We start from the raw sequence: 57,671 nt of genomic DNA on the forward strand, positions 1-57,671 counted from the left end.
CGTTCTGGGACCGGGACGGCGACCGCTGGAGCTACGCCGACCGCGGCCCGTCCCTGTCCCGCCCCGCCGACGGCGCCGTCCAGGGCTTCCGCTTCGCGGTGAGCGAGGACTCCCAGGACGCGACGGCCCCGCGCGGCCCGGCCGACTTCGCCACGATCTGCGCCGGGACCCCCGAGAAGCCGGACCAGAAGCGGGTGGCCCTGGTCCTGGACTTCGGTACGGAGGCGGACGCCCCGTCCGGCGAGACCCCGCCCGCCGCCCGCACCGCCTGCGCGAGCGTCGCCCCCGACGCGACGACCGCCGAGTCCCTGGCCGCCGTCGCCAAACCCCTGCGCTACGACTCCAACGCCCTGCTGTGCGCGATCTCGGGCTATCCGGAACGGGGTTGCGGGGAGCAGGTCTCCACCGGATCGACAAAGAAGAAACCATCGAAGGACGAGGGCCCGTCCCTGGGCATCTGGGCAGGCGCGGCGGCGGTCACCGTCCTGGCCGGAGGAGCTGTCTGGCAGACCTGGCGCCGACGAAGTGGCTGAGCTGCAACGTCCGGTGACCGAGGGCGCTGGGGGTACCCCCTCTGGGGGAGGAACTGCGCGAGAAACCACGACGGGGCCGCACCCGCCCCCCACCGCAACCCACCCCCACCTCAGCACCCACCCCGGAGCCTGGTGGCTCTGGGCCGCAGCCCTAGGCGTAGCCGCAACCCGCACCACCAACCCCCTCCTCCTCACCCTCCTCATCGCCGTCTCCGCCTACGTCGTCGCCGCCCGCCGCCCCGACGCCCCCTGGGCCCGTTCCTACGACGCCTTCCTCAAGCTCGCCCTCGCCGTCATCGCCATCCGCCTCCTCTTCGCCGTGCTCCTCGGCTCCCCCCTCCCCGGCACCCACACCCTCCTCACCCTCCCCGAGGTCCCGCTCCCCGACTGGGCGCAGGGCATCCGCCTCGGCGGCGAGGTGACCCTCGAATCCCTGCTGGCCGCGTTCTACGACGGGCTGCGCCTGGCGACGATGCTGATCTGCGTCGGCGCCGCGAACGCCCTGGCGAACCCGTCCCGCCTCCTGAAGTCCCTGCCGGGCGCGTTGTACGAGATGGGGGTCGCGGTGGTCGTCGCCCTCACCTTCGCCCCGCACCTGATCGCCGATGTCCGCCGTCTGCGGGCGGCCCGGCGGCTGCGGGGCCGTCCGGATCGGGGCGTCCGGGGTCTGCTCCAGGTCGGGCTGCCGGTGCTGGAGGGGGCGTTGGAGCGCTCGGTGGCGCTGGCCGCCGCGATGGACGCGCGCGGCTACGGCCGTACCGCCGAGGTCGCGCCCGCCGTGCGCCGGACCACCGCCGCGCTCACCCTCACCGGATTGCTCGGGGTCTGCGCGGGAACGTACGGGCTGCTCACCGCGGCGGGCGGCACCTACGGGCTGCCGGTGCTGCTGCTGGGGCTGGCCGCCGCGCTGGGCGGGCTGTGGCTGGGCGGGAAGCGCTCGCCCCGGACCCGTTACCGCCCCGATCGCTGGGACGGACGGGCCTGGCTGGTGTCCGGCTCGGGCGTGGCGGTCGCCGCCGCGATGACGGCCGCCGACACGGGCGCCCTGCATCCCGGGATCATCCCGCCGACCGTGCCCGAACTGCCGCTGTGGCCTGCGGCGGCCATCCTGCTGGGTCTGCTCCCGGCGTTCGTCACCCCATCGCCCCGGCCCGTCTCCACCCCGAGGGAACCGTCATGATCCGCTTCGACGAGGTCGCGGTCACGTACTCCGGCGCGGCCCGGCCGACCGTCCAGGGCATCGACTTCGAGGTGCCGGAGGGCGAACTCGTGCTGCTCGCGGGCCCGTCCGGGGTCGGCAAGTCGACCGTGCTGGGCGCGGTGAGCGGCCTGGTGCCGCACTTCACCGGCGGCACCCTGCGCGGCCGGGTCACGGTGGCCGGCCGGGACACCCGTACCCACAAGCCGCGCGAGCTGGCGGACGTGGTGGGCACGGTGGGTCAGGACCCGCTGTCCCACTTCGTCACCGACACCGTCGAGGACGAACTCGCGTACGGCATGGAGTCCCTCGGCATCGCGCCGGACGTGATGCGTCGCCGCGTCGAGGAGACCCTCGACCTGCTGGGCCTCGCCGACCTGCGCCACCGCCCCATCGCCACCCTCTCCGGCGGCCAGCGCCAGCGCGTCGCCATCGGCTCGGTGCTCACCCCGCACCCCCGGGTGCTGGTCCTGGACGAGCCGACGTCCGCGCTGGACCCGGCGGCGGCCGAGGAGGTCCTCGCCGTCCTCCAGCGCCTGGTCCACGACCTCGGTACGACGGTGCTGCTGGCCGAGCACCGGCTGGAGCGGGTGGTGCAGTACGCCGACCAGGTCGTCCTGCTCCCGGCGCCGGGCGCCGCGCCCGTGCTGGGCACCCCGGCGGAGGTGATGGCGGTGTCGCCGGTGTACCCGCCGGTGGTGGAGCTGGGCAGGCTGGCGGGCTGGTCCCCGCTGCCCCTGACGGTCCGCGACGCCCGGCGCCGGGCGGGGACGGCCGGGGGGTTGCGGGAGCGGCTGGCCGGGGCGGACCCCAGCCCCGCGAGAACAGCACCCGGCGCTCCCGCCCCCGCCCTCGCGGAGATCCGCTCCCTCTCCGTCCGCCGCGACCGGATCCCCGCCCTGCGCTCGGTGGAGCTGACCGTGGCGCCCGGCGAGACGATCGCCCTGATGGGCCGCAACGGCGCCGGGAAGTCGACCCTGCTGTCGGCGCTGGTCGGCCTGGTGAGCCCGGCGTCGGGATCGGTCCGGGTCGGGGACCTCGTCCCGGCCAGGGCCGCCCCGCGCGAGCTGGTCCGCCGGGTCGGGCTGGTCCCGCAGGAACCCCGGGATCTGCTCTACGCCGACACGGTCGCCGGGGAGTGCGCGGCGGCCGACCGGGACGCCGGGGCGGCGCCGGGCACCTGCCGGGCGCTGGTGTCGGAGCTGCTGCCGGAGATCGCCGACGATCTCCACCCGCGCGACCTCTCCGAGGGCCAGCGCCTCGCCCTCGCGCTGGCCGTCGTCCTGACCGCCCGCCCGCCGCTGATCCTGCTCGACGAGCCGACCCGTGGCCTGGACTACGCGGCGAAGGCGCGGCTGGTGGCGCGGTTGCGGGCGCTGGCGGCGGACGGGCACGCCATCATCCTGGCCACGCATGATGTGGAGCTGGCGGCGGAGCTGGCGCACCGGGTGGTGCTGCTGGCGGAGGGCGAGGTGATCGCGGACGGCCCGACCGCCGAGGTGGTGGTGTCGTCGCCGTCGTTCGCGCCGCAGGTGACGAAGGTGCTGGCGCCGGAGCGCTGGCTGACCGTGACGCAGGTCCGCGAGGCCCTCGCGTGAGCCCCCCGCCCTCCGTCCCACAGGCCCGTGCCGTACGGCTGGGCCCGCGTTCGATCCTGGCCCTGCTGCTGGTGAGCGCGGTGGGGGTGGGGGCGCTGGGCTGGCCGTTCCTGGCGCCGCCGGAGTCGAGTGTGGCCGCGCACAGTCAGGACGCGCCGTGGCTGTTCGCGGGGCTGCTGGTGCTGCTGGTGGCGGTGGTGGGGGCGACGATCTCGGAGTCGGGGCTCGGCCCGAAGGCGGTGGCGATGGTCGGGGTGCTGGCGGCGACCGGCGCGGCGCTGCGGCCGATCGGTGCCGGGACGGCCGGGATCGAGCCGATGTTCTTTCTGATGGTGCTGAGCGGCCGGGTGCTGGGCCCGGGGTTCGGCTTTGTGCTGGGCTCGCTGACCATGTTCGCGTCGGCGCTGCTGACCGGCGGGGTGGGGCCGTGGCTGCCGTTCCAGATGCTGTCGATGGGCTGGTTCGCGATGGGCGCGGGCCTGCTGCCGGGCCCGGACCGCCTGCGGGGCGGGGGCGAGCTGCTCCTCCTCTCCTGCTACGGCTTCCTGGGCGCGTTCGCCTACGGCACGGCGATGAATCTGGCGGGCTGGCCGTTCATGGGCGAGAACAGCACCTCCATCGCGTTCGACGCGGACGCGCCGGTGGCGGCGAATCTGGCCCGGTTCGTGGCGTACTGCCTGGCGACGTCGCTGGGCTGGGATCTGGGCCGGGCGGTGGTGACGGTGGTGCTGACGTGGCTGGTCGGCCCGGCGGTGCTGAAGGCGCTGCGGCGGGCGACCCGCAGGGCCGCGTTCGAGACGCCGGTCACCTTCGACGCCCCCGGACGGTGAGCCGGTGTGCGCCGCCGGTGACACGGACCGGTCCCCGGCGGTGAAGCACCCCACGTGACCGGGCTCACCTACGATCCGCCCTCGTAGCGCCAGAACCTGGCATGCACGCGCCTTTCCTGCCTCTGACCTGGGGTTTGAGAGCCACGTCACACACCACACGAAGACCGGCAATGCGACCACAACTAGTAAAAGGGGTCATTGCGGTCGTATCGCAAGCCTGTTTCTCTGGACGACGTCGCCAGGCGCCGATGTCCCCCCGGGGGCCCGGCGCCGAGGTTCTGCCCCCGTCGCACACCGCGTGTGGTGGCCGGGCGGACCGCGACCCCTCGTCCCCGAAGAAAAGGTTCACTGTGTCCGTCTCGCTCATCCGCCGTATCGCGTCCCCCAAGAAGGCCGTCACCGCTGCCGCCCTGGCCGCCACCGCCGCGGGCCTGGCGCTCACCGCCTCCCCGGCCCAGGCCGCGACCACCGCGTCCCCCGCCTCGGCCCAGGCCATCGCGAAGCAGATGATCCCGAACTCCGCGCACTACTCGGCCTTCTCCAACATCGTCCAGCGCGAGAGCGGCTGGAACGTCACCGCGACCAACGCCTCCTCCGGCGCCTACGGCCTGGTCCAGGCCCTCCCGGCCTCGAAGATGGCCTCGGCCGGCTCCGACTGGAAGACCAACCCCGCCACCCAGATCGAGTGGGGCATCGACTACATGAACTCCCGCTACGGCAGCCCGCTCGGCGCGTGGGAGTTCTGGCAGGCCAACGGCTGGTACTGACCCGTACCCAGCTGTTCCACCGCAACAGGCGGCGGCACCGGATGATCTCCGGGGCCGCCGCCTAGGCGTGTCCCCGCGGGTACCCGTGCTCCACTGATCCGGTGACCATCGCCGCCGCTCGGAACCGGGGCCGTCTGCGCCTCACCTACGTCCTGCTGCTCCTCACCGTCTCCAGCGGGATGATCGACGCGGTCAGCTATCTGGGCCTGATCCATGTGTTCACCGCGAACATGACCGGCAATGTGGTGGTCCTCGGTTTCGCCACGGCCGGGGCGGCGGGCTTCTCCGTCCCCCACACCGCGACCTCGATCGCCTGCTTCGCGCTGGGCGCGATCGGTGGGGGCCGACTGGCGGGCCGCCTCGCGCCCCGTTCACGCGGCAGGTGGGCCCGCGCGTCCCTCGCCCTGGAGGCGGCCCTCGTCCTGGCCGCCGCACTCGTGGCCTTCCTCATGCCGGACGACCCCGTCCGCCCCTACCTCCTCGTGGCCCTCACCGCCCTGGCGATGGGCCTGCGTAACGCGACGGTCCGCAAACTGGGCGTGCCCGGTATCTCCACGACCACGGTCGTGACGACCACCCTCACCGCCCTCGCCTCCGAGTCCCCCTTCGGCGGCGGCGACGGCACGGGTGGTCTGCTGCGGGTACTGGCCGTCGTCGCCCTGTTCAGCGGCGCGCTGCTCGGGGCGTGGCTGTTCCTGGACCATGGGATGGGCGTACCGCTGCTGGTGGTGGCGGTGCTGGCGGGGGTGCTGGCGGTACTGGCCTCGGACCGCGACTGACTCCGTCCGTCCCGTCAGCGGGCGGTTTCGGCGCCGGACGCGGTCCAGTTGACGAAAGTGGTGAAGGCGGCGGGGCCGAGGGTGAGGATCGGCCCCGCCGGGGTCTTGGAGTCGCGGAGGGCGATGGAGGAGTTGGGGGGCTGGGCTACTTCGAGGCAGTCCCCGCCCTGGTCGCCGCTATACGAGGACTTGCGCCATTCGACGCAGGAGCCGCCCGTGTCACCGCTGTAGGTCGACTTGCGCCAGTTGCTGCTCGCCATAGCGTTCCTCCATCACATGCCGGATCAACTCCGCCGAGTCCTTGAGGGAGAGGGCGGCGGCCTGGAGATGATCGTAACGGAGCGCACAGTCCTCGACGGTGTCCGGATTGGCGGTCGGATGCCCGCTGCCATAGCCCTCGGTGTAGACGATTGCGGGATCGCTCGGAAAGCGGAAGAGGTTGAATGAGCCTTGTGAACCGGCGTGCGCTCCCGCCGAGTAGGGCAGGATCTGGATGTTGATCCGCAGCGTGTCCTGAAAGGACAACAGCTTGGCCAGTTGCGCACGCATGACCGTCCGTCCGCCGATCTCTTGACGGATCGCGGCTTCGCTCATGACCGCCCAGAACAACGGCGGCCGGGCCTTCTCGAAGACCCGCTGGCGTGCGATACGAGCCGCCGCACGATCGTCGAGCTTCTCCGTGTGCACCACGCCGAGAACGGCACTCGCGTATGACTCGGTCTGGAGGAGTCCATGCACCAGGTGCGTATGGAACGTACAGATCTCCGTGGCCTTCGCCTCCAACTCAGCCACCTGCTGGAACCAGGCCGGAAGTTGGCTGCGCATCACCAGGTCCACGAGCCGGGACAACGCCCCACCCGTCCCCAGTGCCGCATCCACCCGCTCGCTGAACTGCACCGTCGGCAGCTTCTTGGCCGTTTCGATCTGGCAGATCAGTGAACCGGTGTAGTTGACGATGTCGCCGAGCTGCTTCTGGGTGAGCCCGGCGGCTTCCCGGTACCGGCGTAATTCGAAGCCGTAGTAGTCGAGCGGCGAGGCTCCCGGGTCGAGTTGGTTGATGTACGCCATATCCAGCCCCTCTCACAGAGCGACGGGTTAACTTCGCTGAGTAGTCAGCGTAGCGGCGCGCTCGCCAGCCTGGTCATGTGAACGCAAACTTCCCCCACCAGTACCGCATGAGCCTCACCGTCGCCGAGCACTCGGCCCGTCACATCCGCCGCATCATCCGCACGCTGCTCAAGGAGTGGGGCGTGGAGGAGCTGAGCGAGGCCGTGGAGCTGGCGACGACGGAGCTGATCGCCAACGTCGTACGCCATGTCCCCGACCATCACTGCACGGTCCGGATCGCCCGGCACCGCGCGGGCGCCCGCGTGGAGGTGACGGACACGTCGCCCCGTCTCCCGGTGCCGGTCCCGCCGAACCCGTCCCTGGAGTCGGAGAACGGGAGGGGACTGCTGCTGGTGGAGGCGATGGTGGACAAGTGGGGCGTGGACAGGGGGCCGGGGGTGGGGAAGACCGTGTGGTTCGAGTGCCTCAAAGCTGCGGAGCGAGAAGCGTCAGCCGGAGAACCGCCGCGAGAATGAGGACCGCCGGGACCAGGTACCACCCCTTGCGCAGCCAGGCCGCTTTCACACAGGCGAGGGTGAGCGCGGCCATGAGCAGGGAGAGGGCGAGGACGAGCCCGGAGGCGAACTGGGAGTGGGCGACGGTCTCGCTGTCCCAGGGGCCGGCGGGCTCGGCCATGTAGGCGAGGTAGATGAAGTAGAGGGCGATGAGGTGCCCGAGGATGAGGACGGCCCCGGAGACGGCGGAGGCGGCCCGGGTGATGGAGGGGGAGCGGCTCACCGCAGGGCCTCTCTGGCGTCGTCGAGATTCCGGTCGAAGCCGCGGCCGTACGCCTGGGCGTTCGGGTCCTGATAGTAGGGGCCGCCGTTGTAGCGGGCGGCCAGCTCCTGCATCTGTTCGCGGGTCATCTGCTCCGGCGGGACGTCGGCGAAGCCGCTCTCGGCCTTGAGCTGGGCGAGATACTCGGAGGCGATGAAGATGTTCTGGGCGGGGTCCTTGACGGCGCTGACGACCTGGTCGCGCTGGCCGTCGGTGAGGTGGTCGGGGTCGTAGCCGAGCACTTCGGCGGCGCGGCGGACCTGGATGGAGAGGGGGCCCATGGAGGTCTCGTCGGGGTCGTTGGTGAAGGGGAGGATGTCGCGGCCCTCGTAGGCGAGGTCGTCGAGGAGGGCGGGGTCGCCCATGACTTCCTGCCAGGCGATACCGGCGACCATCTCGGGCGGGAGACCGGAGTCGTGGGCGGCGGCGTTGATCAGTGCCCGGTTGCCGGAGATGTACTCGCGTCGTCCGTCGTCGGAGGTGGAGGGGAGCCAGTAGTTGTTGCCCTGGCCGTCGGGGAGGCCGTCGACGCGCATCTTGATCCGGTAGAGGGACTCGGTGATCAGGACCTGCTCGCCCGCGGTGGGGGTGGGCATCTCGTCCACCTTGGGTCCCGAGCCGGGCAGTTGGACGTAGGGGTTGGTGCTGGCCTGGCGGGCTTCGGCGCGCAGCGGCCCGAGGCTGCGCAGGAGGTATTCCGGGTCGCCGAGCGGGCTCCTGAAGTCGGGCAGGGAGCGGTGGGCGGCGCGGAGTTCGGCGACGCAGGCGTCGCGGGCCTCGGACTCCACGCGGAGGGCGTCGGCGTAGTGGTCCTTGGTCTGGTTGTAGTGGCGCTCGGCGTCCTCGCGGATGGCGTCGAGGTCGACGCCGAGTTCGGCGAACCAGTCCATGACGCCGGTGCTGGCCCGGAGGTCCTCCCACTGGCGGAGGGGCTCGGCGGCGCGGGCGGTGGGGGTGATGGCGGTGGCTTCCCTGGACATGACCTCCGAGAGCCTGCCTTCGCTCTCCCTGCCGCTGCGGTAGTGGCTCTTGGCGGTGGTGACGGCGTCGGAGTAGGCGGTGAGGGCGTTCGCAACGGTGCGGAAGGCGCGCGCGAGGCCGTCGGTCAGCTCCCTCGCCTCGCCCAGACGCCGGGCGTGGAGGTCACGGGCCTCGCTGCGCCAGTCGATCTCCCCGGCCTTGCGAAAGGCGTCGTCGGTGGAGTCGATGAGCCGGTGCAGCCGCGTGAACTCGGCGGCGCCGCGCCCGATGAGCGCGGGGTTGGCGTCCTCAAGGAACTCGACATCAACGCGATAGGCGGCCACCCCGGATCACCGGTCCTGGGCGTCGGTGTAACGCCCGTCGGTCAGGACGGAGTCCAGCTTTCTGCGTACCAGTTCGTCATACTCCGCGTAGGTGTTGTTCGCCGAGGTGAGCTTGCCGGCCAGGGCGGCGAGCAGGACGACGGCGTCCGTGTACTGGTCCTTGGCGAAGCGGGCGAAGATCTCGACATTCGCGGCGACTTCGGGGTGCGACCGGGGAGCCCGGCCGATGGTGGCGTTCTCACCGTCCATCCGGCCCTCGTACAGCAGCCCCGCGATCTCCAGCAGCAGATGCGAACTGCCGTCGATGGACTCGGCGTTGGCGGCGAAGCCTTCACCGGGGCCGCCCGTACCGCCCCCCTCGGCCGGCAACTGATTGAGCCGCATGGCCGCCGAAGGCTGCCCCGCCCGAGCAACGGCGTCCGCCTTCAGCTGGGCCCACTCCTCATCCCACGACACGATGCTCCCCCGTATGAGCGTCCGACCCATTCCTCACCTGGGCGTGTACCCGAAGTTTGCCATGGCGACGCCGGACGGGTCCGGACCTGGGGCTGGGCCCGGCGCGGGTGGCATACGGTCACATCCAACACAGCCCGCGCTACTGCGGCACTATGCGGCGAATCACCGGATTGGCGGCCAGCCCGGGGATCTCCGGGGTCAGAATCGCATACGCGTCGCGACGGAACTCCGAGAAAGCACGCCTGAGCCACTCACCCTCGACGGCAACTCGCCAGGAATGATTCGACAAAGCCACGGCAACGAGATCACCATCGCAACACAACTGGATAACCTCTTCGCTTTCCGTGAAGTCAAAAACCGCGCCCTCTCCTGACGAGATGCACTGGACTGTACGGAAATGGGAAAGTACCAGATCCACGAGCGTCACAAATCTCCACTTCGAGATAACCCCCACGCCGCCCACGACCAACATCTGGCGTCCACGCCCACGTCCGGCTCCGCCTCCAGCACCAGGCCATCGACACCCTCAGCAACGCCCTCAACCCGACCGATACCCCCGACGACCCGCCCGCCGCTGCCGTCGTCCGCTGACACTGCCGTCACCGTTGCCGTCAAACCGTTGAAGAGCCCCACCGAAACACAACTCGGTGGGGCTCTTGAGACCGATCGACTCACCTCAAAGGAGATCGCTGCCGGTGCCGCCTAGTCGGTCGTCCACAGCCGCGCGAATTTCGCTCCAGGGGTCGTGTCGAAGGGATTCCAATGTCTCCCTCGACGTGTTCCTGTGCTGCGCGACTCTCATTCTGATCGATTCGTCCACATCGAGAGCTAGGCGCTCGAGAAGGTCCGGTGACAGTTTCCGCTTCATGGCCACCATGAAACGGACGCGAGTATCAGGGTCGTCGATCAGCATTTCCAGAACAGCCAACGGCAACGTCTTGTTCTGGACAACTGCCACTCGTTCTTCCGGATATCGATCGACGACTTCCATCCATACCTGCGCTGGCGCCTCCTCAACTGCTGCCCTGCGGCATTCCTGTGGATCTGAGCTGTTGCGCAGCCGTACGAACTCGTCGGCAGTCTCGATCATCTTTTGACGCCCCGCAAATTGCTGTTCGGTATAAATTTCCCCGTATCACCCTTCCACTTGTCCGGCATGTAGTCGCCATATTTATCGGCATCCGAGATCCATTCGAGGCCCTTACTGGTCTCCCGATAGACCTTGAACGCCGATTCGCCGTGGCCGGTCACATCCGGAGTCCACCAGGTACCGTCCGAGGCACTCTTATAGAAGGTGGTCTTGAACGGACCTCCCTTTAGGAGTTTCGTCGAGCCTTCCTTAGTTAGCTGCCAAAGTCCTCGGCCAGCAACATCACAGTTATTGTTATGAACGAGTACCGGCGTCTCTCCCGCCAGCACATAGTACGTGTGCACCCCCGCAACCGTGAGGTTGTATGTCACGGCCCGCTGAGTGAAGTCCCTGTTGCCCGTGACGATCACCGTGTCGGCATCGTCCGTCCGCAGTGTCATGCCCGGTTCGAGTCGATGGGCCTCCACCCATCGCCCCTCGGAAGGGGACCAGAACGGATGTTCATACGTCGCGGTGAGCCGGCTGATTCCCTCATCCGTCGCGATGGCGAGTTCGTTGAATCTCTTGTCCTCGTCCGTCCGGATCAGGCGGGTGACCTCACGCGGTCCGGTCTCACCCGTCTCCGGGTCAGTCGCCATGACCTTGTCGCCGACTCGGACGTCCTCGATGTCCTTGGTGCCGCCGTCCGCCATCAGGACGTCCGTACCCGCGAGGAAGCACTGGCCGCAGCTCGGCTTCTTCGCGTCCTTGCCCTTGGCCGGGGGCAGTTTGCCCAAGCCGGTGCGCCCGCCAACGCCCATCATGCTGACGCCGGCAACGACATTGGTGCTGAAGAAGTTGTAGAAGAACGCCTTCTTCGACGGACAGCTTGTGGCATGGCACGCTTTGAGCAACGCCGAATCCACGGCAGCATCGGCAGTCGGAGCCGATTCGGCGTGCTCGGCATAGAATTTTATCCCGCCATACGCCTCTCCCAACTGCGAATAGAAGTGCTGAATGAACTTAGAATTACCACTCCACTCGGCGGGAATGTGAACCCCCGGCAGCAGGGTGACATATCCGTCGCCGTTCACATCCTTGTTGCTCGGCCCCTCGTCCTCCCAGGTGACGACGGTGCCCCTGGTGCTTGTCTTTGGGACGTTGGTGTTCGACTGGCCGGGGTTTGTCACCCCGTCGCCGTTCGGGTCGTTCTTCGGGCAGGGCACATCGAATCCGGGACCGCACGGGATCTTCCGACCGTCCGGGTCGGAGTAGGTGGCCGGGTTCTGCATCCCGTACGAATAGCCGTTCAGTGTCTGGTGCAGATCGAGCTGCATCAGTGGGTCCACGCTGATGAACTGCCCGGTGCTGGGGTCGTACTCGCGGGCCTCGACATGGGTCAGGCCGGTGCTCGCGTCGGCCGACTTGCCGAGGAACGCCTTGTCGTCCGGCCATACGCCGGTCGCCTGGCCGCGCGGGCCGCCGAACGGTGTGCTGTAGCGCTTGCTCAGGGCCTGGGTGGCGTCGCCGGTGAGGGCGACACTGCTCGTGCCGTGGCGGTCCGAGGCGAGGAAGCTCAGCTTCTCCGTGCCGCTCTCGTTGCTGCGCAGGGCGATCACGGAACCGGCGGCGTCGTAGTAGCGGTTGGCCCACTTCTTGCCGGTCTTGACATGGACCTCGGTGGCGCCGAGGTACAGCACCGTCTCACCGCCGGGTGAGTTGTCGCGGCGGATGAGGAGCGTGCCGTCGGCGTCGTAGAGATAGTTCGTGGACGTCGCCGAGGCGTCGTCGGTCAGCCGGGAGAGCTGCCCCTCCTTGCTCCAGGCCAGCGTCTGGGCGGTGGCGGAGCCGGCCTGCTTGCGGCGCTTCTCGGTGTTGCCGGTGTCGTCGTAGGTGTACTGCGGGGTGACGCCGGTGCAACTGGCCGTGGTCGTGGTCGCGGTCAGGGCGTGCGGTCGGGTGGCGTCGTAGCAGTAGGTGGTGGTGACCGGTGTGCCGGTGTTGCGGCGTTCGGTCTTGCGCTGTCCTGAGGCGGTGTAGGTGTAGCTGTTCCAGTAGGGGGCGGGTCCGCCCAGGTTGGCGGCGGTGCGGCCGGTGGCCGAGCAGTCGGCGGTGCTCGGGGTCCACGCCTCGCTCAGCCTGCGGTGGCCGTCATAGGTGAAGCACTGGTTGTCCGTGCCCGTGCCGACGTTGGCGCTGTCACTGATCGCGGTGACGTTTCCGGCCGCGTCATAGCTGTAGGTGAGGTCCTGGACCGCGCCCCGGGTCTGGTCGTCGACGGACGCGGTCTGCAGACGGCGCGTGCCCGTCTCGTAGGTGTTGGTGAGGAAGACCCGCTTGGTGCCCTGGGCCGTCGAGGTGCCGAGCTGGAGCTGGCCGACCTGGCCGAGCGCCGTGTAGTCGGCTGCGAGCAGATAACCCGAGGTTCCGGAGAGCCCTGTCTGCATGCCCGCGTTGTTGTAGGTGGCGCTGATCAGTTCGCCGGCGAGTCCACCGGCGGCGGGCTCCCTGGTACTGGCGACCGAGCCGTCGAGACGGTAGGTGGTCTCGAAGGACAGTGTGGAGGGGACCTGTTGCGAGGTCACCAAGGGATCTGCGGCCGACAGGGTGAGACTTGTGCCCGTGGGCCGGTACAGGGCGTCGTAGGTCGTGACCGACCTCTTGTAGCCGTCCGTCGCGGACTTGCCGTTCTCGTAGCGGATCGAGTCGGTCGGCTGCCCCTTCAGGACCGAGTCGTATGTCCACTCGCTGAGCTGGTTGGCATCGGTGCGCGTGGTGTGCCACAGCCCCGTCCGGCGACCGTGCTCGTCGTAGGCCGTGAGCAGCAGACGGTTCTCGGCGTCCTGGACGGTGTCCACCTGGTCGAGCTCGGTGTAGGTGGTGATCGTCGTGCCACTGTCGGGGTCCGCGGCCTCCACCTGACGGCCGAACAGGTCGTAGGTGTACGACCACGTGGTGTCGTCCGGCCCGGTGGTCGTGTCCGGCTTGCCGTCCCGGGTGAAGGTGTGGCGGACCTTGGTGAACGGGGTGCCGGTGGCCGCCCCGTACTCGGTGTCGTTCGGCTGGGTTCCGGCATAGGTGCGGCTCTCCACCTCCCGGCCCAGATGATCGATGAGGGCGCGGGAGGCATTGCCGCCGGTGGGCGCGCTGGTGGCGACGGAGTCACCGGTGTAGCTGGTCGTGGTCTGCCACTTCTGCACGCCGTCGGCGAGGAAGGTCGACGTGATGGCCCGGCCCGCACCGTCGAACTGGGTCGCCTCCTGGGCCCCGCTGCCGTAGGGGACGAGGGCGTAGGTACCGCTGGGGGAATTCAGGTTGTCGTAGACGTCCGACTGGCGCTCGTACACCAGACCGCGGCTGTCGTAGCGCGTCTCGGTCAGGATGCGTCCGCCCTGTGGCGAGGGCGCCTGCACCTGGATGGGGCGCATCTGGCTGTCGTACAGGGAGTACGTCGTCGTGTAGGTGACACCGTCGGCCTTGAGTGTCGACACCGACGTCCACGGGGCCTGGTCGCGCACGATGCTGTAGCCGAACGTGGCGTTCGCGCTGTCTCCGCCGGACTTGCTCCGGTCGGGCAGCCAGGTGGCGGTGATACGGCCCAGGGCGTCGTAGGTGTGCTCGGTACGTTTGACGTTGACGTCGAGAGCGAAGCTGACCGTCCCGCGGGCCGGGTCGTAGCCGGTGGTCGTCTGGTGTGTCTGGTTGTTGGAGGCGAGCTTGGGCGCCTTGACCACCTCGGTGGTGAGCGGCCCGGCCGCGGCCGGGAAGTAGGTGGTCGCGGTGACACGGCCCTTCGCGTCCGTGACGGTGAGCGGGCGGCCGAGCGCCGCCGTCGCGGTGTCGTAGGTCGTGGTGTTCACCGTCTGCCAGCCGGTGGCGGCGGAGGGGTGGCGGTCGGCCGTTCCCGAGGCTGCCGGGTACGCCTTGGCGCGGCCCGTCCAGGTGGGCAGGCCGAGGGTGGGCACCTGGTTGGGCGCCCAGCCGGTCGCCGCGGGGTTGTCGAAGACCACGGCGCTGTCGGACAGGACATCGCCACGAGCGGCGGAATTGATCGGCAGGCTGAGGGTGTCGTCCGTGTTCGCACAGGCCTTGGCGACGGCGCGGTTGCGGGACACCAGGCCGGTCAGTCCCTCCGCGGTGTTGCGTGCGTACCAGGTGCGGGTGCAGGTCTCGTCGCCGGTCGCGGCCCAGTTGCCGTGGTCCTCGACACGGGTGGTCATGCCGTAGGTGGTGTCGTACGTGTAGGAGAGGGCGGTGGTCCGCCACTTCTTCGCGACGGTCAGATAGGTGTGGTTGTAGGTGCGGGCCGTGCGGACGAAGTGGGCCAGGACGGAGGCGTACGACTTCTGCTGGCTGGCGGTCTGGTGCGACCACTGGTCGTGGACGCTCGTGGAGATCGCGGTGGAGGCGCCGTTGTAGGCGATCTGCTGGCGGAGCTGCCCGGCATAGCGGTCGAGGTCGTTCACATCGCCGACATCGAGGTCGTCGGTGGTGGTCGTGGAGTCGTTGCTCAGGTCGATGCCCTGGACCACCGCAGTGCGGGTCGTGCCGTCCTTGCGCCGGTCACCGTGCATTCCCTGCATGAAGAGCTGGACGGTCTTGGTTCTCGTGGTTCCGGCATCGCCCGAGTAGGTGGTGACTCTCTGGTAGCCGCGCCAGATGGACCAGGTGCGCTCGCTCGCCTTGGTGAACGGGTCGTCGTTGTAGTGCCAGCCCGGTGTCGCGTACTCGTACGAGGTCTGGGTGCCGGTGTTGCCGGCCGCCGGATCATTGGTGGTGACGGAGGTGACCCGATACTTGTGGAACCAGTCGAGGGCGGGGTCACCGCCGTTGATGGGCCAGTGGACCGGGTAGCAGGCGAGGCTGTTGTTGTCCTCGGCCGCGGGCATGTTGCTGCCTCGCACACACTCCGGCGAGGAGAAGGTGACGGAGGTGATCGCGCCGGTCTCGGAGGTGATGGAGGCGATCCTCGGCCGGGTCAGGGCCAGGATGTTGTCGCTCGTCGAATCGACCCGGTTGGGGCGCTCCTGGTAGATGAAGGTGACCGGAGGCACGGCCAGCGCCGTGCCGTTCTTGCCGGTGCGCGTCAGCGAGGTGAGGGTCAGACTCTGATCGGAACTGTTGCCGATGTCCTGGCCGTTCCAGAACGCCTGGCCCAGGGCGTAGGTGTCGACGGGTGCGAACGCGTCGGGCTCGGCGACCCGGGACCAGAAGAAGGTGTCGATACTGGACAGCCGCTTGCGGGTGAAGAACGACGGGCCGGTGGCCTGGCAGTCCGTCGCGCCCGACGAGCAGATGGTGTCGAAGGGGACGTCGGGCCAGTTGTCCGCGGTGTCGGCGGTCAGGGAGTCGCAGGTGCTGGTGCAGCGTTCCTTGTAGGTGAAGGTGACCTTGTTCGACGCGGGGGCGGTGAACAGGGTGGTGGCACGCTGGCCGTAGAGGATCTCCTTCAGATGGCCGCCGCGGGTGTAGCGGGCGAGCGCGGTCTTGTCACCGTTCTTGGCGTAGTGGTTGTCCTCGGCCGTGTACCAGTACGTGGAGGCGTTGCCGTGGATGTCCTCCACCAGATCGAGATTCCAGCGCCATGCCTGGGTCTCCGCGCGGTTCTTGAACTCGCTGCCCTTGTCGTAGCCGGGCTCACCGGAGTCGTCGCCGAAGACAGGCGCCGTCCACACCGACTGGGTGCGTTCGGTGCCCGCGCCTTCGAGCTTGTTCAGACCGAAGGTGTATGTGGTGCCGTCGCTGGTGGTGAGCTGCCAGTACTCACCGTCCTCGTCACCGTTGTCGGCACCGGTGCGGCGGACGACCTTGGAGCCGTCGTCGTCCTTGAGGCGCCACACCTTGTCGGTGTCGTCCAGGACGAGTTCGGTGGCCTTGCCGTTCAGCACCAGTGAGGCGTTGTCGTACTTCCAGCACAGATCGGACTTGTCGGTCTGTCCGTCGTCCTCGCACGAACCGTAGGTGCGCTCGATGTACGAGGAGGTGAGGTCGAAGCCCTCACCCACCAGTGAGCCCTGGTTGTTGGTGTTCGCGGTGCGGCCGTCGATGCTGCCCGAGTCGTACGAGAGGGCCAGGGACGGCGCCGGTCCGGCCGCCGCGGGAGGTGTGGTGATCGGGTAGGACCAGGTGAACGAGCCCGAGGAGTTGCCCGCGGTCCAGGTCGACGAGGAGGAGAGCGGAGTCGCCTTGAAGTCGCCCGACCCGGCCGGTGAGGCGGTCGCCGACGTGGCGACGAGCGCCATGACGGTCGGCGCGCTGTCCGTCTCGGCGGCGACGGTGGTGCGCGCGGTGACGGTCTGGGCCCGCACATCGTTGGCCGAGGAGGTCTCGGCGCGGGTGACCCGGCACCGTTCCTGGCCGGGAGTCGTCAACGCGCAGCCCGGCAAGGTGACCAGGCCGGTCCGGGAGCCCCAGTTGCCGCCGATGACGGAGGCGAAGGAGCTGTAGTCAACGGTGACCTGCGCGGCACCGGGCTGCTCGGCCTCCACCGTGAACAGCACGCCGGTGACACCGGCACGGCGGGCCGCCTTCTGGTCCAGGACGGTGATCTTCACCTCGCCGACGGCACGTTGCCGGGTCTGGCGGGACGCGTCGGCGGCCACGGTCCGCACGGTGACGGGGCTGGACGCACGCGCCGGGGAGTCCGCCAGCTCGGTCTCGGTCACCGACGGCTCGGGCCAGTCACTGCGGCGCTCGGCATCGGCCGTCGCGAAGACCCGCTGGTTGGCCTTCTGCTGCCGCGCCCGCTCGGACCGGGCCTTCGCCGCGCGTGGCGAGGTCACCTCCTCCACCCGAGTGGGCCGGATGTCGGTGACCTCGGGGCGGCCGGGCAGCTCGGCCGCCACGGCCAGCGGGGTGAGCGGCACCGGAATCGACAGTACGGCGGCGAGCAGAACGGTCAGGGTCACGCGCCGACGGCGGGCCCGGGAGCGAGGCAGGGGGGAGGACACAGGAAGGCTCTCCGAGTGGGAAGTCGGCCGGTGAACGGCCGAAGACATAGCGGGGACAGAAGGGTTGGGGCAGACCGGCGAAGGGCTGAGCCGACGACCGCCATCACCCCGGCCGGGCAAGGGCGACGAATGTGTCGGCGGCGGCGGCTGTTCAGCGGCTCTTGGGACTGCCCGTCCCCGGGAGTCCGCGTACGGGGCTACGCCCTCGCACGGTGTCGATCGCACGTACAGGGCCGGGCCCGCGCCGAGTTGAGTCCGCCAGACCCTTGTGTCTCCGAGGCCGCTGTTTCCTTGACGTCACTCGCCCACCCCCCGTTCACATGACCCACACAGGTGATCGAATGACATAGGCAACAGCCGGTGACTGTCAAGCTACTTGCAGCGAAATTCTCCTGCATGACACGAATAAACCGATCGCCCCGAACCGGGTCGCACGCCGCCGAGGACGAGTGCGGTCCGGCAGGGGCCGGGTGTGCGGAAGTGACATATGATCACGCCCACTTGGAAGGGGGTGGGGTACATGGGCCATTCAGGAGCACTCCGGCTGCGGCTGCTGGCCATCGCGGGTGCCGCCGCGCTGTTCACGGTCGGCTGCCAGTCGGTGGACGACCGCTCACCGGAAGCGACCGGCACGGCCACGGTCTCGCCCGGCGCCGGACCAACCACGGTGTCACCCTCGGCCGTTCCCGGCCGCTCACTCGGAGTGCCGGAACTGAACCAGGCGTTGCCGGACCGGGAGTCCCTGCCGGGATGGAACCGGACCGGAGATCCCACGGCCCACACGGACCGGTTCGTCTGCCAAAGCGTGTTCGACAACGGCTGCGCGGGGACAAAGGCGATCGCCTACGTCGACTTCACACGCGGCCCGCGGACCACCGAGGAATGGGTGAGGCTCACTTTCAATCTGTACTCCGGTGACAGCGAACAGAGCACGCGGGAGTTGTCCGCCGCACTGAGCGTGAGCGGGGACGAACTGCGGCTGGACGAGGTCCCTCCGGCGGACGAGCTGATCACGACCCGCGACAAGACCGGCCCGGCCACCGTGCTCCAGGCCAAGGCCCGCGTGGGCGATGTGCTCATCTGGATCGTCGTCATGGGCTCCGAACAGAGCGCCACACCCGAACGACTCCAAGGCGCACTGACGTTGGCGTACGAGCGGGTGCTCCAGGCCAAGGGCGGGACCACTCCGACGGCCGGCGCGTCGATCGACTGAAGCGGCGCGCCACCCGCCGCTCCCACCACGCGCATCGCCCTGGACCGGAGCCCGCACCAGCACCCGTGCGACCTCCCGCGCTCGAACCGCCCGCCCCTCTCAACGGAGGATCAGCGGGTCACGGTCCTGCGCCTCACTCGCCCAGAGAACGGTCTCGTCGCCCTCGGACACACCGGCCCACAGAGTGCCCGCGCAGTCGTCCTCGAAGCGAAGCAGCACGTACGTCGCCCCACCGCCCGTGATCGTGCTCCACGTACCCTGCCCCGACTTCTTCCGCATCCCTTCCGACCCACACTCGAAGTACTCCAGAGGAAGCGCTGAGGCCGAGAAGGTGTCATCGCCTCTCAACGACAACTCCGCACCCGCACCCGACCACACCTGCACCAATTCGGCGTCCGAGACCAACTTCCCCTCCGGGTAGCGGTCGTAGTCCGTGGACACGTAGCACGCGGACGACACCAGACCCAGGAGCAGCACCAGGACTGCACGGCGTGCCACCACCCACGACCGGGCGCCGAGGCGCGTCGGCCCGGCAGGGCGGAGCGGGCTGCTCTCACATGACCTCACCGACGACATCACCAGGACTCTGGCTCCTGCCACTGGACACACGTGGGCCGCTGCCCACCCGAAGCCAAGAACTCCTTCACGGCCTGACGCACGAGAGCGATCGGCACCTCTGATCGATCGGGGAACTCGTTCCCCTCTCCCACGATGAAGTAGGAGACTCTCCCGCGCCCCTCCGAATCGGCGAGCGAAACAAGATTTCCCGTTTTGTCCATGAAACCGAGAACACCGACCTGAAGCTCTCTGTCGACACCGATCAGAAATTCATGGTCCGGGAACCCTGACGCGAGAAGCGAACGATCCATGGAGTGCACTTCGGCCATGTTCTCAGATTCTGGACCGGAAAGAAGAGCGTCGATGAGTGAGTCGACCTCGTTGGGCGCGATGATCACTCGCCCATCCGCATGTTCCCTCCGATAGTAGACCTCGGCTCGCCCTTGATGCGCCATGCACACACCTCATCAACTTTACCCAGGATTCCGGACTCAGGACTTTCCATGGCCGTCATACCCCGCAAAACGCACCGCCGGCCAAGCAGATCCTACGGACCGAAACCTATTCGACCAGGTCGACATCGGACGAGACATCGAAACGGTTGAAGACCATCCATGCCCCTCGAACCTGCCCCTGCTCAAACGACTCACCTCCGGGCATCGAGATTCTCACCCTGATCTCCCCCTCTTCCACGATTCGCGAGACGGAAATCTCCATGGAAAGCCGCCCGACGAGCGGATAGGTGAACCACCCCTCATCAACCGCCGAGGAATGCACAGAAGCCTCGAAGGCGCCCCAATCCAGATCTCCGAAGCGATAGTCGATGATTTCAGACAGAGCGACCAGGAAGCCCTTCAGATTCTCTTCCCTGAGCCAGCCGTCCAGACGTTCCACCGATGCCCCTGTCGTCTACGGCCGGATCAATTCGGCCCGCAACCGCTCACTGAAGGGAACGGCCGATCCGGTCTAGCCATGGAAATCCCCCATGGAAACGTCCCACCGAAATTCGTACCAGAATGCCCCTTCAAAATAGGCAGCGGGGTCAATTTCGCCTACAACCTCCTGCACTCGCTGCGCACCCCGCTCCCACTCCTCGAAATCAGAATCCGATGAATAGAGAGGAAACAAGGCACTCAATTTACGAGTACATTCAACGAACCGCGCGAGCGATGTATTCACCAATGTCAGATTTTCAACCGTCATGCCCGAAAAAACCTCACCGGAATCCTCACTGAGGAAGACGGACGCCGCTCTGCCCACGAGACCGAATCGGACCAGTGCCCCATGCTCACTCGATCGAGCCTCGCCCGGCTCATCGAGTGCCCGAAAAGCGAAGAACTCTTCAGGGGCGCTCAGCTCCATGCCACTGCCCGGGACGGAAATGGTGACGAGACGCAGATCCACGGAGACTCCCGGTTCGATCGAGTCGTGATGGTGCGGGGCGTTTACGGCCGGATCAATTCAGTCCGCACCCGCTTCCGCTCCTCCCCCTCACCTTCCCCCACCCCCACCGAAGCCACCGCCCGCGCCCGAGGCCCCTGGAACAGCCACACCAGCAGGAAACCGCCGCCCACGACCATCGCTCCGCCCACCGCGTCCAGCACCCAGTGGTTGCCGGTCGCGACGATCGCGCAGGCCGTGAGGAAGGGGTGGAGCAGGCCCAGTGCCTTCATCCAGGCCTTCGGTGCCACGATCGCGATCACCACACCGCACCACAGCGACCAGCCGAAGTGCAGGGACGGCATCGCCGCGTACTGGTTGGTGAGGGACGTCAGCGTGCCGTAGTCCGGCTGGGAGAAGTCCTGGACGCCGTGGACCGTGTCGATGATGCCGAGGCCCGGCATCAGGCGCGGCGGGGCCAGGGGGTAGCCCCAGAAGCCGATCAGGGCGAGGAGGGTGGTGATGCCCAGGGTGGAGCGGGCCCAGCGGTAGTCGACGGGGCGGCGCCAGTAGAGGAGCGCCAGGACCGTCAACGGGATCGCGAAGTGGAAGGACGTGTAGTAGAAGTCGAAGAAGCCGCGCAGCCAGTCGAGTTTCACCACCGCGTGGTTCACGGTGTGCTCGATGTCCAGGCCGATCGCCCGCTCCAGGTCCAGGATCTGCCAGCCGTGCGCCTCCGCCCGCTCCCTCCCGCCCTGGATCGTGCCACCGGTCGCCGCGAGGCGGACCTGCTGGTAGGCCGCGTAGGTGACGCGGATGAGGAGGAGTTCGAGGAGGAGGTTGGGGCGGGTCAGGACCCGTCTGAGGAAGGGGAGGAGGGGGACCCGGGAGAAGCGGGACGGGGCCGGCTTCGCGTACTGGGTCGGGATCGGCGCCTGGTAGTGGGGGGAGGTGCGGGACAGGAACGGGACGACCGTCGCCGCCGCCAGCGCCGCCAGCAGCACCACGTTGTCCCGCAGCGGGTACAGCGCCGCCATGTCCGGCAGCATCATCTTCGCCGGGAGCGTCATGACGAGGATCACCGCGACCGGCCACACATAGCGGTCCGACGCCCGCTTGCCCACCCGGCCCACCACCGCCAGCAGCAGCCACAGCAACTGGTGCTGCCAGGTCATCGGCGATACGGCGATCGCCGCGCACCCGGTGATCGCGACCGCCAGCAGCAACTGGCCGTCCCGCGCGTAGCGCACCGCCCGGCGCAGACCGAAGTACGCCACCGCCGCGCCCAGCAGCAGGAACAGGGCGATCTCCAGCGGCCCGCTCAGCCCCAGCCGCAGCAGCGCGCCGTGCAGCGACTGGTTGGCGAGGTCGTCCGCCGCCCCGCCCAGCCCGGTGCCCGCGATGTGGTGCACCCAGTAGGTGTACGAGTCCTGCGGCATCGCCGCCCAGGCGAGCGCCGTCAGCCCGGCGAACGAGGCCCCCGTGGTGGCCGCCGCCCGTTTGCGGCCGGTGAACCAGAGCAGCGGTGTGAACAGCAGGACCGTCGGCTGGAGCGCCGCCGCCACCCCGATCAGCAGCCCGCTGGCCCGCTCGCCGCGCACCACGAAGCAGCCGAGCAGCACCAGCAGGACCGGGATGATGCTGGTCTGGCCGAGCCATAGCGTGTTGCGCACCGGCAGGGACAGCATCAGCAGCACGATCGCCACCGGCGCCGCGAACTGCGCCGCCCGCCGCCCCACCGGCTGCGGCAGCGCACGGGCCGCGACCAGGCCCAGCCCGGCCACCAGCAGCAGCGAACCCAGCGTCCAGCCCCAGCCGAGGGCCTGCTCGGCGGCGCGGGTCAGCGGTTTGAGGACCAGGCCACTGAACGGCGTACCGGTGAAGCGGGAGGTGTCGTACAGCGAGCCCTCGACATGGAGGACGCCGTTCGCCCCGACCCAGGTCTCCAGGTCGGTCAGCCGCTCACCGCGCGGGGTACCGAGGACGACCGCCATCTGCCGTACGGCGAGGATCGCGGCCACCACCCATAGGCCGAGCCGCGCCATCCGCAGCCGGGCCCCGGCCTCCCCCGCGGCGGCCGTCCCCGCGAACGCCTCCGCCGGTCGCCCGCTGTGCTCCGCATTCGCCACGCCTCGTCGGCCTCCCGCCCCGTCCGTCCCGCACGTCGTGTGCGCGGGAACCTCTGCGAACCCTGTGAGGCTCACACCGCCCCCGGAGAGAGACGCAGGCTACCCCCGATTCACCTGACGTCCGCTCTTGTTTTGTCCGGATGACGATACTGGCGCCGGGGTTCGGTCCCGTCGGCGGGAAGGGACATGACTCACACCCACCCGCGGGAAAGATCATCCATCGGCACCTGAACAGAGACAGACCCCCAGGGTCCGCGACAGAGAGTGACGAGAGGGACGCAGCACATGAGCGACGACGCACAGAGCGCACAGGCAGGGCAGGCAGGGCAGACCGGGCAGACCGCACAGGCCACCTGGGACGCCGTGGACGAGTACTTCGCCGGACGGCTCTCCCCCACCGACGAGATCCTCGCCGCGACCACCCGCGAGAGCGACGCGGCCGGGCTCCCGCCCATCGCGGTCTCCGCGCCCCAGGGCAAGCTGCTCCAACTGCTCGCCCAGATCCAGGGCGCCCGTACCGTTCTGGAGATCGGCACCCTGGGCGGGTACAGCACCATCTGGCTGGGCCGCGCCCTGCCCTCCGACGGGCGGTTGGTCACCCTGGAGTACAGCCCGCACAACGCCGAGGTCGCCCTGCGCAACCTCGCCCGCGCGGGGCTCGCCGACCTCGTCGACGTCCGGGTCGGCGCGGCCCTGGACTCGCTGCCCCGGCTCGCCGACGAGAACCCGCCCCCGTTCGACCTGGTCTTCATCGACGCCGACAAGGCGAACAACCCGCACTATCTGGAGTGGGCTCTGCGGCTCACGCGCGCGGGGAGCCTGATCGTGCTCGACAACGTCGTCCGCGGCGGCCGGGTCGCCGAGGCGGACTCCACCGCCGGGGACGTCCGCGGCACCCGCGCCGCGATCGAGCTGATCGCCGAGCACCCGCGCCTGACGGGGACGGCGATCCAGACGGTCGGCGCCAAGGGGTACGACGGCTTCGCGCTGGCCCGCGTGCTGTGACCGCCGGGCCGGTGCCGCCGCCGTGGGTGGCGGGTGCCACCGCCCTGGGTGGTGCCGGTCACGCCTCGTGGTAGAAGCCCACGTTGACGCTGCGCGGAGCCGTACGGTCCTGGATGACCAGTTCCCCGTTGCCGCCCCTCGGCAGCGTCACCGAACCCCCGTAGACCAGGGGCTGCGCGTACTCCCCGACGATCAGCCGGACCTCCGAGGACGGCTCCGCCTGCGAGCCGCGCAGCCAGGTCACCTGCCAGGCGCCCTCGGGCCCGCACAGGAACTCCAGATGCACCCGGGAGACGAACAGCCAGTCCTCGGGCACCCCCAGCCGGCACACCGACTTGTCGCGTCCCACGCGCAGTACCGCCCCCGGCTCGCTCGGCGCGTCGGCCATCTGCATACCGGCCGTGGCACCCGAGTCGGCGCCGGAGACGGCGGCCATGGTGAGTTCGAGCACGTGCGCTCCCCCTGAAACAGCTCTGAGAACAACTCTGAGAACAACTCTGGAAACAGCTCTGGAACAGCCCTGTGCGGTGGTCCCGTCGACCTGCCGCCGCCGCATGATAAATCGCCCGGCCGGGTGGCGTCCGGCACAATGGGTTCATGACCGAGCGAAAGCCACCGGGGGTCGGCTTCGAGTCCTGGACCGACCACCAGATCCGCCAGGCGGAGTCCCGCGGCGACTTCGCGCGGCTCGCGGGCGCCGGCCGCCCCCTCCCCAGCGAGGTCGAGGCGCCGTACGACGAACTGTGGTGGATCCGGCGGAAGATGGCCCGCGAGGGGCTCTCGGCGCTGCCGCCCGCGCTCGCCCTGCGCAAGGAGGCCGAGGACGCGCTGACCGCCGCGCTCACGGCCCCCTCCGAGTACCGCGCCCGGAAGATCGTCGAGGACATCAACGTAAAGATCCGCGCGATGATGTTCCGCCCGCCGCCGGGCCCTCCGCTGGGGAAGAAGCCGTACGACGTGGAGGATGTGCTGCGTCGGCGGCGGGAGCGGACGCGGACGCGGACGCGGGAGTCGTAGTCCGTCGGCCCAGTCGTGACCAGTCGTGAAGCTCTGGGTCGTCAGGCGAATCGTTCCGGCTGGTGCTTCTCGCCCGGCTGTTCGCTGCTCGCGCCGCAGAGTTCGTCGCTCAGTTCCTTCACCAACTGGACCAGGTCGGTCGGGCGGTCCGGGCCCCACCAGTCGCCGAGGAGGTCGGTGAGGGAGGCTTCGCGGGCCGCGGCGAGACGGGCGGCGGCTTCCGCTCCCTCGGGGGTGAGCAGCAGATCCAGGCCCTCGCGGTCGGCGAGACGACGGGTCTCGATCTGGCGGGCGGCCTCCAGGATCACGGTCAGCGGGACCGTGCCGCGCTCGGCGAGACGGCCGGGCTCGACCGAGCCGTACCGTTTCATCCGCAGCAGCATCCAGCTCGCGGCGGGCAGCAGGTCGTACCCGGCCCGCGCGGTGATGTCCCGGTAGATCTCCCGGCGGCCCTCTCGGGTGCCGAGCACCGACAGGGCGCGGCACACCTCGTCGTACGAGGACCGTTCGACGGGGTTGCTGGCGAGGGTCTGGGTGGCGTCCGGGGCGGTGACGCTGCCGCGCAGCCGGTCCTCCTTCAAAAACCAGGCCAGCACGAAGCCGAGCAGGGCGACCGGGGCGGCGTAGAGGAAGACATCGGTGATGGACGAGGCGTAGGCGTGCAGGGCGGCGGGGCGCAGGGCGGCGGGCAGTTCGGACAGGACCCGCGGGTCGCCCTCCAGGGTGCCGACGGACACACCGGGCGGCAGCGGGACGCCGCGGAAGGCGTCGGCGAGCCGCTCGCCGAGACGCCCGGCGAAGATCGCGCCGAAGACCGCGACGCCGAACGAGGCGCCGATCGAGCGGAAGAAGGTCGCGCCGGAGGTGGCGACGCCGAGATCCTCGTAGGGGACCGCGTTCTGCACGATCAGGACGAGGACCTGCATCACCAGGCCGAGGCCGACGCCGAAGACGAAGAAGTAGACGCTCATCAGGGCGGTGGAGCTGTGCTCGTCGAGTTGGTGGAGGAGCAGCAGTCCGAGGGCGGTGATGCCGGTCCCGGCGACCGGGAAGACCTTCCAGCGGCCGGTGCGGCTGACGATCTGCCCGGAGGCGGTGGAGGCGATCAGCAGCCCGAACACCATCGGCAGCAGATGCACCCCGGACATGGTCGGGGTGATGCCCTGGACGACCTGGAGGAAGGTCGGGAGGTAGGTCATCGCGCCGAACATCGCGAACCCGACGACGAAGCTGATGACGGCGGCGAGCGTGAAGGTCCGGATCCGGAACAGCTTCGGCGGCAGCACGGGCTCGGCGGCCCGCCCTTCGACCCGTACGAACACCACCGCGAGCAGGACTCCCGCCACCGCGAGGCCGATGATCTGCGGGGAGTCCCACGCCCAGGTGGTGCCGCCGAGCGAGGCGACCAGCACCAGGCAGACGGCGACGGTGGCGATCAGGAACGTACCGAGGTAGTCGATGACGTGCTTCTGCCGTTTGCGGGGCAGATGCAGCACGGTCGCGATGACGATCAGGGCGACGATCCCGATGGGCAGATTGATGTAGAAGACCCAGCGCCAGCTCAGATGCTCGGTGAAGACCCCGCCGAGGAGGGGGCCGAGGACGCTGGAGGCGCCGAAGACGGCACCGAAGAGGCCCTGGTAGCGCCCGCGTTCCCGGGGTGAGACCAGATCCCCGACGATCGCCATCGACAGCACCATCAGCCCACCGCCGCCGAGGCCCTGGAGGGCGCGGAAGCCGATCAGCATGGGCATGTTCTGGGCGAGCCCGCACAGCGCCGAACCGATCAGGAAGATCACGATCGCGATCTGGAAGAGCCGCTTGCGGCCGTACTGGTCGCCGAGCTTGCCCCAGAGGGGGGTGGCGGCGGTGGAGGCGAGCAGGTAAGCGGTGACGACCCAGGAGAGGTGGTCGAGGCCGCCGAGGTCGCTGACGATGGTGGGCAGCGCGGTGGAGACGATGGTCTGGTCGAGCGCGGCGAGGAGCATGCCGAGGAGCAGGGCGGCGATGGAGACGAGGACGGTCCCCTTGGGGGTGGGGTCTTCTGGGGCGGGGGCCGTGGGGGTGGTGCCGGTGCCCTCCGGGGCGGTCGTGCCGGTGCCGGTACCGGTGCCGGTGCCCTCCGGGGCGGGGGTGGTCGTGCCGGTGCCGGTGTCCTCCGGGGCGGGGGCGGATCGGTTGATGGCGGATCGCTCGGTGCCGGTTTCGTCCGGGCCGGTCGCCTGCTGTGCGTCGTCGGCCATGTGACCTCCTGGGCTTCCACGTCCTTTCCATCGTGGTCGGTGTGGTGGGTTATGGCCTGTCGAGTCCGTTTGGAATGTGGGATTCCGCCCTCAATCCCGGGGCTTACCGGAAAGCGTCTCCACGAGATCTGCATAATTCCTGGCATCCGCTAGGGAGGGAACACGTGGTCGATATGGAGGGACGGGAGGGATGGGACGGGGTGGAGGGGTCTGAGGTGCCGGGGGGTTCTGAGGGATCTGAGGGATCTGGGAGGGCTGAGGGATCTGAGAGGGCTGAGGGTTCTGGGGGGGCTGAGGGTTCTGAGGGATCTGGTGGGTCCGAGGGGGCTGAGGTGACCGAGGGGGCTCACGGGTCGGGGGCGGCTGGAGCGCCGGACGCCTCTGGAGGACCCGGCGACGGGGCCGAGGGCCACCGTTGCCCGGAGTGTGGAGCGAACCGCGGGGCGGACAACACGCCCTCGTGCGTCTGCGGTCGCGTCGCCTCCGACGCCCTGCGCGACGCCCGTACCGCCGAGCAGGCCGCCGCGGAGGACTTCGACCCGCTGCGCATCCGCCCGTACATCGATCTCAACGGCACGGCACCGACGCCCCCGCCCGCGCCGGACCAGGCTCCCGCCCCGGCCCCCGATCCCGACGCGACCATGACCCTGCGGGCGGTGTCCGCGCCGCTGCCCATGGAGGTGCCGACGCCGGTGACCGGGCCGGATCCCGGGCATGTGGAGGCGTTCGAGGGCGGCGGCGGTCCGGGAACGCCCGCGAGACCGCCCGTGGACGGAGCCGCGCCGGGCCCCTCACGCCGGCGCCGCAAGGGGCTGCTGATCGCGGCGGGCGGTGCCGTGGTGACGGTGCTCGCGGCGGCCGGGTTCGCCGGCGGGCTGCTCTCCTACGACAAGCCCTCGCGGGACACCGCGATGCCGGACGACATCCGGGAGGCCGTGCCCGACGTGCGGACGAGCGGGCCCTCGGGGTCGCCGGGTTCGCCGTCGGCGGCACCGCACTCGCCCTCGGCGTCCGTCTCGCTGTCGGCGTCGCCGAGCACGTCACCGTCCCTGTCGCCGTCGCCCTCGGCGTCGAGTACGACGTCGGCGACCGCGTCCGCCCCGAACGGCACCGAGGGGGCCGCGCCCAGCGGGACGCCGACGACCACGACGACGCCGGACGACGACCGGTCGGGCGGCGGGGGCGGGGGTGGCGACGACGGTGACGGCGAGGGGGAGACCGGGGTGGTGCTCCGCCGGGGGGACCAAGGTCCCGAGGTCACCGAGTTGCAGCTGCGGCTGGCCGAACTGCGGCTCTACAACGGGCGGGTGGACGACCGGTTCGGACGGGACCTGGAGAACGCCGTGACCACGTATCAGTGGGCGCGGGGGGTTCGGGTGGAGGAGGGGTGGGGGGTCTACGACGGGGCGACGCGGGAGATGCTGGAGCGGGAGACGTCCGAACCGTAGGCTCCCGCCGGGGTGGGGTGGGGTTCGTTGGTGGGTGCGGGTGGGTGGGGGCTGGGCGCGCAGTTCCCCGCGCCCCTGAAAAGCAGGGGCGTTGCCCTCGCCTGCATCAGATCCGGGCCGTGAGCGTCCTCGCCGTGCGCGGTTCCCCGCGCCCCTAAAAAAGCAGGGCGTTGCCCTCGCCCGCGTCGGAGCCCGGCCGTGAGCGTCCTCGCCGTGCGCGGTTCCCCGCGCCCCTCAAGGCCCGCCCCCCTAACCCACCACCCGCACCTCCACCCACCCACCCCCCACCCCACTGACCCGCACCCCCGTCAGGTCCTCCACCGCCACATCCGGCCCGTAGAGCCCCGCGCGAGGGCCGACGCCCACCACCCGCATGCCCGCGGAGCGTCCCGCCTCGATGCCCGCGCCCGAGTCCTCGAAGACCACGCAGTCGCACGGCGCCACCCCCAGTTCGGCCGCGCCCTTGAGGAAGCCCTCGGGGTCCGGCTTGCTCGCGCCGACCGACTCCGCCGTCACCCGGATCCGCGGCATCGCCAGCCCCGCCGCCGCCATCCGCGCCCCGGCCAGGGCGACATCCGCCGAGGTCACCAGCGCGTGGGGCAGTCCGCTCAGCGATGCCATGAAGTCTCCGGCCCCCGGCACCGGCACGACGCCGTCCAGGTCCGCCGTCTCCTCGGCCAGCATCCGCGCGTTGTCGGCGAGGTTCTGCTCCATCGGCCGGTCGGGCAGCAGCATCGCCATCGAGGCGTGTCCCTGCCTGCCGTGCACGACCTTCATCACCTCGTCGCCGTCCAGGCCCTGCCGCTCGGCCCAGCGCCGCCAGATCCGGTCCACCACGGCGTCGGAGTTCACCAGCGTGCCGTCCATGTCGAGCAGCAGCGCGCGGGCGGTCAGTACGGCGGAGGGGGCGGGGGCGGTGGCCGACATCGGCAGCTCCAAGCGCGAGGACGGAAAAAGGCGGCCCCGCCCGCCGGTCAGGGTAAACGGGCGGAGCCACTTTGTTTCCCTACGGTACAAAACAAATCCGGCATCCCGCCAGTGCCCTCATGAGATCCGCACGAAATCGAACGAGGATCAGCCCCCGCCCCCCTCCGCCCCATCCATCCCATCCATCCCACATCCGCGCAAATCCCCCCGCGCCCCGCGCCGGGGCGCACCCCCGCCCCCCAGAAAGTGCCGCAATGAATCTTGTCGTGTCATGCGCACGTCACTAATTTCTCACCCGACGAACACCCGTACGCAACACCGCCCCGACAGCATTCCCACGCCCGTTCACCCCTACCCCCACACTCCAAGGGAGTTCGCATGCCCAGGCTCTACGCGCGTCGACTGCTCAGCACCGTCGCCGCGGCCACCGCCCTGATCTCCGGCGCGGCGCTGTTCAACGCCCCCACCGCCGCCGCCGCGCTGCCCACCCCGGTCAGTGCCGCCACCGCCCGCACCTACCTCGCCTCCCTCACCGTCGCCACCGAGAACCGCACCGGCTACAACCGCGACCTCTTCCCGCACTGGATCACCCAGTCCGGCACCTGCAACACCCGTGAGACCGTCCTCAAGCGCGACGGCTCCAACGTCGTCACCGACGCCGCCTGTGCCGCGACCAGCGGCAGCTGGTACTCGCCGTACGACGGCGCCACCTGGTCCGCCGCCTCCGACGTCGACATCGACCACCTCGTCCCGCTCGCCGAGGCATGGGACTCCGGCGCCGGTTCCTGGACGACCGCGCGCCGCCAGTCGTTCGCCAACGACCTCACCCGCCCGCAGCTCATCGCCGTCACCGACAACGTCAACCAGGCCAAGGGCGACCAGGACCCGGCCACCTGGATGCCGTCCCGGACCGACTACCGCTGCGTCTACGTCCGCGCCTGGGTCCAGGTGAAGTACTACTACGGCCTGTCCGTCGACACCGCCGAGAAGTCCGCGCTCACCGGCTACCTCAACGCCTGCTGATCCCGCCCCGCGGCGCGGAACCTCCCCACCCGCCCCCGTCGTTCCGTACCGTACGGGGGCGACCGACGAGAGGGCGGCGATGACGTGGCGGAACTGCGCCTGGGACCACTGCTGAGGTACGCCGACGGCACCTCGGCGACCGTATGGGTCGAATCGAGCCGTCCGTGCACCGCCGAGGTGCGCTGCGCGGACGGCTCCTCGGGTGTCTCCCGCACCTTCCAGATCGCGGGGCACCACTACGCGCTGATCCCGGTGACCGGCCTCACCCCCGGCACCCGGACCCCGTACGAGGTGGTGCTGGACGGCGTCCCGGTGTGGCCGCCGCCCGGCTCGCCCTTCCCGCCGTCCACGATCCGCACCCCGGACGACGGGGACACCGTCCGGGTGGCCTTCGGGTCCTGCCGCTGGGCCGCGCCGCCGGTCGGCGAGGCGGACCCGGTCGGGCCGGACGCGCTGGACACCCTGGCCTCCCGGATCGCCGCCGACCCGGCCGCCGACCGCCCGGACGTCCTGCTGCTCCTCGGCGACCAGGTGTACGCCGACGAGACCTCCCCGGCGACCCGCCGCTGGCTGGCCGCCCGCCGCGATCTGAGCGAGCCCCCGGGCAACGAGGTCGCGGACTACGAGGAGTACACCCGCCTCTACTACGAGTCCTGGCTCGACCCCGAGGTGCGCTGGCTGCTGTCCACCGTGCCGTCCTGCATGATCTTCGACGACCACGATGTCATCGACGACTGGAACACCTCCGCCGCCTGGCTCGCCGATATGCGCGCCACCAGCTGGTGGCGGGAGCGGCTGCTCAGCGGCCTGATGTCGTACTGGGTCCACCAGCACCTGGGCAACCTCTCCCCCGCCGAACTCGCCACCGACCCGCTCTACGCCGCCGTCCGCGCCGCCCCCGACGGCACCGACATCCTGCGCGCCTTCGCCGCCGGGGCCGACGCCGATCCGGCCGCCGTCCGCTGGAGCTACCGGCGCGACTTCGGCCGGGTCCGGCTGCTGATGGTCGACACCCGCGCGGCCCGGGTGCTGGACGAGAAGCACCGCGCGATGCTCGACCCCGGCGAGGCCGACTGGCTGCGCACCCAGGCCCTGGACACCCGGGACGGGTACGACCATCTCCTCATCGGCACCTCCCTGCCCTGGCTGCTGCCGCATCTGGTGCACGACGCCGAGGGGTGGAACGCGGCGCTGTGCCGGGGCGACAAGGGGCCGCGCTGGGCCCGGATCGGGGAGAAGGTGCGGCGGGCGGCGGACCTGGAGCACTGGGCGGCCTTCCCGGCGTCCTTCGAGGCGCTGGCCGCGCTGATCGCCGAGGCGGGCTCGGGGGCGGACGCCCCGGCGACGGTGTGCGTGCTCTCCGGTGACGTCCACCACGCCTATGTCGCCGAGCCGTCGTGGACCGGGGGCGGGCCGGACGCGCGGGTCCTCCAGCTCACCTGCTCGCCGGTCCACAACTCCATCCCGCTGTCCATCCGGGTCGGCTTCCGGTTCGGCTGGAGCCGGGTCGCCCGGGTCCTGGGGCGCCGGTTCGCCGGTCATGGCCGTATCCCGCGCCCGTCGATCGACTGGCGCAAGACGGGCGGACCGTGGTTCGGCAATCAGCTGATGACCCTGACCCTGCGGGGCCGGGCGGCGACCCTGCGGCTGGACCAGGCGCAGGCGGGCGCCGGGAGCGGGGCGGGAGCGCGGCTGGTGACGGTGGCGGAGTCGGTGCTCACGGAGCGCTGACGCGAGCCGGGTGAAGTCCGGCGCACCGGCCCATGCGGGCCCATGCGGGGCCAACTGTGACGTGTGGGGCGTGCGTTGGCTTCCGTGGCGAGCGACGGCATGATGAGGCGGACCGTCCGCTTCCAGCGTCCGGCCGCCATCCCCTGCCGTCCAGTGCCGTCCAGCCGTTATCTACTCCACGTCTGCTCCACGTCTGCTCACGTCTGCTCATGTCTGCTCACGTCTGCTCCACTGCGCCCCATACGCCCGGGAGTCACTCTCTTGTCCGCCGCCGCCTCCGCGCCCTCCGCCCCGCCCTCCGCCCCCGTCTCCGTCGCCCTGGTGGGCGCCGGTCCGCGCGGGACGAGTGTGCTGGAGCGGCTGTGCGCCTCCGCCCCGGAACTCCTGCCGCCCGGCGCCGAGCTGACGGTCCATGTGATCGACCCCGCCCCGCCCGGCGCCGGACGGGTCTGGCGCGCCGCCCAGTCCGGGGAACTGCTGATGAACACCGTCGCCTCCCAGGTGACCCTGTTCACCGACGACAGCGTCGACTGCGCCGGACCCGTCCGCCCCGGCCCCAGCCTCCACGAGTGGGCGGCGGGCACCCTGGGCCCGGACGAGTACCCGACCCGGGCCCGGTACGGCCGCTATCTGGAGTGGGTGTTCGCCCGCACGGTCCGCGAGGCACCCCCACGGGTCCGGATACGCACCCACACCGCACGGGCGGTACGCCTGGAGGACGGCGCGGGCGGCGGGCAGTCGCTGACGCTGGACGACGGGCGCGTGCTCACCGGGCTGGGCGCGGTCGTACTGGCCCAGGGCCATCTGCCGGCCGCGCCGACCGCCGAACTGCGGCGGCAGTCGTCGTACGCCCGTGAGCGCGGGCTGTGTCATGTCCCGCCCGCCAATCCGGCCGATGTCGATCTGTCCCCGCTGGCCCCCGGCGAACCGGTTCTGCTGCGCGGACTCGGGCTCAACTTCTTCGACCACACGGCCCTCCTCACCACCGGCCGCGGCGGCCGGTTCGTCCGCGCGGAGGGCGAGGAGGGCGGGGAGGGCGGGACGCTGCGGTACGTCCCCTCCGGGCGCGAGCCGCGGCTGTACGCCGGTTCGCGGCGCGGAGTGCCGTACCGGGCGCGCGGCGACAACCAGAAGGGCCCGTACGGGCGTCATCTCCCGCGGGTGCTCACCCCGGAGGTCGTCTCCGGCTTCCGCAAGCGCGCCGACTCCGGTGACCCGCCCGACTTCCTCGCCGAGATCTGGCCGCTGATCGCCAAGGAGGTGGAGACGGTCTACTACGAGACGCTGCTCGCTGACAGCGATGTCGGCGAACGGTGGCTCGCGGTGCCGCACGGCGACCCGGAGGAGGCCCGGCTGCTCGACGCGTTCGGGGTCGCCGAGGACGCGCGCTGGTCCTGGGAGCGGGTCTCCCGGCCGTACGCGGGCGAGCGGTTCGCGGACCGGGGGCAGTGGCGGGCGTGGCTGCTGGGGCAGTTGCGCGCGGACGCCGCCGAGGCCGCGCGGGGCAATGTGCGCGGGCCGGTGAAGGCGGCCCTGGACGTGCTGCGCGATCTGCGCAACGAGATACGGCTCGTGGTCGACCACGGCGGGCTCGGCGGCGCCTCCCGCCGCGACCATCTCGACCGCTGGTACACCCCGTTGAACGCCTTCCTCTCCATCGGCCCGCCCCGGCGCCGGATCGAGGAGTTGGCCGCGCTGGTGGAGGCGGGTGTGGTGGAGGTGCTCGGGCCGCGTCTGGAGGTGCGGTGCGCGGAGGGGGCGTGGGTGGCGCACTCCCCGGAGGTACCGGGGTCGCGGGTGCGGGTCACCGCGCTGGTGGAGGCCCGGCTGCCGGAGCCGGAACTGCACCGCACCGCCGACGAACTCCTCGCCCGGCTCCTGAAGACCGGCCAGTGCCGGACCCACGCGGTGGACGGCTACGGGACCGGCGGCCTGGATGTGACGGCCCGCCCGTACCGGCTGCGGAACCGTCAGGGCGTACCCCACCCCCGGCGCTTCGCCTTCGGCGTGCCGACGGAGGGGGTGCACTGGGTGACGGCGGCGGGCGCCCGGCCGGGCGTGGACTCGGTGACCCTGTCCGACGCGGACGCGGTGGCGCGGGCGGTGCTGCGGGTGGGGGCGGTGGGGAGACCGGCCGAGGTGGGGAGCGAGAGGGCTCGGGTGGGGTGAGGGCGCCCCGCCGGTGAAGGCTTGGGAGGGGCGGGGCGCCCCCAGGCAGGCCACCTTCCAGGGCGGGCCGCCCGCAGGGCCGGTCGGCCGGTCAGGTCATGCGGCCCGCGGAGTCGGTCACGCCGTACCGGCCGCCCAGCCGAACGGGACGGTGAAGCAGCCCACGCGGGTGCCATGGTTGCCGGGCTGGGAGTGGACGATCACCGAGGACGCCTCGCCGCGCCGGAAGTTCCAGGCGTGATGGGCGCGGGCCTCGCCGAAGCCGTCGCGGTCGGCGGTGAAGTCGAGCCAGACCTCGTTGTCGGGGTTGGCGTCGGCGGGGTTGTCGGACGGTACGTGCTGGTAGTGGCCGCCGGCCGCGGTCGGGTCGGTCCCGCAGGGCTTGCGGTGGACATGGACGCCGTAGTCATGGCCCGGTTTCATGCCCCTGACCCGGAGTTTGACGGTCGTGGCGCCGTTCGCCGCGCTGTTCTGCGCCACTTCGATCCAGGCCCCGGCGGGCACGAGTTCCGTGTCGTACGTCAGCGCCGCCGACGGGGCGACGGCGCCCGGCGGGGCGAAGCGGGCGTCGGTGCGCATCACATAGCCGCGCTCACTGTCGGCGGCGGGGCTCGCGTACACCCCGTCGGTTCCGGACCTGTCGGTGGTGTCCGCGCCGGCTCCGTAGGCGCTGCCCGCGCCCGTCACCAGCATGGCCGCGGCGAGCGCGCCGACGTACATCCCTGAAAACATGGTGGCTTCTTTCCTTGCCTTCAGCCCATCTCCGGGCATTCCCCCTGTATTCCCTGTCTCTACCGTTGCTACGGGAGGCGCGCGCCCGGCGCGCGTCAGGGCGGGGCAGGTGGGTGAACGAAGTGAATGAGATGCGCCGAACACACGAGCCCCCGGTGAATCTCCCGTCACGCGCTCGGCGTACGCTGTATGGCTGTCAAGGCCGCTCCTGCCGTTCCCTCGCGACACGGCGGCAGGTCCGGTCCACGGGGGGAGACTCGGGGAGTCCCGTTGCTGGAAAGTGTGGGGGCCCTGGCCGCGAGCCCCTGGATCTATGTGCTGGTGGGGCTCTCGGTACTGCTCGATGTGTTTCTGCCGGTGCTGCCCAGCGGGGTGCTGGTCATCATGGCGGCGACCGCCGCCGCGGCGGGCTGCGGGGCGGCGGGTGACGATGTGTCGGTGTACGCGCCGTCCCTGCTGGGCCTCACCCTCTGCGCGACCACCGCGTCCGTCCTCGGCGATCTCGCCCTCTACCGGCTGGCCCGGCACGGCGGCGACCGGCTGGACCGCGCCATCGCCCGCTCCCGTCGGCTGACCACCGCGCAGGAACGGCTGGGCCTCGCCCTCTCGCGCGGGGGCGGCGCGCTGGTGGTGCTGGCCCGGTTCGCACCGGCCGGGCGGTCGGCGGTGTCGCTGATCGCGGGGGCGGCCCAGCGCCGGGTCCGCGACTTTCTGCCCTGGTCCGCGCTGGCGGGCCTGTCCTGGGCGACGTACAGCGTGGCCCTCGGCTACTTCGGCGCCCAGTGGCTGGGCGCGACCTGGCTGGCGACGGGGGTGTCCGTGCTCGCGCTGGTGGGGGCGGGCGGAGTGGCCGGGTTCCTGATGCGCCGGGGGCCGGGGGCGGCGTCGGGGGTCGGGTGACCTCGTCCGCCGCCGGGGAGGACAGAGGCCGAGCGACGGTCGCGACCGCTCTACGCCGCTGACATGGCTGGTCTACGCCGCTGACGTGGCCGGTCCGCCGCCCTTCGCCGCGGAGCCCGCGCCGCGTATCTCCAGGCCGTCCAGCAGTTCCGCCGTGGCCTGCGCGATCACCTCGACGGCATGGTCGAAGACCTCCTGGTTGTGCGCGGCGGGGGCCCGGAATCCGGACACTTTGCGCACGAATTGCAGGGCGGCGGCCCTGATCTCGTCTTCCGTGGCCTCTTCGGGCAACACGGGCGGGCGGAGGGTCTTGATGCTGCGGCACATGCCTCCAGTGTCCCGCCACCGGCGCCGCAGTGCACCAAACCTGCGATGATCGCCCGCGAGGCGGCCACCGGCGCACTGCGGGGCCGACCGGAGAGAGGAGCCACCCACGATGGCACAGCACAAGGACATCACGGACATTTCACCAGCGACCGAGTTGGCCGAGACGGCCGATACGACCGATACGGCCGACAACAGCCGCACGCCAAACCCCCGCACGATCGCCGTCCTCGGCCCCGGCGGGGTCGGCGGACTGCTCGCCGCGCTGCTGGCGCGGGCCGGTCACCGGGTGATCTGCCTGGCCGGCGAGGCGACCGCGCAGGCCCTGCAGAGCACGGGAATCCAGCTCCACAGCCCCCACTTCGGCGACTTCACCGCCCGGGTCGAGACCGCCACCGAGCTGCGCGAACCGGTCGCCGCCTGTCTGATCACCGTGAAGCAGACGGCACTGGACGCCTCCCTGACCCGGATTCCCCCTGCGGCGATGGGCGACGCCCTGCTGGTGCCGTTCCTGAACGGCGTCGAACACCCCGCCGCCCTCCGCGCCCGCTACCGCCCCGACCGGGTCGCCCCGGCCGCGATCCGCGTGGAGTCGACCCGCACCGCGCCCGGCCGGATCACCCACGGCAGCCCCTTCGCCGAGATCGATCTGACCGGCACCGGGGTGCCGCGCCCCCGGCTGGACGCCCTCGCCACCGCGCTCACCGCCGCGGGCCCGGCCACCCGGGTGCTGGACGACGAGACGGCGGCGCTGTGGGCGAAGATGGCGTTCCTGGCCCCGCTCGCCCTGCTCACCACCCGCTACCGGGCCCCCATCGGCGAGATCCGCACCCGCTACCGCGCCGAACTCACCGCGCTGGTCGCCGAGACCGTCGCCGTGAGCCACGCCTGCGGCGGCCCCGGCGACCCGGCCGGGACGATCGCCCGCTACGACACCTTCCCCGCCACCACCAAGTCCTCCATGCAGCGCGACGCCGAGGCGGGCCGCCCCCTGGAGCTGGACGCCATCGGCGGCGCGCTCCTGCGGGCCGCCGCGCACCACGGCATCCCGGCCCCGGTGGCATCCCGCCTGGTCCGGGAGCTGACCGACCCCACCCCCTGACCCCACCCGTCCCCCGCACCCCCAGCCTGCACCCCCCGCCCCCACCACTCGCACACTCATTCGAAACACTCGTTCGAGCGAAGCCCGAGGAGACGCTCGCTTCGTAAATTCGAACAGGCGTAGCATTACCGCGTGGCGACGACCTATGACTTCCCTAGCGACCTTCTCGCCGGTCAGGAGGAGCTGCACCAGGTCCGGGCCGAACTGTCGGCCCTGCTCAAGCGGCTGCCCTGGTCGGTCGAGCCGCTCGACGGCTTCAGCGACGACAACGGCTGGCGCCGCATCGAGCGCCCGGCCTCCCCGGGCTGGAGCCCCGACGACCAGGCCGAGATGGACAAGCTCCGCCGCCGCGAACACGAACTCGCCGTCTTCGTCACCACCCACCGCTACTGGTCCGCCTTCACCGGCCCCGACCAGGTGGACGCCCGTATGCACCTCAAGCACGCCCATGACCATGAGGAGGGCGGTGCGAGCGGCGGGCCCGGCGACAGCCCGTCATGACACACCAAAGCCCCGGCCGTTGCCGGCCGGGGCTTCTTCGATGTGGGCGCGGACGGTTTCGAACCGCCGACATCCTGCTTGTAAGGCAGGCGCTCTACCCCTGAGCTACGCACCCAGAACGAGTCGACAGCCTACATTGCCCGGGGCGGTGCCCCGCAAACGTGTATCCGGGTGCGGCCCCGACGCCCCAGGAGGGAGAGTCCGGCGGCCCGGGGGTTACCCCCACCCCCGATCCGGGAGCGGGCCGGATGCCCCCGCGAGCGGCGTTTCCCTACCTTCGAGGTGGCGCCGGGAACAGATCCCCGGCGGTGTTCGCGGGTCCTCACCGGGACCGGCGGTCAGGGAATCAGACATCAGCTGTCAGGGATCAGGGATCAGCTCCCGGGTCCAGGGGAGCAGGGGGAGACCGGCATGAGTCGTTCCGTTTCCGCGCGCAGGGTCGCCGTGGCCGGGGCCGTCGTGGCCGTACTGGCGGGCGGCACCGCGTGCGGCGCGTCCGCCGCCGACGACACGGAACCCGAGCAGCGCGCCTTCGCGCTCCAGGGCCGCACCCTCACCGTCGACTCCGACGACTCCGGCCTGGAGATCATCGCCTCGGACGACGCGAAGACCGGCACCGTCGAGGTCACCCGCTGGTTCGAGGGCTCGGTCGTGATCGGCAAGGAGCCCCGGGTGACCTGGTCCATGGACGACGCCCGGCTGACGCTCCGGCTGCGCTGCTCCGGCTTCGTCGCGGACTGCTCCGCCAGACACCGGGTCGAGGTGCCCCGCGGGGTCTCCGTGAAGGTCGAGGACGGCGACGGCACCATCCGCGCCAGCGGCTTCACCGACCCCCTGGACATCCGCACCGGCGACGGCAACGTCCACGTCACCGACACCACCGGCACCCTCGGCATCCGCACCGGCGACGGCAACGTCCGCGTCTCCGACACCACCGGCACCCTCGCCGTCCGCACCACCGACGGCAATGTCCGCATCACCGACTCCACCGGCTCCGCCGACCTCCGCACCGACGACGGCACCATCGACGCCGACCTCGGCTCCCGCACGGTCACCACCCGCACCGGCGACGGCAGTGTCCGCCTCGCGCTCGGTGTCGTCCCCGACCGCGTCGAGACCCGCTCCGGCGACGGCAATGTCACCGTCACCCTCCCCCGCGCCGGCTACCGGGTGACCACCGAGACCGGCGACGGCGGCGTCGAGGTGTCCGTCCCCCGCGACGACTCCAGCGACCACATCGTCACCGCCCGCACCGGCGACGGCAAAGTGACGCTCCGCACGGCGAACTAACCGGCCCGTGTGTTCGTCCTTAACCGGTGGGAGAATGAACCGGGCAGGGCGGACGACAGCACGGGAGAGGCATGTGACGGCGAAACCGACTCAGCCGTATTCGCCGTGGTCCGCACGCCCTGCCCCGCCGCGCGCCGGGCAGCGGGCGCTGCGCGACACCCTCACCCTGATCTCGCTGCCGCTGCTGGCCGCGCCCGCGCTGCTCGCCGCGTTCGCCGGCGGCGGCACCCGCCGCTGGTTCGGCGGGCGGGCCGAGAGCCAGCGCGCCGAGGCCCAGGCCGCCAAGGACGACGCCGCCTCCGCCTTCTACGAACTCGACACCGCCCAGCGCGATCTGCGGATCTCGATCGAGACCATCGCCGCCGTCGACGACTCCCCCGCCGCCCGGCGGGCCGCCGCCGACTTCGCGGCCCTCGGCCACCGCATCGACGAGGCCAGCCACCAGTACATCGGCGCCGTCGACGCCCATGATCTGGACCGCGACGACCTGGAGGCGTCCGCCGCCTCCCGGGCCCGTACGGAGCTGACCAAGGCCAAGGACGAGCTGACCCGCGTCAAGCGTGACCTCGACCGGTTCGCCGACGGTCTCGGCCCGCTGCTCGGCAAGGCCGAGACCCAGCTCGCCCGGCTCGCCCCCGCCGTGGAACGCGCCCGGCAGTCCCTGCTCGCCGCCTCCAACGCCCTGGACGCCGCCCGCGCCGCCGGTCTGCGCGCCGACGACCTCGCCGCCCGGCTCGCCGCCCTCGGCCCCGACCTGACCAGGCTCAACCAGGGCGCCGGGCAGCACGGCGTCCCCCAGACCCTGGAGCGGGCCGAGCGCGTCGCCCGCGAGGCCGAGGCCATCCGCGCCGAGGCCGACCGGCTCCCCGAGCGCGCCGCCGAGATCGATCACCGGCTGGTCTCCCTGCGCACCCGCGCCCAGGCCCTGACCACCCGCGCCGAGCAGGTCGAGCCGATCCTCAGCGAGCTGCGGCGCCGCTTCACCGCCGCCTGCTGGCAGGACCTCCAGCGCGTCCCCGACCTCGCCGAGGACAATGTCCGCCAGGCCGAGAGCAAGCTCACGGAGGCGCGGACCGCCCGGGACGCCCAGCGCTGGGCGGACGCCACCGCCCTGCTCTCCACCGTCCGCGCCCTGCTGAACACCACCGACGAGGCCGTCTCCGCCGCCGGCGACCGGCTGCGGCAGCTCAACGCCGTCCAGAAGGACCCGGGGGCCGAGATCGAACGCACCCGGTTCGCCATCCGGGACGCCCAGCGCCTGGCCATGGCCGGGCGCCACACCCCCGATCCGCGCCACGCCCGCCCCCTGGACGACGCCGTGGCCCGGCTGGACCGCGCGATCACCACCCTCGAAGGCCGCCACCCCGACTACTGGCACTTCCTCACCGAGACCGACGCCGTCCGGCGGGCCGTCACCCGGGTGGTCTCCCAGATCCGCGAGGAGCGCGGCGCGGGCTCCGCCCCCTGAGCCGTTGCCCCATCCGCGCCCCGGGCGGATATTGGGGAGGAGAGAGCACGTACGGCCTCCGCTAGCGTCCAAGGGAGGCGGATATGGCCACACACGCACTCCACCCGGGAACCAGACGGCGCATCCGGCTCGACGAGCATCTTCCCGTCGATCACGGTCTGAGCAGGGTGTACCGGATCGGTGCCGGTCTGATGGGACTGGCGCTGCTCGCCTTCGGCATCCTCGGACTGACCAACACCATCGGTTTCTTCGACACCGGCGGCGACCAGGTCCTCGGTCTCAACACCAACGGCGCCCTGAGCGTGCTGTCCATCTGCGTCGGACTGCTGCTCTTCGCCGGCATGGTGATCGGCGGAAACTTCGCCTCCACCCTCAATGTGACCCTCGGCATCCTCTTCATCCTCAACGGCTTCCTGAACCTGGGGCTCCTCCAGACCGACTACAACTTCCTCGCCTTCAAGATCCAGAACGTGCTGTTCAGCTTTGTGGTGGGCCTCCTCCTGATGACCTTCGGCATGTACGGCCGGGTCGGCTCGGCCCTGCCGCACGACAACCCCTACTGGCGCTCCCGCCACCCCCGGGCCGCCGCGGCCGAGGAGGAACGCGCCCGCACCGCCTCCGCACCCGCACCCGCACCCACACCCGCGTCCCCATCCGCCTCACCCCCTCCACCCCCGCAGGACGCCAGCTAGTCTGTGGGCATGCCTCGCTACGAGTACCGCTGCCGGACCTGCGGCGACACCTTCGAACTCAGCCGCCCGATGGCCGAGTCCTCCGACCCCGCCGCCTGCCCGGCCGGCCATGACGACACGGTCAAGCTGCTGTCGACCGTGGCCGTCGGCGGCACCGCGTCCGGCGGGCCGGCCCCCGCGCCCAGCGGAGGCGGCGGGGGCGGCTGCTGCGGCGGGGGCTGCTGCGGCTGAGGCCCGCCGCCGGGGCCGTGGGCGGCGTACCGGTGATCTTCCTCAGGCTCTCTTCAGGTTCGGCTCTCTACCGTTGACGGCATGAGTGCCAACGCCGCTCCCCAGTGGGTCACGGACATGATGGACACCCTGGGCGCCCCCGGGGCCGGTCTCGCCGTGGCCCTGGAGAACCTGTTCCCGCCGCTGCCGAGCGAGGTGATCCTCCCGCTGGCCGGCTTCGCCGCCAGCACCGGGGACATGAACCTCTACGCGGCCCTGCTCTGGACGACCATCGGCTCGGTCGTCGGCGCCCTCGCCCTGTACGGCATCGGCGCCCTGCTCGGCCGGGACCGTACCGTCGCGCTGGCCGGGCGGCTGCCGCTGGTGAAGGTGGCGGACATCGAGCGGACCGAGGCGTGGTTCGCCAGGCACGGCACCAAGGCCGTGTTCTTCGGGCGGATGATCCCCGTCTTCCGCAGCCTGATCTCGGTCCCGGCCGGGGTCGAGCGGATGCCGCTGCCGATCTTCCTCGGCCTGACGGCCGTGGGCAGCGCGATCTGGAACACGGTGTTCGTGCTCGCCGGCTATCTGCTGGGCGAGAACTGGTCCGAGGTCAGCGCGATCGTCTCCACCTACTCCAAGGTCGTCCTCGTCGTCTCCGCACTCGCGGTGGTCGCCTTCGCCGTGCTGCGGCTGATGCGTCCGGGGCGCGGCAGCCGCAGGCGGGGTGGCCGCGGGCCTCGGGACCGGGGCGGTGAGGGCTCGGGCCGGGAGCAGTCCGATGACGACGGCCCGGAGGACGGCGGATCAGATCACGGCACCTCGGACGGGGACGGTCCGCCGTCCGGCGGGTTGTCCCGCCGGGCGAGGCGGCGGTCCGGCGACCAGGGCGACGACTGGCCGGGCGGCCGGTCCGAGGGCGGTCCGTCCGGCGCCTGGTCCGGGATACCGGAGGGCGCCGACATGCCGGGAGGGGTGGCGGTGTCCGGCGGGTCCCCCGGAGCCGCCGAGTGGCGGTAGCGCCACCGCGCCGGACAGAGGAGACGGGGCGGGACGGCGCCTGCCAGGCCCACTGAACCGCGCCACCCCACCCCCGTCGCCCGCTCCTCCCCCGCCTACCCCTCGCCCCGTACCGTCCGCAGGAACTCGCGCAGGATGCGCTCCCCGGCGAGTACGCCCCGCTCGGGCAGGGCGTTGACGGTGGGGGCGGTCCAGCCGCTGTCGGCCAGTTCGCCGTGGCCGGGGCGCCAGCCCCGGTCGGCGGCGAGCAGCAGATCGGCGTCGAGCAGGGAGTCCCCGGCGGCGAGCGTGAGGTCGGCGCCGGTGCGGCGGGCCACCTCACGCATCGCGGCACTCTTGGTCAGCGGCTTGGGGACGGCGTAGATCTTGCGGCCCTGGAGGGAGACGGTCCAGCCGCGGTTCTCGGCCCAGACGGCGAGTTCCTTCACCCAGTCCTCGGGGAGGAGTTCGCGTTCGACGACGAGATAGGCGAAGAGATCGTCGGCGACCCGGTGCTTGCGGACCCAGAGGGGGTCGGCGGAGGTCTCCAGATGGGCACGGACCTCGGCCAGCGGGGCGCACTCGTCGGCGAGCCGCGCGGTGACCCCGGCGTGCCAGTCGGGGTCGGAGACGCCGTCGACGAGGAGATGGCCGCCGTTGGCGCAGATCGCGAACCGGGGTGCGGGGCCGGGAAGGTTGATCCGCTCGTACTGCTTGCGGGTGCGGGTGGTGCTGGGCACGAAGACCGCGAGGCCGCCGAGGTCACCGAGGTCGGTGAGCAGACCGGCGGCGGTCTCGGTGAGGTAGGACAGGGGTTTGCTCTCATGGACCTCGACGCAGAGCAGCCGGGGTGCCCGAGCGTCGGGCATCGTCAGGGCGAGAGCCGCGGCGGAGTAGATGAGGGTTCGGTCGAGATCGCTCGCCACCAGCACCGGCATCAGAGTGCCACCGCCTTTCCGTCGGCGCCGGTCGCGCCGCGCGTGTACTGGGGATGGATGAGCCCCACGCAGGTGTAGGGGAGGCCGGTGACCTCCTCGACGGGGACGCCGCGCTGCTCGGCGAGCAGCCGGACGTGGTCGAGGTCGGGGCCCGCGTCGGCGCGGGCGAGGATCTTCCAGGGCACCCGGCGGAGCAGGACCCGGGTGGTCTCGCCGACGCCGGGCTTGACGAGGTTGATGTCGTGGATGCCGTACTCCTCGCTGATGCGGGCGACGGCGGCCCAGCCGGCCCAGGTGGGGGTGCGGTCGCCGGACAGCAGGTCCTTCACGGCGGCGTCCACCTGGTCGGTGACGGCGGGGAAGCGGTCGGCGATGGCGTCGAGGAAGGCGGTGGAGAGGTCGGCGCCGGCGAGGTCGCGGTAGAACTTGGCGCCGTGGAAGTCGTCCGGTCCGACCAGGTCGGCGCGCAGGACGGTGCGGGATATGAGCCCGGAGACGGTGGAGTTGAGGCAGGCGGAGGGGATGAGGAAGTCCTCGCGGGTGCCGTAGGTGCGGACGCAGGAGCCGGGGTCGGCGAGGACGGCGATCTCGGGGTCGAAGCCGCTCACCCCGTGGTCGTGCTCGAACTGGCGGATGGCCTCGGTGAGTTCGCGGGTGATGGCGCCCTTGCCGGTCCAGCCGTCGACGAAGACGACATCGGAGGGGTCGTAGCGGTCGGCCAGCCAGCGCAGGGCGTTGGCGTCGATACCGCGGCCCCGGACGATGGAGACGGCGTAGTGCGGCAGGTCGAGGCCGTGGCGGTGCTGGGCCCAGCGGCGCATCAGGATGCCGACGGGGGTCCCGGCGCGGGCGAGGGAGACCAGTACCGGGCGGGGTGAGCGCTCGGTGAGGACGGTCTCGGTGACGACACCCACGGCCTGGGCGATACGGGTGGCGGAGGTGGCGAGGGCGGAGTGGAACAGCTGCTGGTACCGCTCGCTGGGCTGGTACTCCACGGGGAGCGACTCGGCGTAGTGGGCGCCGCCGCTCTGGATCGCCTCCTCGCGTTCCTCGGTCGGGGCTTCCAGGGTGACGTCGGAGAGGTCCTGGAGGAGCCAGCCCACCTCCTCGGGGGCGTAGGAGGAGAAGGCGGGACCGCGGAGGGGCTCGGGCAGCATGGCGGATCTGGCTCCGGGAAAGGCGGTGACGTACAGGGGCGCGGGGACATGGCTGGGCACGACCGCGAGCAGTACGCGCGGGGTGTGGTCGGCGAGGCGGGCGAGCAGGCCGTCGGGGGCGTGCAGGGCCGGGGTGTCGGCGGTGGAGTCGACGACGGAGATCACCGCGTCGAAGCGGGCACCGGCGACGTTGTAGGCGAAGCGGTCGCCGGGGCCGTCGGCGGGGTCGTCGTGGGCCGGGAAGACCAGGCGGCTGCGGATGGCGTAGCCGGGGTCGTCCACGGCGAGGACGGGCGAGCGGGTGGTGGTGGAGAAGCGTATGTCGACGCCGGGGAGTGTCCGCTCCAGTTCGCGGGCGAGGCGGAGCGGGGCGTACATCAGCTCCTCGGTGCCGAGGACCAGGACGCGCCGGGCGCCGCCGGGCAGGGCTTCGGCGAGGCGGGCGCCCATGGCGGGCAGGGCGGTCTCCAGGCGGCTGCGGTGGGCGGGGGTGAAGCCGTGCCGGCCGCCGTCGGGGAGTCCGGCGGGCCAGTGCAGGTCGACCCGGGCGAGGGTGCCGGGGCGGGGCGTCCGGGGCGGGTCGGTGGGCCGCTCGTGCTCGGCGACGAGGGCCTGGCCCCGTTCCAGGACGTCGTCGGGGAGCAGGACGGTGCCGCGGGCGGCGGCGACGAGATCGACCCGGGCGCCGATCTCCTGGCCGAACTCGGTCAGCCGCCCCTGGTCGGCGGTGGAGCGCATATCGACCAGGGCGACGACGACATAGCGGTCGCGGGGGTAGCGGTCATGGAGGGAGCGGATGGTGTTGAGGACGGTGTTGCCGGTGGAGAACTCGTCGTCGACGAGCACCAGGGGGCCGTCACCGGCCAGCAGGGCCTGGTCCTCGGGGAGGAGCAGATGGGAGCTGGCGTGGGAGTGGGACTCCTCGAAGCCGCCGGCGGGGGCCACACCGGGGACCGGGCGGCGGGTGGAGTGCAGATACGGCGCGGTGCCCAGGCCGTCGGCGACGGAGTGTCCGAGTCCGGTGGCGGTCTCGGCGTAGCCGAGGACGACGGCGGTACGGCCGATCTCGTCGCCGAGCAGGGCGCGGACGCGGCGGCCGAGGGTGAGGCCGTGGCCGTGGACGAGGGACGGGGACTGGGGGACGTGTTTGCCCAGGACGTTGGAGACGAGGAGATGGGCGCGCTTGGGGTTGCGCCGCAGGGCGAGCCCGAGGAGCCGGGGCAGCTGGTCGTCGCCGCGCAGGGCGACACCGAGCCGCTCGGCGACCCAGGTACCGGACCAGATGTCGGCGGCGGGGGTGCCGGATCCGGCCGCCCCGGGCAGGGCGGCCCCGTCGGAGGCCCCGGCATCGGCTCCCGAATCCTGCGGGGCCTGCGGGACCGCATCCGCCCCCTGGGCCCGCGCATCCCCCGAGGGCGCCTCGACGCGGCCACGAGCCCGCGCCCCCCGCTCCGTGAGCCCCGCGGGGCGCGGTGGTGCCGGGATGTCGTGCCCGCTGTTCGGTGGCGTGTTCATGCGTCCCTTGGGAGGTAGTGGAGGTAGTGGAGGTCGTGGAAGCTGCGCCCGGAGGAGGCCGGTCAGGTGGGGATCCCGGCCGCGAGGAGTTCGACGAAGCCGATGTCCTCGTTGGCGACGCCGAACGCCTCGGCGCGCAGGAGGGTGCGTTCGGCCCAGGCGCGGTGCGGCTTCACCTCGTTCATCTTGTTGGTGTAGGCGGAGCGCAGGACACCGCCGCCCCCGCGTTCGGGGCGCAGGATGTCCTGGGCGTCGCTGAACTCCTCGTGACTGACCACGGACAGTGCGTGCACGGGCAGAACGTGGGAGGGGTGGATGCAGGTCTTGCCGAGGAGGCCGTTGGCCTGGTCGAGGGCGATCTCGCGGAGCAGCCCGTCCATGGCGTGCTCGATGAGCGCGGCGCGGAGTTCGTCGGCCTGGCCTTCGAGGAAGGGGCTACGCCGCAGCTGGGGCTTGAACATACGTTCCTGCACCCGGAAGTACTCCCAGACCGGCCCGGTGACGGTGAAGCCGGTGCCGTCGGCGCGGCCGAGCATATTGACCACGTCGGCGATCACGGAGGCGACGACCTGGACGTCGTAGGCGGTCATGTCGGGGCCGCGGCGCAGGCCGTAGGAGGAGCAGAAGTCGGTGACGCCGAGGCGGAGGGCGAGGACGCGGTCGCGGTACTTGTCGACCGCGCGGAAGATGCCCTCCAGGGTCTCGACGCGGGTCTCCCGGTAGAGCAGCTCGGGCGATTCCAGGACCGGCATCGCGAAGAGGCGGCGTCCGCCGGCGGCCTCGGCACCGGCGAGGGCCTCCAGGAAGGGGATCCCGCGCTCCTCGGTGAACTTCGGCAGTACGAATCCGGACAGCAGGGCGGCGGCCGGGCCGAGGCGGCGGATCAGATCGGGGATCTGGTCGGGGGTGCGGACCCGGATGAAGAGCAGCGCGGGGTCGGCGAGGTAGCCGGGGTGGTCGGCCAGGGCCCGGATCTGGCGTACCAGGTTCTCCTCGGCGTCCTGGACGTCCGCGTCGGCTATGGAGTCCTCCAGGCACAGGACCATGGAGACGACACCGCGGCCGGACTGCTTGGCGATGTCGTCGGCGAGTCTCGTCCTGGTCGCGGGCGAGTAGAGGGTGGCGCCGAGGGCCGCGGCGAGCAGCCGGGCCGGGGAGTCGGCGGTGAAACGGCTCGGCTCCCGATGGAACAGGCGCTGCCGTACCTCAGGGGCGATCTGCCCGAAATGACGCATTAATCTCCCCCGTGGAGTCGGAATTGTGCTGGTAGATCACGACAGGTGGCCGGTAATAGTACGTAGGAGTCCATGTCTGGGGTTCCCGTAGGGCATGAATTTCAGGTAACGCAGGTACGCACACGCCCTTCCATGGTGCATCCCTCACAGATCCTCCGAACACTCCGGGCCCCTCGCGCCCGCGACACGGCCGGGTCGCGCCCCGCATTGTCGTGATCAGGACCGAGAGGGCAGGATGACCGCATGACGCACGCCATGCTGAAGGGGTCGAACGTCCCGCTGGAAGCCGCGACCGTGCGCGCCGTGCTGCGCTGGACGCCTGGGCAGGGGGTCCCGGACGTCGATGCCTCGGCGCTGCTCCTCGGCCCCGACGGCCGGGTGCGCTCCGACGAGGACTTCGTCTTCTACAACCAGCCCCGGCACCCCTCCGGGAAGGTCTGGCGGCTCGGCAAGAAGCGGGTCGCCGAGAGCCTCACCGATACCATCCAGACGGATCTCTCCGGTGTCGAGTCCAGTGTCGGCCGGATTCTGCTGGTGGCATCGGCGGACGGGGTGACCTTCGACAGCGTACGGACCCTGCGCATCCTGCTGTACGACGCGGGCGCGCCGGACGCGGAGCCGGTGGCGTACTTCGATGTCGTGCCGATGACCGGGGCGGAGACCGCGCTGATCTGCGGTGAGCTGTACCGGCGGGGGGACGGGTGGAAGTTCCGGGCGCTGGGTGAGGGGTACTCCAACGGGCTGCGGGGGCTCGCGACCGACTTCGGGATCTCGGTGGACGAGTCGGAGGCGGCGGAGGCCGGTGTCCCCCGCCGCCCGGAGGACGCGGCGGTCGCGCCGGTCTTCCCGGCCCCCGCGGCGCCCACGGCATCGGTCGCGCCCACGGCGTCCGCCCTGTCCGTGGCCGGTGCGAACCAGCCGACGGTGGCGCAGCCGCCGGGCGGAGCACCGGTGGCGGAGCCGGCGTACGGCTACCCTCAGCCGGCCGCGGCAGCGGGGCCGCAGCAGCCGGGGTACGGCTATCCGCAGCCGGGCAGTGGGCCGGCCTACGGCTATCCGCAGCCGGTGGGAACGGCCGTCCCCGACCCGGACTTCCGGCTGCCCCCGCAGGGCCCGCAGTTCATCGGCCGCTAGACCGGCGGCTCACCACCGGGGCGACCCGCGGGGGCGCCGTCACGCCTCCGTCTTGGACTTGTACCCCCGCCCCCACTGCAACCCCCACCCGTACAACCGGTCCAGCTCCCCCTGGAAGCCGTACACGAACTTGACCTCGCGGCGGACCATCAGCTCGCCCTTGACGTTCTCGATCATGACGACCGCGCAGGAGCGGGCCTGCGGATGGCGTTCGTCGAGGCCGATCTCGATCCGGGGGCCGTTGCTGGGGTAGAGCGTGACGACGGCGTGGGTGCGGTCGAAGGCCGGGGTCTGGTCATAGATGTAGACGAACACCAGGACACGCTTGATGGCGTCCCGGTGATCGAGATTGACGTAGATCGTCTCGCCGGACGCCGAGCCGAACCGGTCGTCGCCGCTGAGCTTGACGTACGGCGGTCCGTTGAGGTCGCCGAGGAAGGCGCCCAGCGGCTGGACGACGCCCTTGGTGCCGTCCTGGAGCTCATAGAGGCACCCCAGGTCGAGGTCGACGTTCACCATGCTCTGGCTGTGGCCCATGATCTCCGGCGGTTTGAGCGCCTTGAAGGGGTGCCGGAGCAGGCTCTCGCGCTGGGGGCCGCCCATGTCGGCGCTGCGCATCCGCCAGTTCAGATTGATCCGCAGATTGCCGGTGGCGGCGCCCTGCTTGGTCAGCGACACCTCGCCATGGCGTTTGGTCAGCTCGATCGAGTTGGTCGCCGCGTTGCCCGAGTCGAACTCCGAGTCCCGCCCACGCCAGAACCGGTCCAGCAAGCCCATTGCACCCCCACCTCACTCATCGGACGGCTGTGCGGGGCGGTACGAGGACGATGTCCGCCTCGGTACCGCCCCGCACAGAGCGTTCCCTGGCCCACAGGGGCGTCAACCCCCGTAGGCGCCCCGCGACAGCCCCGCACCGGATGCGGGGCGTGCGGGATAGGTCACACGCCGGACGGGACCTCCGTCTTGTCGTCCGACCCGGAGCCCCCCTCGGCCGCCGCCAGCGCCCGGTTGCGGCGCACGGAGGACCAGAAGGACCAGGCGATCAGGAGCACCCCGATCGAACCGGTGATGAACTCGCTGATCTCGTACTGGATGGTGACCAGCAGGATGACGGCGAGCGCGCCGATGGCGTAGTGCGCGCCGTGCTCCAGATAGACGTAGTCGTCCAGGGTGCCCTCGCGGACCAGGTACACGGTGAGCGACCGGACGTACATCGCGCCGACGCCCAGACCCAGGGCCATCAGCACGATGTCATTGGTGATGGCGAAGGCGCCGATGACACCGTCGAAGGAGAAGGACGCGTCCAGGACCTCCAGGTAGAGGAACATGAAGAACGCCGCCCGGCCGGCCAGCAGTATGACCGGCTTGCCGGTCCGCTTGGCCTTCTCCTCCTCCTCGTGCTCGCGCTCCTCCTCTTCCTCCAGCTTGTTCTCGAAGTAGCCGGAGAGGCCGCCGACGACCAGATAGGTGATCAGACCGGCGACACCGGAGAGCAGGACCGTCTCCGCCTTGTCCTGGGGTCCGGCGTGCAGATGCGCCTGGGTGGCGAAGGTCATGGAGGTGATCAGCAGCACGATGAGCGCGACACAGACCGAGAGCATGTCGACCTTGCCGAGCTTGGCGAGGGGCCGCTCCAGCCAGCCCAGCCACTTGATGTCCCGCTCCTCGAAGATGAAGTCCAGGAAGATCATCAGCAGGAACATGCCACCGAAGGCCGCGATGGCCGGGTGGGCGTCGGTGACGAGTTCCTCGTACCGGTTCTGGTCGGTGAGCGCGAGGTCGACCGCCTCGATCGGGCCGATCTGAGCACTGACCGCGACGATGACGACGGGGAACACCAGCCGCATACCGAAGACGGCGATCAGGATGCCGATGGTCAGGAAGATGCGCTGCCAGAAGGCGTTCATCTTCTTCAGAATTCCGGCATTTACTACCGCATTGTCGAAAGACAGCGAGATCTCAAGAACACAGAGGATGGCTACGAGACCGAGTGCCGCCCACCCCCCGTAGAAGACCGCTGCGACAAGGCCGGCCGCGGTGACCGCGAACGACCAGCCGAAAGTTCTCAGAATCACTGGCTACCCAATCCCTTGTGTACGGGCTGAACGGGTCTCCCCCACGCCGTACCCGGCTTTACGAAACGTTGACCCCGAAGTCTAGAGCGATACCACGAAGCCCCGACGCGTACCCCTGCCCCACCGCACGGAACTTCCATTCGCCCTGGTAGCGATAGACCTCACCGAAGATCATGGCCGTTTCGGTGGAAGCGTCCTCGCTGAGGTCGTAGCGGGCGAGTTCCTGTCCGTCGGCCTGGTTGACGACCCGGATGAAGGCATTGCTGACCTGGCCGAAGGTCTGGCCGCGCTCGTCGGCCAGATGGATGGAGACCGGGAAGACGATCTTGTCCGCGTGGGCGGGCACCTTGGCGAGGTCGATCAGCAGGGACTCGTCGTCGCCGTCGCCCTCACCGGTGAGGTTGTCCCCGGTGTGCTCGACCGAGCCGTCCGGGCTGGTGAGCTGGTTGTAGAAGATGAACCACTCGTCCCCCAGCACACGCCCGCCGCTGCACACCAGCGCGCTCGCGTCGAGGTCGAAGGGTGCTCCGGTGGTGGAACGGGCGTCCCAGCCGAGCCCCACCAACACATGGGTCAGGTTCGGTGCGGCTTTGGACAGGGAGACATTGCCCCCCTTGGCGAGCGTGACGCTCATGATCCTGGTCCTCCCCTGTCGTGCTTCTCTGGTTGTCCTGCGCGCCCGGCGCCGCACGCAAACCGCGCGGCGCCGGACGGGCCGGTGCTCGGGTGGGCGCCGGTCAGACGTTCACCCCGAAGTCCTGCGCGATGCCGCGCAGGCCCGACGCGTAGCCCTGGCCGATGGCGCGGAACTTCCACTCCGCGCCGTGCCGGTACAGCTCGCCGAAGACCATGGCGGTCTCCGTCGAGGCGTCCTCGCTGAGGTCGTAGCGGGCGAGCTCGGCCTCGCCGGCCTGGTTCACCACGCGGATGAAGGCGTTGCGGACCTGGCCGAAGGACTGCTGGCGGTTCTCGGCGTCGTAGATGGACACCGGGAAGACGATCTTCTCGATGTCGGCGGGGACGCCGGCGAGGTTGACCTTGATCTGCTCGTCGTCGCCCTCGCCCTCACCGGTGATGTTGTCGCCGGTGTGCTCGACCGAGCCGTCCGGGCTCTTCAGGTTGTTGAAGAAGATGAAGTGCTGGTCGTTGGTGACCTTGCCGGTGTTGTTCAGCAGCAGCGCGCTCGCGTCGAGGTCGAAGTCCGTGCCGGTCGTGGTCCGCACGTCCCAGCCCAGACCGATGATGACCGCGGTCAGGCCCGGGGCCTCCTTGGTCAGCGATACGTTGCCGCCCTTGCTGAGGCTGACTCCCACGAGTCCCTCCATTGTCTTGGGGGGCGGAAAGCCCCGTGGTGCATCCGTGTACGTGTGTACGTCCGTAACGGATCAAACGAGTCGATCCTAGTGAGCGGTTCCCACGCCCCGCAGGCCCTGGGCCCTAACAATCAGAGCGCGTCGAGGGCCCCTACGTACGCTTCGAGGTCGCGGGCGTCCGGGAGGCCGTTGACGACCGTCCAGCGCACCACGCCCTCCTTGTCGATGACGAAGGTGCCGCGCACCGCGCAGCCCTTGGCCTCGTCGAACACGCCGTAGGCCCGGGAGGTCTCGCCGTGCGGCCAGAAGTCGCTGAGCAGCGGATACTCCAGGCCCTCCTGCTCGGCGAAGACCCGCAGGGTGTGGATGGAGTCGTTGGAGACGGCGAGCACCTGGGTGTCGCGGTCGGCGAACCTCGGCAGATTGTCGCGGACCTCGCACAGCTCGCCGGTGCACACCCCGGTGAAGGCGAACGGGTAGAAGAGCAGGACGACGTTCTTCTCACCGCGGAAGTCGGACAGCCTGACGCCGGCGCCGTGGTTGTCCTTGAGCTCGAAATCGGGGGCCTTGTCGCCGACCTGGATCGCCATGATCGTCCCTTCGGGGGCTGCTGGGCTGTACGGACCACACCCACCCTACGCAGCCGATCACCCGGACCCGCTGAGCGGCCGGTCACCCCGGCCGTGAGCGGCCCGTCACCCCGCCCCTGCCCGGCCGGTCACGCGGGCCGTGCGGGCCCGTCACCAAAGCCGCCGGGCGGGCCGAGCACAACGGCTCGGCCCGCCCGGCGGGCTGGTTCTCGACTGGCGATGCGATAGGACGCGGACGCGTTACCGCTTGGACTTGGCGGCCTTGGGTGTCGCCAGACGCGACCCGCTCCAGTCCTTGCCGACGCTGACGCTCTTGGCGGCGGTCAGCCCCGCCGTGGTCGCGGCTTCCGAGATGTCGCTCGGCTCGACGTAGCCGTCGCGGCCGGTCTTCGGCGTCAGCAGCAGGATGGTGCCGCCCTCCTCGATGTACGTGGTGGCGTCCACCAGCGCATCGGTCAGGTCACCGTCCTCGTCGCGGAACCAGAGCACCACGGCATCAGCCACGTCGTCGTAGTCCTCGTCGACGAGTTCGCTGCCGATCGTCTCCTCCAGTGCGTCGCGAAGCTCCTGGTCGACGTCGTCGTCGTAGCCGATCTCCTGGACCACCTGTCCGGGCTGGAAACCCAGCCTGGCGGCAGGGTTGGTCCGCTCCTCCGCGTGGTCCGCGGTCGCGCTCACGGGTTGCCTCCTGATCATGTCTTTGGGTATGTCTCAGCCACGCGCGGGCGCGAGGCATTGGCCGTAGTCCACACGGGCGGGACGGATCGCGCAAGTACCCGGCGTTTCAGACCGCCGAAACGGTGACGATCCCGGCCGTGTCCCCGCAACTCCAGGCACCACCTCTCGAATGAACGTGATGCACACCACACCCTTCTGCCCTGTTTGGGCGTTTGGGAACCCTCTGCCCGTACGAGACTCGAATGAGTATTCCGCAGGGAGCGGGTCCGCCGGGTCGCCCAAGTGTGCCGGTTACCTCGGGGTAGAGATGACGTTTACGCCCCCGAGGTAGACGATGGGGAGCGGCGCGGGCACAGGGAGCAGCGGTCCCGGGGCCCGCGTCCAGGTAACTCCGACAGGTAAGGAACAGCGTGGCTTCCGGATCCGATCGCAATCCGATCATCATTGGCGGCCTTCCGAGTCAGGTTCCTGACTTCGATCCCGAGGAGACCCAGGAATGGCTGGACTCCCTGGACGCCGCCATCGACGAGCGGGGCCGGGAGCGGGCCCGCTACCTCATGCTCCGGCTGATCGAGCGGGCCCGTGAGAAGCGGGTCGCCGTGCCCGAGATGCGCAGCACGGACTATGTGAACACGATCGCGACCAGGGACGAGCCGTTCTTCCCCGGCAACGAGGAGATCGAGCGCAGAATCCTGAACGCGACGCGCTGGAACGCGGCGGTGATGGTGTCCCGCGCCCAGCGCCCCGGGATCGGCGTCGGCGGCCACATCGCCACCTTCGCGTCCTCCGCCTCGCTCTACGACGTGGGCTTCAACCACTTCTTCCGGGGCAAGGACGAGGGCGACGGCGGCGACCAGGTGTTCTTCCAGGGGCACGCCTCGCCGGGCATCTACGCCCGCGCGTTCCTGCTGGACCGGCTCAGCGAGGAGCACCTCGACGGCTTCCGCCAGGAGAAGTCGAAGGCGCCGTACGGGCTGTCCTCGTATCCGCATCCGCGGCTGATGCCGGACTTCTGGGAGTTCCCGACGGTCTCGATGGGGCTCGGCCCGATCGGCGCGATCTACCAGGCGCGGATGAACCGCTATCTGCACGCGCGGGAGATCGCCGACACCTCGAAGTCGCATGTCTGGGCGTTCCTCGGGGACGGCGAGATGGACGAGCCGGAGTCGCTGGGCCAGCTGACCATCGCCGCGCGCGAGGGCCTGGACAATCTGACCTTCGTGGTGAACTGCAACCTCCAGCGGCTGGACGGGCCGGTGCGCGGCAACGGCAAGGTCATCCAGGAGCTGGAGTCCGTCTTCCGGGGCGCCGGCTGGAATGTGATCAAGCTGGTCTGGGACCGCTCCTGGGACCCGCTGCTGGCCCAGGACCGGGACGGGGTGCTGGTCAACCGGATGAACACCACACCGGACGGCCAGTACCAGACGTACGCGACCGAGACCGGGGCGTACATCCGCGACCACTTCTTCGGGGACGACCACCGGCTGCGGGCGATGGTGGAGAACATGTCCGACGACCAGATCCTGCATCTGGGGCGCGGCGGTCACGACCACCGGAAGATCTACGCCGCGTTCAAGGCGGCCGTCGAGCACAAGGGCCAGCCGACGGTGGTGCTGGCCAAGACGATCAAGGGCTGGACGCTGGGCCCGAACTTCGAGGGCCGCAACGCCACCCACCAGATGAAGAAGCTCACGGTCGACGACCTCAAGGGCTTCCGCGACCGGCTCCGGCTGCCGATCTCCGACCGGGAGCTGGAGAGCGGTCTGCCGCCGTACTACCACCCGGGCCGCGACTCGGCGGAGATCCAGTACATGCACGACCGCCGCAGCGCGCTCGGCGGCTATGTCCCGACCCGGATCGTGCGCTCCGAGCCCCTCGCCCTGCCGGACGAGAAGACCTACGCGAGTGTGAAGAAGGGCTCGGGTCAGCAGCAGATCGCGACGACCATGGCGTTCGTCCGGCTACTGAAGGACCTCATGCGGGACAAGGAGATCGGCCGCCGCTTCGTGCTGATCGCCCCGGACGAGTACCGGACCTTCGGCATGGACTCCTTCTTCCCGAGTGCGAAGATCTACAACCCGCTGGGCCAGCAGTACGAGTCCGTGGACCGGGATCTGCTGCTCGCCTACAAGGAGTCCCCGACCGGCCAGATGCTGCACGACGGCATCTCCGAGGCCGGCTGCACGGCCTCGCTGATCGCGGCGGGTTCGTCGTACGCCACCCATGGCGAGCCGCTGATCCCGGTGTACGTCTTCTACTCGATGTTCGGTTTCCAGCGCACGGGCGATCAGTTCTGGCAGATGGCCGATCAGCTCGCGCGCGGTTTCGTACTGGGCGCGACCGCCGGGCGTACGACCCTGACCGGCGAGGGCCTCCAGCACGCCGACGGCCACTCCCAGCTCCTCGCCTCCACCAACCCGGGCTGTGTGGCGTACGACCCGGCGTTCTCGTACGAGATCGCGTACATCGTGCAGGACGGGCTGCGTCGGATGTACGGGAGCAGCGCCGAGCACCCGCACGGCGAGGACGTCTTCTACTACCTGACCGTCTACAACGAGCCGATCCGGCACCCGGCCGAGCCGCAGGACGTCGATGTCGAGGGCATCCTCAAGGGCGTCCACCGGCTGAGCGCGGGGACGGCGGGGGCGGTCCCCGCGCAGATCATGGCCTCGGGGGTGGCCGTGCCCTGGGCGCTGGAGGCGCAGCGGATCCTCGCCGAGGAGTGGAACGTCCGGGCCGATGTCTGGTCGGCGACCTCCTGGAACGAGCTGCGGCGGGAGGCGGTGGAGTGCGAGCGGCACAATCTGCTGCGGCCCGAGGAGGAGCAGCGGGTGCCGTACGTGACCCGGAAGCTGAGCGGCGCCGAGGGACCGTTCGTGGCGGTGTCCGACTGGATGCGATCGGTTCCCGATCAGATCGCGCGCTGGGTGCCGGGGCGGTATCAGTCGCTGGGCGCGGACGGGTTCGGCTTCGCCGACACGCGGGGGGCGGCGCGCCGCTTCTTCCATATCGACGCGCAGTCGATCGTGCTGGCGGTGCTGACCGAGCTGGCCCAGGAGGGAAAGGTGGATCGCTCCGCTCTGAAGCAGGCGCTCGACCGGTATCAGCTGCTGGATGTGCGGGCGGCGGATCCGGGGGCGGCGGGGGGTGACGCGTAGCCCTTACGGGGGGGTGCCCGTTGCAATTCGGGTGCGGGTGAGTGGGGGCTGGTCGCGCAGTTCCCCGCGCCCCTAAAAGGCACGGCAGCGGCCGTCTCCCCAGGGGCGCTGGGGGTACCCCCTCTGGGGGAGGAACTGCGCGACCGGCCACGACGCACCCGCACCCGACGAAGGGCAGGGGTACCGGCCGAAAAACTAGATGTGCGCCGCCCCCGCCCCCGCCTCCGCGTTCTCCCCGCGCTTGGTCAGCAGCGCGACCAGGATCGCGACGGCCGCGACGCCCGCGGCGACCAGGGACGCCAGGCTCATCCCGGAGATGAACGTGTCGTGGGCGACGTCGGTGATCGTCGCGGCGGCCTCCGCCGGGGTGCCGGGGGCGATCGGCGCCTCACCGATCCGGACCGCCTCGGACGCCTGCGCCTGCTGCTCGGGCGACAGCGCCGGAAGCCCGGCGTCCGCCCAGTTGCCGGCCAGGTCGCTGTCGACCTTGGAGGCCATCACCGCGCCCAGCACGGCCGTGCCCAGGCTGCCGCCGATCTGCATCGCCGACTGCTGGAGGCCACCGGCGACGCCGGACAGCTCCATCGGGGCGTTGCCGACGATGACCTCGGTCGCGCCGACCATGACCGGGGCGAGCCCGAGGCCGAGCAGCGCGAACCACACGGACATCAGCACGCTGCCGGTGTCGGTCTCCAGGGTGGACATGCCGTACATGGCGAGCGCGGTGAGCGCCATACCGCCGGCCAGCGGGAGGCGCGGGCCCACCTTGGTGATGGCGATGCCCGCGAGCGGCGAGCCGACGATCATCATGCCGGTGAGCGGCAGCAGATGCAGACCGGCGTCGATGGGGCTCATCCCGTGCACGTTCTGGAGGTAGAACGTCACGAAGAACAGGCCGCCCATGAACGCGATGGCCATCATGACCATCAGCACCACACCCGCCGACAGCGGGACGGAGCGGAAGAGGGTGAGCGGGACCAGCGGTTCCTTGACGCGCTTCTCCCAGACCGCGAAGAGGGCGAAGGCGGCGACGGCCACGGCGAGGAACAGCCAGGTCCGGCCCGCGCCCCAGCCCCACTCGGGGGCCTTGATCAGCGGCCAGACCAGACAGAACATCGCGCCGGACAGCAGTCCGATGCCGAGCAGGTCGAAGGAGCGCGGGGCGTTCTGCGCGCGGTGGTCCAGCAGGATCCAGGCGCCGAGGGCGACGGCCAGGATGCCGACCGGGACGTTGATGAAGAACACCGACTGCCAGTTGACATGCTCGACGAGGACACCGCCGAGGATCGGGCCGCCGGCCGTGGAGGCACCGATGACCATGCCCCAGATGCCGATCGCCATATTGAGCTTCTCGGCGGGGAAGGTGGCCCGCAGCAGCCCGAGCGCGGCCGGCATCAGCAGCGCGCCGAACAGGCCCTGGAAGACCCGGAAGACGATGACGGCGGCGAT

Annotated in this window: 52 protein-coding genes and 1 tRNA gene (2 of these 53 cut by a window edge); 24 read left to right on the plus strand and 29 right to left on the minus strand. The window is 70.7% G+C overall.

The window, feature by feature from the left end; translation table 11 throughout:
• The 6 genes from ABZX40_RS24685 to ABZX40_RS24710 form a co-directional block, all read left to right on the plus strand.
• Positions 1–533: the 3' portion of an SCO2322 family protein gene (locus tag ABZX40_RS24685; protein ID WP_355732054.1), read on the plus strand. The gene continues 97 nt to the left of window position 1, outside the view; 533 of the gene's 630 nt are visible here — the last part of the coding sequence; the start codon falls outside the window, past its left edge; the stop codon is at positions 531–533.
• The gene (locus ABZX40_RS24690) at positions 526–1,713 is read left to right on the plus strand and encodes a CbiQ family ECF transporter T component (protein WP_355732052.1); all 1,188 of its coding nucleotides are present in this window, start codon (positions 526–528) and stop codon (positions 1,711–1,713) included. The genes ABZX40_RS24685 and ABZX40_RS24690 overlap by 8 nt, the downstream gene beginning before the upstream one ends.
• Complete coding sequence (locus tag ABZX40_RS24695; RefSeq protein ID WP_355732050.1) at positions 1,710–3,329, plus strand: ATP-binding cassette domain-containing protein; 1,620 nt, start codon at positions 1,710–1,712, stop codon at positions 3,327–3,329. Before ABZX40_RS24690 ends, ABZX40_RS24695 begins: the two co-directional genes overlap by 4 nt.
• Complete coding sequence (locus ABZX40_RS24700; RefSeq protein ID WP_355732048.1) at positions 3,326–4,159, plus strand: ECF transporter S component; 834 nt, start codon at positions 3,326–3,328, stop codon at positions 4,157–4,159. Before ABZX40_RS24695 ends, ABZX40_RS24700 begins: the two co-directional genes overlap by 4 nt.
• A gap of 350 nt (positions 4,160–4,509) precedes the next feature.
• A complete protein-coding gene (locus ABZX40_RS24705) occupies positions 4,510–4,926 on the plus strand; it encodes a transglycosylase SLT domain-containing protein (RefSeq protein WP_355732046.1) in 417 nt (138 codons plus the stop codon).
• 101 nt (positions 4,927–5,027) lie between these two features.
• On the plus strand, positions 5,028–5,705 hold the full coding sequence (locus ABZX40_RS24710) for a YoaK family protein (protein ID WP_355732044.1): 678 nt from the start codon (positions 5,028–5,030) through the stop codon (positions 5,703–5,705).
• 14 nt (positions 5,706–5,719) lie between these two features.
• On the opposite strand, the gene ABZX40_RS24715 is transcribed toward ABZX40_RS24710, so the two are convergent.
• Positions 5,720–5,965 carry a DUF397 domain-containing protein gene (locus ABZX40_RS24715; RefSeq protein WP_355732043.1) on the minus strand — a complete coding sequence of 82 codons (246 nt, stop codon included), beginning with the start codon at positions 5,963–5,965 and terminating at the stop codon, positions 5,720–5,722.
• Positions 5,925–6,773 (minus strand): helix-turn-helix transcriptional regulator, encoded by an 849-nt coding sequence (locus ABZX40_RS24720; RefSeq protein WP_355732042.1) that lies wholly within the window; start codon positions 6,771–6,773, stop codon positions 5,925–5,927. The genes ABZX40_RS24715 and ABZX40_RS24720 overlap by 41 nt, the downstream gene beginning before the upstream one ends.
• 77 nt (positions 6,774–6,850) lie before the next feature.
• Here ABZX40_RS24720 and ABZX40_RS24725 point away from each other — a divergent pair, with 77 nt between their 5' ends.
• Positions 6,851–7,288: an ATP-binding protein gene (locus ABZX40_RS24725; protein WP_355732040.1), complete on the plus strand. Its 438-nt coding sequence runs from the start codon at positions 6,851–6,853 to the stop codon at positions 7,286–7,288.
• Here ABZX40_RS24725 and ABZX40_RS24730 read toward each other — a convergent pair.
• From ABZX40_RS24730 to ABZX40_RS24755, 6 genes are all read right to left on the minus strand, one after another.
• The gene (locus tag ABZX40_RS24730; RefSeq protein ID WP_355732038.1) at positions 7,239–7,550 is read right to left on the minus strand and encodes a hypothetical protein; all 312 of its coding nucleotides are present in this window, start codon (positions 7,548–7,550) and stop codon (positions 7,239–7,241) included. The two genes, ABZX40_RS24725 and ABZX40_RS24730, sit on opposite strands and share 50 nt — an antisense overlap.
• Positions 7,547–8,893, minus strand: a complete 1,347-nt coding sequence (locus ABZX40_RS24735; RefSeq protein ID WP_355732037.1) for a hypothetical protein — start codon at positions 8,891–8,893, stop codon at positions 7,547–7,549. Before ABZX40_RS24735 ends, ABZX40_RS24730 begins: the two co-directional genes overlap by 4 nt.
• A 6-nt stretch (positions 8,894–8,899) precedes the next feature.
• A complete protein-coding gene (locus tag ABZX40_RS24740) occupies positions 8,900–9,349 on the minus strand; it encodes a hypothetical protein (RefSeq protein ID WP_355732035.1) in 450 nt (149 codons plus the stop codon).
• Positions 9,350–9,488: 139 nt separating this feature from the next.
• Positions 9,489–9,776 carry a hypothetical protein gene (locus ABZX40_RS24745; protein ID WP_355732034.1) on the minus strand — a complete coding sequence of 96 codons (288 nt, stop codon included), beginning with the start codon at positions 9,774–9,776 and terminating at the stop codon, positions 9,489–9,491.
• 249 nt (positions 9,777–10,025) lie between these two features.
• Positions 10,026–10,439: a hypothetical protein gene (locus tag ABZX40_RS24750; RefSeq protein WP_355732032.1), complete on the minus strand. Its 414-nt coding sequence runs from the start codon at positions 10,437–10,439 to the stop codon at positions 10,026–10,028.
• The gene (locus tag ABZX40_RS24755; RefSeq protein WP_355732031.1) at positions 10,436–17,326 is read right to left on the minus strand and encodes a polymorphic toxin-type HINT domain-containing protein; all 6,891 of its coding nucleotides are present in this window, start codon (positions 17,324–17,326) and stop codon (positions 10,436–10,438) included. The genes ABZX40_RS24750 and ABZX40_RS24755 overlap by 4 nt, the downstream gene beginning before the upstream one ends.
• A gap of 562 nt (positions 17,327–17,888) precedes the next feature.
• Here ABZX40_RS24755 and ABZX40_RS24760 point away from each other — a divergent pair.
• Positions 17,889–18,581, plus strand: a complete 693-nt coding sequence (locus tag ABZX40_RS24760; protein WP_355732029.1) for a hypothetical protein — start codon at positions 17,889–17,891, stop codon at positions 18,579–18,581.
• Between the two features lie 99 nt (positions 18,582–18,680).
• Here the strand turns inward: ABZX40_RS24760 and ABZX40_RS24765 are convergent, their stop codons facing one another.
• The 5 genes from ABZX40_RS24765 to ABZX40_RS24785 all read right to left on the minus strand — a co-directional run bounded on the left by ABZX40_RS24765 (position 18,681) and on the right by ABZX40_RS24785 (position 22,648).
• Complete coding sequence (locus ABZX40_RS24765; protein WP_356162666.1) at positions 18,681–19,079, minus strand: hypothetical protein; 399 nt, start codon at positions 19,077–19,079, stop codon at positions 18,681–18,683.
• 77 nt (positions 19,080–19,156) lie between these two features.
• Complete coding sequence (locus tag ABZX40_RS24770; protein ID WP_355732027.1) at positions 19,157–19,537, minus strand: Imm1 family immunity protein; 381 nt, start codon at positions 19,535–19,537, stop codon at positions 19,157–19,159.
• Between the two features lie 163 nt (positions 19,538–19,700).
• Positions 19,701–20,033 carry a hypothetical protein gene (locus tag ABZX40_RS24775; protein ID WP_355732025.1) on the minus strand — a complete coding sequence of 111 codons (333 nt, stop codon included), beginning with the start codon at positions 20,031–20,033 and terminating at the stop codon, positions 19,701–19,703.
• Positions 20,034–20,105: 72 nt separating this feature from the next.
• On the minus strand, positions 20,106–20,543 hold the full coding sequence (locus tag ABZX40_RS24780; protein ID WP_355732023.1) for an SUKH-4 family immunity protein: 438 nt from the start codon (positions 20,541–20,543) through the stop codon (positions 20,106–20,108).
• Between the two features lie 41 nt (positions 20,544–20,584).
• Positions 20,585–22,648 (minus strand): bifunctional glycosyltransferase 87/phosphatase PAP2 family protein, encoded by a 2,064-nt coding sequence (locus tag ABZX40_RS24785; protein WP_355732021.1) that lies wholly within the window; start codon positions 22,646–22,648, stop codon positions 20,585–20,587.
• A gap of 285 nt (positions 22,649–22,933) precedes the next feature.
• Here ABZX40_RS24785 and ABZX40_RS24790 point away from each other — a divergent pair, with 285 nt between their 5' ends.
• Complete coding sequence (locus tag ABZX40_RS24790) at positions 22,934–23,653, plus strand: O-methyltransferase (RefSeq protein WP_355732019.1); 720 nt, start codon at positions 22,934–22,936, stop codon at positions 23,651–23,653.
• A 58-nt stretch (positions 23,654–23,711) separates the two neighbouring features.
• Here the strand turns inward: ABZX40_RS24790 and ABZX40_RS24795 are convergent, their stop codons facing one another.
• A complete protein-coding gene (locus ABZX40_RS24795; RefSeq protein ID WP_355732017.1) occupies positions 23,712–24,104 on the minus strand; it encodes a hypothetical protein in 393 nt (130 codons plus the stop codon).
• Positions 24,105–24,250: 146 nt separating this feature from the next.
• Here ABZX40_RS24795 and ABZX40_RS24800 point away from each other — a divergent pair, with 146 nt between their 5' ends.
• Positions 24,251–24,670 carry a DUF1992 domain-containing protein gene (locus tag ABZX40_RS24800; RefSeq protein ID WP_355732016.1) on the plus strand — a complete coding sequence of 140 codons (420 nt, stop codon included), beginning with the start codon at positions 24,251–24,253 and terminating at the stop codon, positions 24,668–24,670.
• A gap of 41 nt (positions 24,671–24,711) precedes the next feature.
• Here ABZX40_RS24800 and ABZX40_RS24805 read toward each other — a convergent pair whose 3' ends face one another.
• Positions 24,712–26,913, minus strand: coding sequence for an MDR family MFS transporter (locus tag ABZX40_RS24805; RefSeq protein ID WP_355732014.1), 2,202 nt, complete (start codon positions 26,911–26,913; stop codon positions 24,712–24,714).
• A 332-nt stretch (positions 26,914–27,245) separates the two neighbouring features.
• Between ABZX40_RS24805 and ABZX40_RS24810 the strand changes: the two genes are divergently transcribed.
• Positions 27,246–28,361: a peptidoglycan-binding protein gene (locus ABZX40_RS24810; RefSeq protein WP_355732012.1), complete on the plus strand. Its 1,116-nt coding sequence runs from the start codon at positions 27,246–27,248 to the stop codon at positions 28,359–28,361.
• 249 nt (positions 28,362–28,610) lie between these two features.
• On the opposite strand, the gene ABZX40_RS24815 is transcribed toward ABZX40_RS24810, so the two are convergent.
• A complete protein-coding gene (locus tag ABZX40_RS24815; RefSeq protein ID WP_355732011.1) occupies positions 28,611–29,288 on the minus strand; it encodes an HAD-IA family hydrolase in 678 nt (225 codons plus the stop codon).
• A gap of 378 nt (positions 29,289–29,666) precedes the next feature.
• On the opposite strand from ABZX40_RS24815, the gene ABZX40_RS24820 reads away from it, so the two are divergent.
• The 3 genes from ABZX40_RS24820 (at position 29,667) to ABZX40_RS24830 (ending at position 34,211) form a co-directional block, all read left to right on the plus strand.
• Entirely contained in the window at positions 29,667–30,311 is a 645-nt protein-coding gene (locus ABZX40_RS24820) for an HNH endonuclease family protein (protein WP_355732010.1), read from the plus strand.
• An 84-nt stretch (positions 30,312–30,395) separates the two neighbouring features.
• The gene (locus ABZX40_RS24825; protein ID WP_355732009.1) at positions 30,396–32,042 is read left to right on the plus strand and encodes an alkaline phosphatase D family protein; all 1,647 of its coding nucleotides are present in this window, start codon (positions 30,396–30,398) and stop codon (positions 32,040–32,042) included.
• 261 nt (positions 32,043–32,303) lie between these two features.
• Complete coding sequence (locus tag ABZX40_RS24830; RefSeq protein ID WP_355732007.1) at positions 32,304–34,211, plus strand: FAD/NAD(P)-binding protein; 1,908 nt, start codon at positions 32,304–32,306, stop codon at positions 34,209–34,211.
• Positions 34,212–34,328: 117 nt separating this feature from the next.
• On the opposite strand, the gene ABZX40_RS24835 is transcribed toward ABZX40_RS24830, so the two are convergent.
• On the minus strand, positions 34,329–34,943 hold the full coding sequence (locus ABZX40_RS24835; protein ID WP_355732005.1) for a superoxide dismutase family protein: 615 nt from the start codon (positions 34,941–34,943) through the stop codon (positions 34,329–34,331).
• 270 nt (positions 34,944–35,213) lie between these two features.
• On the opposite strand from ABZX40_RS24835, the gene ABZX40_RS24840 reads away from it, so the two are divergent.
• Positions 35,214–35,843 carry a VTT domain-containing protein gene (locus tag ABZX40_RS24840; protein WP_355732003.1) on the plus strand — a complete coding sequence of 210 codons (630 nt, stop codon included), beginning with the start codon at positions 35,214–35,216 and terminating at the stop codon, positions 35,841–35,843.
• A 72-nt stretch (positions 35,844–35,915) separates the two neighbouring features.
• Here ABZX40_RS24840 and ABZX40_RS24845 read toward each other — a convergent pair whose 3' ends face one another.
• On the minus strand, positions 35,916–36,170 hold the full coding sequence (locus tag ABZX40_RS24845) for a DUF2277 domain-containing protein (RefSeq protein WP_355732001.1): 255 nt from the start codon (positions 36,168–36,170) through the stop codon (positions 35,916–35,918).
• 109 nt (positions 36,171–36,279) lie between these two features.
• On the opposite strand from ABZX40_RS24845, the gene ABZX40_RS24850 reads away from it, so the two are divergent.
• A complete protein-coding gene (locus tag ABZX40_RS24850) occupies positions 36,280–37,269 on the plus strand; it encodes a 2-dehydropantoate 2-reductase (protein ID WP_355732000.1) in 990 nt (329 codons plus the stop codon).
• 132 nt (positions 37,270–37,401) lie between these two features.
• The gene (locus ABZX40_RS24855) at positions 37,402–37,770 is read left to right on the plus strand and encodes a hypothetical protein (protein WP_355731999.1); all 369 of its coding nucleotides are present in this window, start codon (positions 37,402–37,404) and stop codon (positions 37,768–37,770) included.
• Positions 37,771–37,813: 43 nt separating this feature from the next.
• Here the strand turns inward: ABZX40_RS24855 and ABZX40_RS24860 are convergent.
• Positions 37,814–37,885, minus strand: a tRNA-Val gene (locus ABZX40_RS24860).
• 296 nt (positions 37,886–38,181) lie between these two features.
• Between ABZX40_RS24860 and ABZX40_RS24865 the strand changes: the two genes are divergently transcribed.
• The 5 genes from ABZX40_RS24865 (at position 38,182) to ABZX40_RS24885 (ending at position 42,450) form a co-directional block, all read left to right on the plus strand.
• Positions 38,182–39,060, plus strand: coding sequence for a DUF4097 family beta strand repeat-containing protein (locus tag ABZX40_RS24865; protein ID WP_355731998.1), 879 nt, complete (start codon positions 38,182–38,184; stop codon positions 39,058–39,060).
• Positions 39,061–39,133: 73 nt separating this feature from the next.
• Complete coding sequence (locus ABZX40_RS24870) at positions 39,134–40,528, plus strand: hypothetical protein (protein ID WP_355731997.1); 1,395 nt, start codon at positions 39,134–39,136, stop codon at positions 40,526–40,528.
• Positions 40,529–40,611: 83 nt separating this feature from the next.
• The gene (locus tag ABZX40_RS24875; protein WP_355731996.1) at positions 40,612–41,220 is read left to right on the plus strand and encodes a DUF4383 domain-containing protein; all 609 of its coding nucleotides are present in this window, start codon (positions 40,612–40,614) and stop codon (positions 41,218–41,220) included.
• Between the two features lie 9 nt (positions 41,221–41,229).
• Positions 41,230–41,451, plus strand: coding sequence for a zinc ribbon domain-containing protein (locus ABZX40_RS24880; protein WP_355731995.1), 222 nt, complete (start codon positions 41,230–41,232; stop codon positions 41,449–41,451).
• 81 nt (positions 41,452–41,532) lie between these two features.
• Complete coding sequence (locus ABZX40_RS24885; protein WP_355731994.1) at positions 41,533–42,450, plus strand: DedA family protein; 918 nt, start codon at positions 41,533–41,535, stop codon at positions 42,448–42,450.
• A gap of 95 nt (positions 42,451–42,545) precedes the next feature.
• Here the strand turns inward: ABZX40_RS24885 and ABZX40_RS24890 are convergent, their stop codons facing one another.
• The 3 genes from ABZX40_RS24890 to ABZX40_RS24900 all read right to left on the minus strand — a co-directional run bounded on the left by ABZX40_RS24890 (position 42,546) and on the right by ABZX40_RS24900 (position 47,274).
• Complete coding sequence (locus ABZX40_RS24890; RefSeq protein ID WP_355731992.1) at positions 42,546–43,367, minus strand: HAD family hydrolase; 822 nt, start codon at positions 43,365–43,367, stop codon at positions 42,546–42,548.
• Positions 43,367–46,039 (minus strand): phosphoribosyltransferase, encoded by a 2,673-nt coding sequence (locus ABZX40_RS24895; RefSeq protein WP_355731990.1) that lies wholly within the window; start codon positions 46,037–46,039, stop codon positions 43,367–43,369. Before ABZX40_RS24895 ends, ABZX40_RS24890 begins: the two co-directional genes overlap by 1 nt.
• A gap of 62 nt (positions 46,040–46,101) precedes the next feature.
• Positions 46,102–47,274, minus strand: a complete 1,173-nt coding sequence (locus ABZX40_RS24900; RefSeq protein ID WP_355731988.1) for an HpcH/HpaI aldolase/citrate lyase family protein — start codon at positions 47,272–47,274, stop codon at positions 46,102–46,104.
• Between the two features lie 243 nt (positions 47,275–47,517).
• Here ABZX40_RS24900 and ABZX40_RS24905 point away from each other — a divergent pair, with 243 nt between their 5' ends.
• Positions 47,518–48,408, plus strand: coding sequence for a TerD family protein (locus ABZX40_RS24905; protein WP_355731986.1), 891 nt, complete (start codon positions 47,518–47,520; stop codon positions 48,406–48,408).
• A 39-nt stretch (positions 48,409–48,447) separates the two neighbouring features.
• On the opposite strand, the gene ABZX40_RS24910 is transcribed toward ABZX40_RS24905, so the two are convergent.
• The 6 genes from ABZX40_RS24910 to ABZX40_RS24935 all read right to left on the minus strand — a co-directional run bounded on the left by ABZX40_RS24910 (position 48,448) and on the right by ABZX40_RS24935 (position 53,064).
• Complete coding sequence (locus ABZX40_RS24910) at positions 48,448–49,185, minus strand: Tellurium resistance (protein ID WP_355731984.1); 738 nt, start codon at positions 49,183–49,185, stop codon at positions 48,448–48,450.
• Positions 49,186–49,346: 161 nt separating this feature from the next.
• Complete coding sequence (locus tag ABZX40_RS24915; protein WP_355731983.1) at positions 49,347–50,483, minus strand: DUF475 domain-containing protein; 1,137 nt, start codon at positions 50,481–50,483, stop codon at positions 49,347–49,349.
• Between the two features lie 58 nt (positions 50,484–50,541).
• Positions 50,542–51,117: a TerD family protein gene (locus tag ABZX40_RS24920; protein WP_355731981.1), complete on the minus strand. Its 576-nt coding sequence runs from the start codon at positions 51,115–51,117 to the stop codon at positions 50,542–50,544.
• Positions 51,118–51,220: 103 nt separating this feature from the next.
• On the minus strand, positions 51,221–51,796 hold the full coding sequence (locus ABZX40_RS24925; RefSeq protein WP_355731979.1) for a calcium homeostasis/redox stress adaptation protein: 576 nt from the start codon (positions 51,794–51,796) through the stop codon (positions 51,221–51,223).
• Positions 51,797–51,927: 131 nt separating this feature from the next.
• Positions 51,928–52,386 carry a peroxiredoxin gene (locus ABZX40_RS24930; protein WP_355731977.1) on the minus strand — a complete coding sequence of 153 codons (459 nt, stop codon included), beginning with the start codon at positions 52,384–52,386 and terminating at the stop codon, positions 51,928–51,930.
• Positions 52,387–52,626: 240 nt separating this feature from the next.
• Complete coding sequence (locus ABZX40_RS24935; protein ID WP_355731976.1) at positions 52,627–53,064, minus strand: DUF3052 domain-containing protein; 438 nt, start codon at positions 53,062–53,064, stop codon at positions 52,627–52,629.
• A gap of 410 nt (positions 53,065–53,474) precedes the next feature.
• Between ABZX40_RS24935 and aceE the strand changes: the two genes are divergently transcribed.
• Positions 53,475–56,222: a pyruvate dehydrogenase (acetyl-transferring), homodimeric type gene (gene aceE / locus ABZX40_RS24940; RefSeq protein ID WP_355731974.1), complete on the plus strand. Its 2,748-nt coding sequence runs from the start codon at positions 53,475–53,477 to the stop codon at positions 56,220–56,222.
• Positions 56,223–56,417: 195 nt separating this feature from the next.
• On the opposite strand, the gene ABZX40_RS24945 is transcribed toward aceE, so the two are convergent.
• A protein-coding gene (locus ABZX40_RS24945; protein ID WP_355731972.1) for an MFS transporter crosses the window boundary here: on the minus strand, positions 56,418–57,671 show its 3' portion. It continues 363 nt past the right edge of the window; 1,254 of the gene's 1,617 nt are visible here — the last part of the coding sequence; its start codon lies beyond the right edge, outside the window; the stop codon is at positions 56,418–56,420.

The organism is Streptomyces sp. NPDC004610 (genome assembly GCF_040609715.1).
Taxonomy (GTDB): domain Bacteria; phylum Actinomycetota; class Actinomycetes; order Streptomycetales; family Streptomycetaceae; genus Streptomyces.

Bases quoted from the DNA above. Each gene is read 5' to 3' on its own strand.
- ABZX40_RS24760 (WP_355732029.1), top strand. From the start codon at position 17,889: ATGGGCCATTCAGGAGCACTCCGGCTGCGGCTGCTGGCCATCGCGGGT.
- ABZX40_RS24820 (WP_355732010.1), top strand. From the start codon at position 29,667: ATGCCCAGGCTCTACGCGCGTCGACTGCTCAGCACCGTCGCCGCGGCC.
- ABZX40_RS24865 (WP_355731998.1), top strand. From the start codon at position 38,182: ATGAGTCGTTCCGTTTCCGCGCGCAGGGTCGCCGTGGCCGGGGCCGTC.
- ABZX40_RS24750 (WP_355732032.1), bottom strand. From the start codon at position 10,439: ATGATCGAGACTGCCGACGAGTTCGTACGGCTGCGCAACAGCTCAGAT.
- ABZX40_RS24790 (WP_355732019.1), top strand. From the start codon at position 22,934: ATGAGCGACGACGCACAGAGCGCACAGGCAGGGCAGGCAGGGCAGACC.
- ABZX40_RS24850 (WP_355732000.1), top strand. From the start codon at position 36,280: ATGGCACAGCACAAGGACATCACGGACATTTCACCAGCGACCGAGTTG.
- ABZX40_RS24695 (WP_355732050.1), top strand. From the start codon at position 1,710: ATGATCCGCTTCGACGAGGTCGCGGTCACGTACTCCGGCGCGGCCCGG.
- ABZX40_RS24930 (WP_355731977.1), bottom strand. From the start codon at position 52,386: ATGGCGATCCAGGTCGGCGACAAGGCCCCCGATTTCGAGCTCAAGGAC.
- ABZX40_RS24920 (WP_355731981.1), bottom strand. From the start codon at position 51,117: ATGAGCGTCACGCTCGCCAAGGGGGGCAATGTCTCCCTGTCCAAAGCC.
- ABZX40_RS24800 (WP_355732016.1), top strand. From the start codon at position 24,251: ATGACCGAGCGAAAGCCACCGGGGGTCGGCTTCGAGTCCTGGACCGAC.
- ABZX40_RS24815 (WP_355732011.1), bottom strand. From the start codon at position 29,288: ATGTCGGCCACCGCCCCCGCCCCCTCCGCCGTACTGACCGCCCGCGCG.
- ABZX40_RS24885 (WP_355731994.1), top strand. From the start codon at position 41,533: ATGAGTGCCAACGCCGCTCCCCAGTGGGTCACGGACATGATGGACACC.
- ABZX40_RS24890 (WP_355731992.1), bottom strand. From the start codon at position 43,367: ATGCCGGTGCTGGTGGCGAGCGATCTCGACCGAACCCTCATCTACTCC.
- ABZX40_RS24875 (WP_355731996.1), top strand. From the start codon at position 40,612: ATGGCCACACACGCACTCCACCCGGGAACCAGACGGCGCATCCGGCTC.
- ABZX40_RS24910 (WP_355731984.1), bottom strand. From the start codon at position 49,185: ATGGGCTTGCTGGACCGGTTCTGGCGTGGGCGGGACTCGGAGTTCGAC.
- ABZX40_RS24720 (WP_355732042.1), bottom strand. From the start codon at position 6,773: ATGGCGTACATCAACCAACTCGACCCGGGAGCCTCGCCGCTCGACTAC.
- ABZX40_RS24805 (WP_355732014.1), bottom strand. From the start codon at position 26,913: ATGGCCGACGACGCACAGCAGGCGACCGGCCCGGACGAAACCGGCACC.
- ABZX40_RS24880 (WP_355731995.1), top strand. From the start codon at position 41,230: ATGCCTCGCTACGAGTACCGCTGCCGGACCTGCGGCGACACCTTCGAA.
- ABZX40_RS24845 (WP_355732001.1), bottom strand. From the start codon at position 36,170: ATGTGCCGCAGCATCAAGACCCTCCGCCCGCCCGTGTTGCCCGAAGAG.
- ABZX40_RS24905 (WP_355731986.1), top strand. From the start codon at position 47,518: ATGACGCACGCCATGCTGAAGGGGTCGAACGTCCCGCTGGAAGCCGCG.
- ABZX40_RS24895 (WP_355731990.1), bottom strand. From the start codon at position 46,039: ATGAACACGCCACCGAACAGCGGGCACGACATCCCGGCACCACCGCGC.
- ABZX40_RS24715 (WP_355732043.1), bottom strand. From the start codon at position 5,965: ATGGCGAGCAGCAACTGGCGCAAGTCGACCTACAGCGGTGACACGGGC.
- ABZX40_RS24900 (WP_355731988.1), bottom strand. From the start codon at position 47,274: ATGCGTCATTTCGGGCAGATCGCCCCTGAGGTACGGCAGCGCCTGTTC.
- ABZX40_RS24835 (WP_355732005.1), bottom strand. From the start codon at position 34,943: ATGTTTTCAGGGATGTACGTCGGCGCGCTCGCCGCGGCCATGCTGGTG.